48 protein-coding genes, 1 tRNA gene and 1 pseudogene (2 of these 50 cut by a window edge) are annotated in these 56,834 nt (G+C 73.1%); 22 read left to right on the top strand and 28 right to left on the bottom strand.

Annotated elements, in window-relative coordinates:
• The 3 genes from ACGFNI_RS22575 to ACGFNI_RS22565 all read right to left on the bottom strand — a co-directional run.
• On the bottom strand, nt 1–1,900 hold the 5' portion of the coding sequence (locus ACGFNI_RS22575) for an N-acetylmuramoyl-L-alanine amidase (protein ID WP_393686334.1). It extends 26 nt beyond the left edge of the window; only the first 1,900 of its 1,926 coding nucleotides appear in the window; its start codon is at nt 1,898–1,900; its stop codon lies off the left edge, out of view.
• Between the two features lie 394 nt (nt 1,901–2,294).
• Entirely contained in the window at nt 2,295–2,792 is a 498-nt protein-coding gene (locus ACGFNI_RS22570) for a peptidylprolyl isomerase (protein WP_393686332.1), read from the bottom strand.
• Between the two features lie 92 nt (nt 2,793–2,884).
• Nucleotides 2,885–3,997: a DUF5925 domain-containing protein gene (locus ACGFNI_RS22565; RefSeq protein WP_393686330.1), complete on the bottom strand. Its 1,113-nt coding sequence runs from the start codon at nt 3,995–3,997 to the stop codon at nt 2,885–2,887.
• A 237-nt stretch (nt 3,998–4,234) separates the two neighbouring features.
• Here ACGFNI_RS22565 and ACGFNI_RS22560 point away from each other — a divergent pair, with 237 nt between their 5' ends.
• The 3 genes from ACGFNI_RS22560 to ACGFNI_RS22550 all read left to right on the top strand — a co-directional run bounded on the left by ACGFNI_RS22560 (nt 4,235) and on the right by ACGFNI_RS22550 (nt 6,560).
• A complete protein-coding gene (locus tag ACGFNI_RS22560) occupies nt 4,235–5,041 on the top strand; it encodes an SGNH/GDSL hydrolase family protein (RefSeq protein ID WP_393686328.1) in 807 nt (268 codons plus the stop codon).
• Between the two features lie 244 nt (nt 5,042–5,285).
• Nucleotides 5,286–5,549, top strand: coding sequence for a hypothetical protein (locus tag ACGFNI_RS22555; RefSeq protein WP_227048504.1), 264 nt, complete (start codon nt 5,286–5,288; stop codon nt 5,547–5,549).
• 264 nt (nt 5,550–5,813) lie between these two features.
• The gene (locus ACGFNI_RS22550; protein ID WP_393686326.1) at nt 5,814–6,560 is read left to right on the top strand and encodes a TetR/AcrR family transcriptional regulator; all 747 of its coding nucleotides are present in this window, start codon (nt 5,814–5,816) and stop codon (nt 6,558–6,560) included.
• 19 nt (nt 6,561–6,579) lie between these two features.
• Here the strand turns inward: ACGFNI_RS22550 and ACGFNI_RS22545 are convergent, their stop codons facing one another.
• Complete coding sequence (locus ACGFNI_RS22545) at nt 6,580–7,830, bottom strand: type ISP restriction/modification enzyme (RefSeq protein WP_393686324.1); 1,251 nt, start codon at nt 7,828–7,830, stop codon at nt 6,580–6,582.
• Between the two features lie 213 nt (nt 7,831–8,043).
• Between ACGFNI_RS22545 and ACGFNI_RS22540 the strand changes: the two genes are divergently transcribed.
• Entirely contained in the window at nt 8,044–9,405 is a 1,362-nt protein-coding gene (locus ACGFNI_RS22540) for an MFS transporter (RefSeq protein ID WP_393686322.1), read from the top strand.
• A 34-nt stretch (nt 9,406–9,439) separates the two neighbouring features.
• Here ACGFNI_RS22540 and ACGFNI_RS22535 read toward each other — a convergent pair whose 3' ends face one another.
• Nucleotides 9,440–10,189 carry a GntR family transcriptional regulator gene (locus ACGFNI_RS22535; RefSeq protein WP_393686320.1) on the bottom strand — a complete coding sequence of 250 codons (750 nt, stop codon included), beginning with the start codon at nt 10,187–10,189 and terminating at the stop codon, nt 9,440–9,442.
• A gap of 35 nt (nt 10,190–10,224) precedes the next feature.
• Nucleotides 10,225–11,568 carry a homogentisate 1,2-dioxygenase gene (gene hmgA / locus ACGFNI_RS22530; RefSeq protein WP_393686318.1) on the bottom strand — a complete coding sequence of 448 codons (1,344 nt, stop codon included), beginning with the start codon at nt 11,566–11,568 and terminating at the stop codon, nt 10,225–10,227.
• 232 nt (nt 11,569–11,800) lie between these two features.
• Between hmgA and ACGFNI_RS22525 the strand changes: the two genes are divergently transcribed.
• From ACGFNI_RS22525 to ACGFNI_RS22510, 4 genes are all read left to right on the top strand, one after another.
• The gene (locus ACGFNI_RS22525) at nt 11,801–12,487 is read left to right on the top strand and encodes a TetR/AcrR family transcriptional regulator (protein WP_393686316.1); all 687 of its coding nucleotides are present in this window, start codon (nt 11,801–11,803) and stop codon (nt 12,485–12,487) included.
• A 119-nt stretch (nt 12,488–12,606) separates the two neighbouring features.
• The gene (locus ACGFNI_RS22520; protein WP_393686314.1) at nt 12,607–13,998 is read left to right on the top strand and encodes a CitMHS family transporter; all 1,392 of its coding nucleotides are present in this window, start codon (nt 12,607–12,609) and stop codon (nt 13,996–13,998) included.
• Between the two features lie 119 nt (nt 13,999–14,117).
• Nucleotides 14,118–15,512 carry an aldehyde dehydrogenase family protein gene (locus ACGFNI_RS22515; RefSeq protein ID WP_393686312.1) on the top strand — a complete coding sequence of 465 codons (1,395 nt, stop codon included), beginning with the start codon at nt 14,118–14,120 and terminating at the stop codon, nt 15,510–15,512.
• 62 nt (nt 15,513–15,574) lie between these two features.
• On the top strand, nt 15,575–16,657 hold the full coding sequence (locus ACGFNI_RS22510; RefSeq protein ID WP_393686311.1) for a Zn-dependent alcohol dehydrogenase: 1,083 nt from the start codon (nt 15,575–15,577) through the stop codon (nt 16,655–16,657).
• Nucleotides 16,658–16,712: 55 nt separating this feature from the next.
• Here ACGFNI_RS22510 and ACGFNI_RS22505 read toward each other — a convergent pair whose 3' ends face one another.
• Nucleotides 16,713–17,702: an urea transporter gene (locus tag ACGFNI_RS22505; protein ID WP_393686309.1), complete on the bottom strand. Its 990-nt coding sequence runs from the start codon at nt 17,700–17,702 to the stop codon at nt 16,713–16,715.
• 239 nt (nt 17,703–17,941) lie between these two features.
• Nucleotides 17,942–18,544 carry a TetR/AcrR family transcriptional regulator gene (locus tag ACGFNI_RS22500; RefSeq protein WP_393686491.1) on the bottom strand — a complete coding sequence of 201 codons (603 nt, stop codon included), beginning with the start codon at nt 18,542–18,544 and terminating at the stop codon, nt 17,942–17,944.
• On the opposite strand from ACGFNI_RS22500, the pseudogene ACGFNI_RS22495 reads away from it, so the two are divergent.
• Both ACGFNI_RS22495 and ACGFNI_RS22490 read left to right on the top strand, forming a co-directional pair.
• A pseudogene (locus tag ACGFNI_RS22495) lies at nt 18,437–18,775 on the top strand (acyl-CoA dehydrogenase family protein); the annotation flags it as partial. The gene ACGFNI_RS22500 and the pseudogene ACGFNI_RS22495 sit on opposite strands and share 108 nt — an antisense overlap.
• A 111-nt stretch (nt 18,776–18,886) precedes the next feature.
• Nucleotides 18,887–19,516 carry a TetR/AcrR family transcriptional regulator gene (locus tag ACGFNI_RS22490; RefSeq protein WP_393686490.1) on the top strand — a complete coding sequence of 210 codons (630 nt, stop codon included), beginning with the start codon at nt 18,887–18,889 and terminating at the stop codon, nt 19,514–19,516.
• An 89-nt stretch (nt 19,517–19,605) separates the two neighbouring features.
• Here the strand turns inward: ACGFNI_RS22490 and ACGFNI_RS22485 are convergent, their stop codons facing one another.
• Nucleotides 19,606–20,067, bottom strand: coding sequence for a MaoC family dehydratase (locus ACGFNI_RS22485; RefSeq protein WP_393686307.1), 462 nt, complete (start codon nt 20,065–20,067; stop codon nt 19,606–19,608).
• Nucleotides 20,068–20,233: 166 nt separating this feature from the next.
• Here ACGFNI_RS22485 and soxR point away from each other — a divergent pair, with 166 nt between their 5' ends.
• Nucleotides 20,234–20,839, top strand: coding sequence for a redox-sensitive transcriptional activator SoxR (gene soxR / locus ACGFNI_RS22480; RefSeq protein WP_393686305.1), 606 nt, complete (start codon nt 20,234–20,236; stop codon nt 20,837–20,839).
• Between the two features lie 49 nt (nt 20,840–20,888).
• On the opposite strand, the gene ACGFNI_RS22475 is transcribed toward soxR, so the two are convergent.
• The 3 genes from ACGFNI_RS22475 to ACGFNI_RS22465 all read right to left on the bottom strand — a co-directional run bounded on the left by ACGFNI_RS22475 (nt 20,889) and on the right by ACGFNI_RS22465 (nt 24,064).
• A complete protein-coding gene (locus ACGFNI_RS22475; protein ID WP_393686304.1) occupies nt 20,889–22,331 on the bottom strand; it encodes an amidase in 1,443 nt (480 codons plus the stop codon).
• A 233-nt stretch (nt 22,332–22,564) separates the two neighbouring features.
• Nucleotides 22,565–23,302: a 3-keto-5-aminohexanoate cleavage protein gene (locus ACGFNI_RS22470; RefSeq protein WP_393686303.1), complete on the bottom strand. Its 738-nt coding sequence runs from the start codon at nt 23,300–23,302 to the stop codon at nt 22,565–22,567.
• A 129-nt stretch (nt 23,303–23,431) separates the two neighbouring features.
• A complete protein-coding gene (locus ACGFNI_RS22465; protein ID WP_393686301.1) occupies nt 23,432–24,064 on the bottom strand; it encodes a hypothetical protein in 633 nt (210 codons plus the stop codon).
• A 246-nt stretch (nt 24,065–24,310) separates the two neighbouring features.
• Here ACGFNI_RS22465 and ACGFNI_RS22460 point away from each other — a divergent pair, with 246 nt between their 5' ends.
• Nucleotides 24,311–27,130 carry a penicillin acylase family protein gene (locus ACGFNI_RS22460; RefSeq protein ID WP_393686300.1) on the top strand — a complete coding sequence of 940 codons (2,820 nt, stop codon included), beginning with the start codon at nt 24,311–24,313 and terminating at the stop codon, nt 27,128–27,130.
• Between the two features lie 64 nt (nt 27,131–27,194).
• Here the strand turns inward: ACGFNI_RS22460 and ACGFNI_RS22455 are convergent, their stop codons facing one another.
• The 6 genes from ACGFNI_RS22455 to ACGFNI_RS22430 all read right to left on the bottom strand — a co-directional run bounded on the left by ACGFNI_RS22455 (nt 27,195) and on the right by ACGFNI_RS22430 (nt 37,168).
• Complete coding sequence (locus ACGFNI_RS22455) at nt 27,195–28,541, bottom strand: MFS transporter (RefSeq protein WP_393686298.1); 1,347 nt, start codon at nt 28,539–28,541, stop codon at nt 27,195–27,197.
• Nucleotides 28,542–28,620: 79 nt separating this feature from the next.
• The gene (locus ACGFNI_RS22450) at nt 28,621–32,124 is read right to left on the bottom strand and encodes an SAV_2336 N-terminal domain-related protein (RefSeq protein WP_393686297.1); all 3,504 of its coding nucleotides are present in this window, start codon (nt 32,122–32,124) and stop codon (nt 28,621–28,623) included.
• 5 nt (nt 32,125–32,129) lie between these two features.
• Entirely contained in the window at nt 32,130–33,014 is an 885-nt protein-coding gene (locus tag ACGFNI_RS22445) for an AAA family ATPase (RefSeq protein ID WP_393686489.1), read from the bottom strand.
• Nucleotides 33,015–33,097: 83 nt separating this feature from the next.
• A complete protein-coding gene (locus tag ACGFNI_RS22440) occupies nt 33,098–35,335 on the bottom strand; it encodes a trypsin-like peptidase domain-containing protein (protein ID WP_393686295.1) in 2,238 nt (745 codons plus the stop codon).
• A gap of 2 nt (nt 35,336–35,337) precedes the next feature.
• On the bottom strand, nt 35,338–35,802 hold the full coding sequence (locus ACGFNI_RS22435) for a CU044_2847 family protein (protein WP_393686294.1): 465 nt from the start codon (nt 35,800–35,802) through the stop codon (nt 35,338–35,340).
• Between the two features lie 91 nt (nt 35,803–35,893).
• Nucleotides 35,894–37,168, bottom strand: a complete 1,275-nt coding sequence (locus ACGFNI_RS22430; protein WP_393686292.1) for an exo-beta-N-acetylmuramidase NamZ domain-containing protein — start codon at nt 37,166–37,168, stop codon at nt 35,894–35,896.
• A 164-nt stretch (nt 37,169–37,332) separates the two neighbouring features.
• Between ACGFNI_RS22430 and ACGFNI_RS22425 the strand changes: the two genes are divergently transcribed.
• The 3 genes from ACGFNI_RS22425 (at nt 37,333) to ACGFNI_RS22415 (ending at nt 40,546) form a co-directional block, all read left to right on the top strand.
• Entirely contained in the window at nt 37,333–38,109 is a 777-nt protein-coding gene (locus tag ACGFNI_RS22425; RefSeq protein ID WP_393686291.1) for an SDR family oxidoreductase, read from the top strand.
• A 106-nt stretch (nt 38,110–38,215) separates the two neighbouring features.
• Nucleotides 38,216–39,877 (top strand): AMP-binding protein, encoded by a 1,662-nt coding sequence (locus ACGFNI_RS22420; RefSeq protein ID WP_393686289.1) that lies wholly within the window; start codon nt 38,216–38,218, stop codon nt 39,875–39,877.
• A gap of 63 nt (nt 39,878–39,940) precedes the next feature.
• Nucleotides 39,941–40,546: a TetR/AcrR family transcriptional regulator gene (locus ACGFNI_RS22415; RefSeq protein ID WP_393686287.1), complete on the top strand. Its 606-nt coding sequence runs from the start codon at nt 39,941–39,943 to the stop codon at nt 40,544–40,546.
• A 120-nt stretch (nt 40,547–40,666) separates the two neighbouring features.
• Here the strand turns inward: ACGFNI_RS22415 and ACGFNI_RS22410 are convergent, their stop codons facing one another.
• The 7 genes from ACGFNI_RS22410 to ACGFNI_RS22380 form a co-directional block, all read right to left on the bottom strand.
• Nucleotides 40,667–41,881, bottom strand: coding sequence for an acyl-CoA dehydrogenase family protein (locus ACGFNI_RS22410; protein WP_393686285.1), 1,215 nt, complete (start codon nt 41,879–41,881; stop codon nt 40,667–40,669).
• A gap of 7 nt (nt 41,882–41,888) precedes the next feature.
• Nucleotides 41,889–42,941: a phosphotransferase family protein gene (locus tag ACGFNI_RS22405; protein WP_393686284.1), complete on the bottom strand. Its 1,053-nt coding sequence runs from the start codon at nt 42,939–42,941 to the stop codon at nt 41,889–41,891.
• 180 nt (nt 42,942–43,121) lie between these two features.
• Nucleotides 43,122–44,042 (bottom strand): MBL fold metallo-hydrolase, encoded by a 921-nt coding sequence (locus tag ACGFNI_RS22400; protein WP_393686282.1) that lies wholly within the window; start codon nt 44,040–44,042, stop codon nt 43,122–43,124.
• Between the two features lie 201 nt (nt 44,043–44,243).
• Nucleotides 44,244–44,600, bottom strand: coding sequence for a DUF202 domain-containing protein (locus ACGFNI_RS22395; RefSeq protein WP_393686281.1), 357 nt, complete (start codon nt 44,598–44,600; stop codon nt 44,244–44,246).
• A 3-nt stretch (nt 44,601–44,603) separates the two neighbouring features.
• Entirely contained in the window at nt 44,604–45,008 is a 405-nt protein-coding gene (locus ACGFNI_RS22390; protein WP_393686279.1) for a YidH family protein, read from the bottom strand.
• Nucleotides 45,009–45,057: 49 nt separating this feature from the next.
• Nucleotides 45,058–45,591: an NUDIX hydrolase gene (locus ACGFNI_RS22385; RefSeq protein ID WP_393686277.1), complete on the bottom strand. Its 534-nt coding sequence runs from the start codon at nt 45,589–45,591 to the stop codon at nt 45,058–45,060.
• 81 nt (nt 45,592–45,672) lie between these two features.
• A complete protein-coding gene (locus tag ACGFNI_RS22380; RefSeq protein ID WP_393686276.1) occupies nt 45,673–46,560 on the bottom strand; it encodes a DMT family transporter in 888 nt (295 codons plus the stop codon).
• 208 nt (nt 46,561–46,768) lie between these two features.
• Between ACGFNI_RS22380 and ACGFNI_RS22375 the strand changes: the two genes are divergently transcribed.
• The 5 genes from ACGFNI_RS22375 (at nt 46,769) to ACGFNI_RS22355 (ending at nt 53,423) form a co-directional block, all read left to right on the top strand.
• On the top strand, nt 46,769–48,424 hold the full coding sequence (locus ACGFNI_RS22375; protein WP_393686274.1) for an FAD-binding dehydrogenase: 1,656 nt from the start codon (nt 46,769–46,771) through the stop codon (nt 48,422–48,424).
• Between the two features lie 351 nt (nt 48,425–48,775).
• Nucleotides 48,776–49,726: a hypothetical protein gene (locus tag ACGFNI_RS22370; protein ID WP_393686272.1), complete on the top strand. Its 951-nt coding sequence runs from the start codon at nt 48,776–48,778 to the stop codon at nt 49,724–49,726.
• 43 nt (nt 49,727–49,769) lie between these two features.
• Nucleotides 49,770–51,404 (top strand): APC family permease, encoded by a 1,635-nt coding sequence (locus tag ACGFNI_RS22365; RefSeq protein ID WP_393686270.1) that lies wholly within the window; start codon nt 49,770–49,772, stop codon nt 51,402–51,404.
• Between the two features lie 73 nt (nt 51,405–51,477).
• Nucleotides 51,478–52,122, top strand: coding sequence for a helix-turn-helix domain-containing protein (locus tag ACGFNI_RS22360; RefSeq protein ID WP_393686269.1), 645 nt, complete (start codon nt 51,478–51,480; stop codon nt 52,120–52,122).
• Nucleotides 52,119–53,423 carry an MFS transporter gene (locus ACGFNI_RS22355; RefSeq protein WP_393686267.1) on the top strand — a complete coding sequence of 435 codons (1,305 nt, stop codon included), beginning with the start codon at nt 52,119–52,121 and terminating at the stop codon, nt 53,421–53,423. Before ACGFNI_RS22360 ends, ACGFNI_RS22355 begins: the two co-directional genes overlap by 4 nt.
• Before the next feature lie 30 nt (nt 53,424–53,453).
• Here the strand turns inward: ACGFNI_RS22355 and ACGFNI_RS22350 are convergent, their stop codons facing one another.
• The gene (locus ACGFNI_RS22350) at nt 53,454–53,855 is read right to left on the bottom strand and encodes a (2Fe-2S) ferredoxin domain-containing protein (RefSeq protein ID WP_393686266.1); all 402 of its coding nucleotides are present in this window, start codon (nt 53,853–53,855) and stop codon (nt 53,454–53,456) included.
• 144 nt (nt 53,856–53,999) lie between these two features.
• On the opposite strand from ACGFNI_RS22350, the gene ACGFNI_RS22345 reads away from it, so the two are divergent.
• Entirely contained in the window at nt 54,000–55,385 is a 1,386-nt protein-coding gene (locus ACGFNI_RS22345; protein ID WP_393686264.1) for a cytochrome P450, read from the top strand.
• Nucleotides 55,386–55,431: 46 nt separating this feature from the next.
• Here ACGFNI_RS22345 and ACGFNI_RS22340 read toward each other — a convergent pair whose 3' ends face one another.
• The gene (locus tag ACGFNI_RS22340) at nt 55,432–56,106 is read right to left on the bottom strand and encodes an HAD family hydrolase (protein WP_393686262.1); all 675 of its coding nucleotides are present in this window, start codon (nt 56,104–56,106) and stop codon (nt 55,432–55,434) included.
• A gap of 127 nt (nt 56,107–56,233) precedes the next feature.
• Nucleotides 56,234–56,321 (bottom strand) — tRNA-Leu (locus ACGFNI_RS22335).
• Between the two features lie 309 nt (nt 56,322–56,630).
• On the opposite strand from ACGFNI_RS22335, the gene ACGFNI_RS22330 reads away from it, so the two are divergent.
• Nucleotides 56,631–56,834 carry the 5' portion of a M20/M25/M40 family metallo-hydrolase gene (locus ACGFNI_RS22330; protein WP_393686260.1) on the top strand. The gene runs 1,122 nt beyond the window's last position, so only the first 204 of its 1,326 coding nucleotides appear in the window; its start codon is at nt 56,631–56,633; its stop codon lies off the right edge, out of view.

Genomic DNA, 56,834 nt, shown 5'->3' with positions numbered 1-56,834 from the left:
TCACGTCAGCGGCGTTCACCAGGACGTACCGGTGGTTGAACTGGACGGTGTAGTAGCGCTTGGCGCCCTTGACGACCGTGCCGTCGGAAGGCGAGAAGTCCTCGCTCTCGACCGGCGGTTGCTCGGCGACGTAGCTCTGGCCCGCCGGGATCGCGTAGTTCTTCCCCGTCAGCGGGGTCTGCTTCGAGGGGGACATGCCCTTGGGGTACTCGGCGGGGTCCGGGTACGCGGTGCCGTACACGGGTGCGGCGGTGGCGCCGCCCGCCTTGATGAGGTGGGCTCCCGGGGCGGGTGTCGTGTTCTTCCCGCCGGGGTTGTGGATCCAGCCCTTCTGGCCGTCGAACCAGATGGCCGTCCAGTCGCCCTGCCGGTCGGCGACGACGAACTTCTGGCCGGCCTGGACGGTGGTGCTCCAGTCGGAGACCCGGTCGGTGCCGCTGGTCTCGTCCTCGCCGCCGTGCACGACCGGGTCGAGGAGGAGCGGCGCGTCGTCCCGGGGGGCGCTGCGCACGAACAGGGCGCTCGACGGTGCCGTCACCGGGCCGCAGCTCTTGACGGCGCCGGACGGGTCGTCGTCGGGGCAGACGGTGTGGGTCTGCTGGTTCTCCTCGAAGCCCGGGGTGATGGTCACCGCGGTCCCGATCGGGCCGACGCCGCGGGCGCCGTCGTCGATCGGGGCGCCGAGCACCTGCATGAAACGGGTCCAGTCCCAGCCGTTGCCCGGATCCCAGTGCATGCCGGAGACGGTGTCGGTCGAAGGACCGGCCACGTTGTCGTGGCCGAGGATGTGCTGGCGGTCCAGCGGCACGTTGTACCGGGCCGCCAGGTACTTCACGAGCGTGGCCGTCTGCTCGTACACGGCCGGTGTGTACCAGTCGGCGCCGTGGGCGGAGAAGCCCTCGTGCTCGATCTGGATCGAGTGGAGGTTGCTGTCGTAGTTGCCGTCACCGAACGCGACGTCCTTGTTGGGCACCATCTGGGTGACCGAACCGTCCGACGACTTCATCACGTACTGCGACGAGGCGCCTCCCGCGGTCTGGAAGGTCTTGATCGCGTTCTCGTACGAGCCCTCGGTGGTGTGCAGGACGATCTGCGTGATCTTGATGCCGTTGGCCGGGCGGTCGGAGACCTGGCCGTTGGACGCCGCCGCCGGGATGAACCGGCAGGTCATCTCCGGGGGGCACTCGGCCTGGGGCGACGGGGTGTCCTTCAGCTTGAGCTTGCCGAGCTGACCGGCCACCGGCTTCGCGGCGGGCTCGGCCTGCATCTTGACCGAGGGGCTGTGCGCGGACTTCTGCCGCGCACCGGAGGTGATGGTGGCGTAGACCTTGTCGACGTACGACGTGGCGGCCTTCTTGTCCGTCAGGCGGCTGTACTTGGCGACGGCGGCGGTCCACTGCGAGGGATCGTCGGAGGTGCCGCCGGTGAGCTGCTTCTGGTACGCGGCGAGCAGGGCGGCGCCGCCGCGGATGTTGTCCTTGCGGTCCTTCCTGAGCCGGTCGGCCGGGACGCCGGTCAGCTTGGCCGCGGTGCGCAGGGTGTGCATTTCGGGGTGGTCGGTGAACGAGCCGATGTCGGAGCGCCCGGCCGCGCCCGCGGAGCCGCCGGCCACCATCTTCGGCGTCACGTCGGTGAGGTTCATCAGGCCCCAGCCGCCGGTGTTGCTGTATCCGCTGTGCTGCTGCCAGCCGGATTCCTCGTGGGCGACGCCCAGAAGAACGGCGAGCGGAACCTTGAACTCCGCTGCGGCGGCGGCGAAATCGGCCTGCGTGCTCGACGCCTTGGCGTCGTCCTCGTTCTGTGCCTGAGCGAAGGAGGGCAGGAAAGCGAAAGCGCCTGCGGCTAGGGTGCCGCCGAGTACTGCCGCCGGCAGCCAGCGCTTTACTTTTCGCTTGTGCAAAGATCTTCCCTTCGGTGCAACGGTGCCAAGGCGTCTTCGACAGAGGGGGCGTCATGGAGCGCCCTGCGCACCGGGATAGGGGGGATGGCGCCCAGAACCGGCGCAGGCACGCCGAAGTGCGCGGTGACCACCTCGACGGAGAGGTTCTCGGCGCCGGTGACATCAGATCAGAAAAACGTTCGAGGGCCCAGCGCGAGGTGCCGTGGAGGCCCATCTGCCGTTCCGCCGGGGGGCCTTCGGCGCGTGACGGGTCCGTTCTGCGGGCTTATGGGGCGGGAACTCCCGTGCCCGGGTGCGGGGTTCGCCGCAAAACGACCGAGCGCGCCTCCCTGCCGGTGGCCGGGAAGCGCGCTCGTGGTGGCCGAGGCCCGTGGCCTCAGCGGGGTGCGGAGGTTCAGGCGGTGACGGTGCCCGACTCGGCGATGGTGATCTTGGCCTTGGTGGCGCCGCTCTGCGAGCCCAGCGACTCGATCCGGGTCACCAGGTCCTGGCCCTCGACGACCTCGCCGAACACGACGTGCTTGCCGTCGAGCCACGAGGTGACGATCGTGGTGATGAAGAACTGCGAGCCGTTGGTGTTCTTGCCGGCGTTGGCCATCGACAGCTGGAACGGCTTGGTGTGCTTCAGCTGGAAGTTCTCGTCGGCGAACTTCTCGCCGTAGATGCTCTTGCCGCCGGTGCCGTCGCCGCGGGTGAAGTCGCCGCCCTGGAGCATGAACTCCGGGATGACGCGGTGGAAGCTGGAGCCGGCGTAGCCGAAGCCGTGCTCGCCGGTGGCCAGCTCGCGGAAGTTCCTGGCGGTCTTGGGGACGATGTCGTCGTACAGCTTGAAGACGATGCGTCCGGCGGGCTGGTCGTCAATGGTGATGTCGAAGAAGACGTTGTTGCTCATGGGAGCATTGTGGCACTCCGGCCTGCCGGTACCCGCGGGCGGTCGGCCCGACCCGCGGGAGGGGCGCCGTGCGGCGCGGCGGGGGGCGGGGCCTACAGATACAGCCCGGCGTCCCGGCCCGCGTCCTGGGGCGGGACGGAGGCCGGGCGGCTGCCGCGGCGCAGGGCGTACAGCTCGGCGAGGGAGGCGCCCTCGCGGCCGATCCCCTCTTCGGTGCCGAGCCAGCCGACCGCTTCGGCGTGGGTCAGCGGGCCCACCTCGATGCGGGCCAGGCAGCGGCCGGGGCGGACCACGGCGGGGTGCATGCGTTCGAGGTCTTCGTTGGTGGTGACGCCCACGAGGACGTTGCGGCCCTGGCCCAGCAGCCCGTCGGTGAGGTTGAGCAGCCGGGAGAGCGCCTGGCCCGCGGTGTGCTTGGCCTCGCCGCGGATCAGTTCGTCGCAGTCCTCCAGCAGGAGCAGCCGCCAGCGGCCCTTGCCCGTGCTGTCGTCCTCTCCGATGGCGATGTCCATGAGATAGCCGACGTCGTTGAACAGCCGCTCCGGGTCGAGTACGCAGTCCACCTGGCACCAGTCGCGCCAGGAGCGGGCCAGGGTGCGCAGCGCCGAGGTCTTGCCGGTGCCGGGCGGGCCGTGCAGCAACAGCAGCCGGCCGGCGATCTCCTCGGGGACCACCTTCATCAGCGTGTCCAGCGCGCCGGCCACCGGGGCGGTGTAGTTGCCGCGGATCTCCTCCCAGGTGCCCGCCGAGATCTGCCGGCTCGTGCGGTGCGGACCGCGGCGGGGTGAGAAGTACCAGAAGCCCATCGGGACGTTCTCCGGCTGCGGCTCCGGCTCGTCCTCGGCGCCGTCGGCGGCCTGGCCGAGCACCTTTTCGGCGAGGTGGTCGCTGACGGCGGTGACCGTCACGTCCGCGCCGCGGTTCCAGCGTGAGACCAGCACCGTGAACCCCTCGCCCTCCGCGAGGGTGGCGCTGCGGTCGTCGTCGCGCGCGGAGCGGAGCACCGTGCTGCCCGGCGGCAGCAGGGTGTGTCCTGACTTCACCCTGTCCACCGACCTGCTGCGGGCGTACGGCTGGTCGCCGTTGGCGAACCGCCCCAGGAACAGGGCGTCGACGACATCGGAAGGCGAGTCGCTGTCGTCCATGGTCAGACGGAGCGGCACGGACTTCTCGGCGGCGCTCGGCGGGACGGGGTCGGCACTCATGCCGCCATGATCCGCCAGACCGGCCGCCGCGTACACGGAATATCGCGACGGCGGGGCGGCGCCGGGTGCGGATGGGGCGCGCGGGAGTGGTGGGGGCGCCGCCGGCGGCGGGTGAACACCCCCACGGATCGGCAGATTTGCCGTGAACACTCCACGACTTTTGACATGAACCTTTCCGGTTACTCGTGAGTCCTGCTACCACAGAGTTGGCAGAGATCCTGCCTCTGGGGAGGTTCCATGAGACTGTCCCGTATTGCGGCGATGGCATCCGCCTTCTTCGTCACCACGGCGCTCGCGCTGACCGGCGCGAGCGCCGCCGTATCCGCCGAACGCCCCCTGGCCACCGGCTATGTGGCACTCGGCGATTCCTACGCGGCCGGCGTCGGCTCCGGCAGCTACGACAGCGGCAGCGGCAGCTGCAAACGCAGCACCAAGGCGTACCCCGCCCTGTGGGCCGCCGCCCATTCCCCCTCGTCCTTCGACTTCGTGGCGTGCTCGGGCGCCCGCACGGGCGATGTGACCGGCGGTCAGCTCGGACCGCTCGGCGCATCGACCGGGTTGGTGAGCATCAGCATCGGCGGCAACGACGCCGGGTTCGCCGACACCATGACGACCTGTGCACTCCAGGGCGAGAGCGCCTGCCTCGACCGGGTGGCGAAGGCCGTCGACTACATCAACAGCACACTGCCGGGGCAGCTCGACGGGGTGTATGACGCGATCACGCAGAAAGCCCCGGCCGCGCACGTGGTGGTCCTCGGCTATCCGCACTTCTACAAGATCGGCGGAAGCTGCTCCGCCGGTCTCTCCGAGAAATCCCGCAGCGCCATAAACGGTGCGGCGGACACCATCAACGGCGTCACCGCCAAGCGCGCCGCCGACCACGGCTTCAGCTTCGCCGACGTCAACAGCACCTTCACCGGCCACGAACTCTGCTCGGGCGACCCGTGGCTGCACAGCGTCACGGTCCCGGTCGACGAGTCGTACCACCCCACCGCCACCGGGCAGTCGGACGGCTACCTTCCGGTGTTCGGATCCGCGGTGTAGTCCACCGCTCACCGCCGCGGGGGAGGGCCTGCCGTCCGGGCCCTCCCTTGCGCGTCAACCACCAGGAACCGGGTCATGGCGGGCCAACTCGCCCTGGTGGCGCCCTTGTACAGGGGTTCCGTAGGGTGTCCGTCAACGTCACGCCGGGGCAGGTGAATCCGATGGTCGGTCTGCACGTGTGTCCTCCGGGAGAGATAGGGTTACCCTGCCCGGGGCCGGGTGCCCTCGTAGGGTGGGGAGAGTCATGGAACAGATAACAGTGCGCAGCAGGGCGCGAGTCCCTGCCATCACATGCAAAAGCGGTGCGTCCAGTGCGCGCCTCGACCGTCATCTCGCGGTGCTGGGCGGCCCTGCCATCCCGCAGCGCGAGGCGCAGGGCGCGACGTCGCTGATGCAGGAGCTGACGGCTCGTGACCACTCGCGCACGAGGCGGAGCCGTGGCGCACGGGTGTCGCTGTTCGCGCCGCTGCGCAGGCTGCGGCGTTCGCTGTTCGGCGGCCACAGCTGACCTGCGGCTGAAGCGGACACCCCGGCGACCACGCCGTCCCGGCGTGGCGCGGCGATCCAATCGCTCGCCAGGCCCGGGGCGGCTCCCCGCCCTCACCACCCGTACTCGGCGACGGGTGGTTTTCTTGCGTGTGCCCGCGGCCCCGGACCCCGCCCCGGCGCCGCGGGTCGCGCCCGTTGTGTCCGTATTCGTGGAAGGCGTACCGGTACCACATCTCACGACGTACAGCGTACGTAACTAGGATGGTGGTGAGGTGATCGATCCATGGCAGCAAACGGCCGCGCGGCCGGACCCGAGGTGATCTGGGCGCGCCCCGAGCGTGCCGGTCGCGGACCCCGTCCCGCCTTCACCCGCGAGGAGATCGCCGCCGCCGCGGTGCGCATCGCCGACGCGGACGGCCTCGCGGCGGTCTCGATGCGCCGGGTGGCGACGGCGGTGGGCTGCGCGACGATGTCGCTGTACAACTACGTGCCGAGCAAGGGTGATCTGGTCGACCTGATGGTCGACCTGGTCGGCGGCGAGTACGAACTGCCCGCCGAACCTTCCGGCGACTGGCGCGCCGACCTGCGGCAACTCGCCTACCAGGAACGGGCCATGATGCGCCGTCACCCCTGGATGGCCGGTTCTGTCCTGTCGCACAACTTCCTCGGCCCCAACGCCCTGCGCTACCTGGAGTTCGCCCTCGCGGCGCTGGCGGACAGCGGGCTCGACGACGGGCTCAAGCTGGAGCTGATCTCGATGGTCAACGGCACCGTGATCTCCATGGCCTCGTCCGAACTCGCCGCCGCCGAGCGGGCCAAGGAGTCGGGGCGCACCGTCGAACAGCACCGCGCCGCACAGGCCGGGTACCTCGCCCGGGTCGTCGCCGATGGACAGCATCCGAGGATCGCGCGGGCGTTCGCGCACAGCAGCGTGCCCGCGGTGGACGCGGATGAGGTCTTCGACCGGGTGATCGGGCGGGTGCTCGACGGGTACGCGGCGCCTGCCGGGACGGAGCCGAAGGGGCGGTGAGCGGCCGGGCGCGGCCCGCTCACAGCAGCGCGAACTGGCCCTCCGGGCCCTCCTCCTGGTGGTCCAGGACCGATGCCGGGCGGCGGGCGGCGTCCGGGGGCGGCAGAATTCCGGCGGCCCGCAGCGTATCGGCGCCGATCCGCGGCCCGTCCGCCGTGCGCTGCCGCAACTCCGCGCACCGCGGCTCCAGTTCGGCCAGCAGCGCCAGCACGGTGATCAGCTCCAGCAGCTCCGACGTCCACTCCTGCGGCCAGGCCGCCGGCCGCAGCGCCGCGAGGCCCGGCGCCTCGTCCGCTTCCGTGCCCTGCGGTGCGGCGGCCGACCGCGCGGCGAACCACGCCTCCAGGACACGCACCCCGCCGACGTGGAAGTCCCAGGCCCCGGCGGGCACCGGCGCGATGCGGCCGGTCCCGAGCAGCAGCGCCTCCTCGTCCGGGTCGTAGGCGAGGGTCTGCGGAAGGCCGCGGGCGGGCAGCGCGGCGCGTACGTAGGGGCGGCAGCCACCGGGCATCCGGGGCCGCTCGCCCGCCGGGCCGCCGCGGTCGTGCGCGCCGCGGGTCTGGAGCCACAACAGCCGCTCGCCCAGGGCGACTCCGTGCTCCCAGAGGTCCCCGTCCGCGGTCAGCGGCACCACGCAGCCTTCGGGGGAGTAGTGGCAGCACGCGGTGATCCAGGCGAGCAGGTCGGCCGGGTCGGCGCGGCGGCCCAGCCGGTCGGCGAGCAGCGAGGACAGGCCGGGCGCGAGGTTCGGCTCCCGGCCGCCCGGCCTGCGGTACAGCGGGCGGATCCGGCCGGGGCGGCCGGCCGGCGAGCGACCGTCGGGCAGCACCGCGGAGCACACCACGGCGGGGCCCGGCACCTGTGGCACCTGTGCCCACTCCACGGCGAAGCGCTGGTAGGCGTCGGCGACCCGCCACAACTCCGGCCGCGCGGCGTCGAGCAGCCGGTGGTCGGGGAGCAACCACTGCCGGTCGAAGGGCCCGTGGGCGATCGGTACCGGCTCGGGGCAGGCGCCTTCCGCCCGCGCGAGGCGCCCGGTGGCGGTGGTCTGGCCGGGGAGCTGGCCGACGGCGGAGTGCAGCGTGCGGGCCCTGGACGGCTGGAAGAGCCGGGCGCGTTCGGCCGGGTCCGCGGCGCCGACCAGCGCCTTCCAGCGGCTGCGCAGCACCGCGGGGTCGGGCGCCATGACCCAGGAGCGTCCTGGCCGCAGCGGCGCCACGGACCAGGGCAGCAGTTCGGACAGCCGTGGCGCGTCCTGCTTCGCCGTCACGCGGAGCCCCTCCCGGACCGTTCGGTTGACCCCGGCATCGTAACCAGGGCCGGCCGGTCCGGTGCCCGGCTCCCGCCGGGCGCCGGGCACCGGACCGGTACGGGCTTCCGCCAACTGATCTTGAGAGGTACGGTCCTCGCCGTACGCCGGAGAGCACGGTGCGGGCGGTGCCATCCGCCGTGTGCGCCGGGATCTGCACAGGGGAGGACCGCCTTGACGGACACCACCGTTGCCGGCACCAGGGCCGCCGCGCGGCTCGACAGGCTGCCGGCCTCGCGCTGGCACCGCCGCCTCACGTTCATCGTCGGCACCGGCGCCTTCTTCGACCTCTACGAGATCTTCCTCGGCGGGGTGCTGGCCGCGGTACTCGCCGAACAGTGGCACCTCGGGCACGCCGCGAAGTCCTGGGTGATCGCCGCCGGGTTCCTCGGCATGTTCGTCGGCGCGAACGTCCTGTCGGTGCTCGCCGACCGGCTCGGCAGGCGCCGGATGTTCCTGGTCAACCTCGGTGCCTACTCCCTCTTCTCGCTGCTGTCCGCGTTCGCCCCCGACCTCCCGTCCCTGCTGGTCCTGCGCTTCCTCGCGGGCCTGGGACTCGGCGCCGAACTGGTGCTGGTGGACACCTACCTCGCGGAGTTCCTGCCGCGTGCGGTGCGTGGCCGCTACCTCGCCCACGCCTACACGTTCGGCTTCATCGGCGTCCCGGTCGCCGCCCTGCTCGGCGCCCGGCTGGTGGCCGCGCACCAGGTGCTGGGCATGGCCGGCTGGCGCTGGCTGCTGATCGCCGGCGCGCTGGGGGCCGTCTTCATCCAGCTGATGCGCAGCCGGCTCCCCGAATCGCCGCGCTGGCTCACCGTCCAGGGGCGCGACGCGGAGGCGGAGCGGATCGTGGGGGACATCGAGGAGCAGGTGGCGCGGGAGACCGGCGGGACGCTGCCGTCCGTTCCGGAGGCGGACGCGGTGCCCGAACGGCGGGTGCCGCTGCGCGAGATGTTCCGCGGTGACCTGCGGCGGCGCACGCTGATGTGGTGGGTGTTCCAGGTGCTCCAGACCGTCGGCTACTACGGCTTCGGCTCGCTGGCCCCGGTCGTGCTCACCGCCAAGGGGTACACGGTCACCGATTCGCTGCTCTACGCGGCGCTCAGCTTCAGCGGCTACCCGATCGGCGCGGCGCTCTCCATCCCGCTGATCGACCGTATCGAGCGCCGGACGCTGATCATCGCGTCGGCGCTCGGCATCGCCGCCTGCGGCCTGGCCTTCGGCTTCGCCGCCGCCCCCTGGGCCATCGTCACCTTCGGTTTCCTGCTGACGGTGTGCAGCAACGTCTTCTCCAACGCCTTCCACGTCTACCAGACCGAGATCTTCCCGACCGGGCTGCGCAGCAGTGCCATCGGCATCGCCTACTCGCTGTCCCGGCTCACCTCGGTCGTGCTGCCGTTCATCGCGCTGAGCGTGCTCACCGACCTCGGCGCGGCCGGCGTCTTCACCGGCTCCGCCGTGCTGATGGTGCTGCTCTGCCTCGACGTGGCGCTGTTCGGGCCGCGCTCGACCGGACGCAGCCTGGAGCGGATCTGAGGCGGCGCGGCACGGCTTCCCGGGCCGCGCCGCCTCAGTGGGCGTCCATCGTGACCGTGAACGAGAAGCGGTCGCCCCGGTAGTGGATCCGGGCGACGTCGACCGTCCGGCCCGCTTCGTCGTACGTGATGCCGGTGTAGTGCAGGATCGGGCTGAGCAGCGGTACGTGGAGCAGCCTGGCGGTCTCCGGGTCGGCGAGCCGCGCCTCGACGGTGTCGGTGATCCGGCTGATGCGGATGCCCACCGCGTCCCGCAGTACCTTCGTCATCGGCCAGCGCGCCAGGTCGTCGAGGTCGATACGGGCCGCGACGTCGGGCCGCACGTAGTTGCGCGCGTGGTTGGTCGGCTCGCCGGTCTCCTCGTCGCTGCGCAGCCTGCGGTAGCCGGCCACCTCCGTCATGTCGGGGAAGTACTCGGCAAGTTCGGACGGCACGGGGGTGGCGCCGTGCTCCAGCAGTTCGCTGCGCATCCCGGACTGCTGGGCCACGATGGCGTCCACCGACCCCAGCAGCCGCACCGGGGCGCCGCGCAGGGCGCTCGGTTCGATGAACGTGCCGCGCCGCCGGTGGCGGCTGATCAGGCCCTCCGTCTCCAGCTCCTTGAGCGCCTGGCGCATGGTCAGCACGCTCACGCCGTAGTGCACGGCCAGCGCGTCCTCGGTCGGCAGGCGCAACGGCGCGTCGGGGGAGCGGCCCAGTATGGAGGCGCGCAGCGACTGCGAGACCTGGTACCACAGCGGCAGCTTGCGGTTCAGGGCGAGCGAGTCGGGGGCGAAGGTGGTCACAGAGCGTTCCCCGGTGTGCAGAGTGTGGCCCGGTGTCACGGGCGGAAGTGGCGCTGGAGACCCTGCCACACGTTGTCGTAGCCGCGCTGGAGATGTCCGGCGTCGCGGGCCTGTTCGGTCAGGGTCAGCGGCCAGCGGGTCTCGAACATGAACGCCAGGCCGTCGTCGATCTTCTGCGGTTTCAGTTCGGCCGTGCTCGCCCGGTCGTAGGTCTCCCGGTCGGGCCCGTGCGCCGACATCATGTTGTGCAGCGACCCGCCGCCGGGCACGAAACCCCCTGGGCCGGCAGTCTTGGCGTCGTAGGCGCCCTCGATCAGCCCCATGTACTCGGTCATCACGTTGCGGTGGAAGTAGGGCGGCCTGAAGGTGTCCTCGCCGACCAGCCAGCGCGGCGCGAAGACGACGAAGTCCACGCCGGCCAGGCCGGGGGTGTCCGACGGCGAGGTGAGGACCGTGAAGACCGACGGGTCCGGGTGGTCGTAGCTGATCGAGCCGATGACGTTGAAACGGTGCAGGTCGTAGACGTACGGGACGTGGTTGCCGTGCCAGGCGACGACGTCGAGTGGGGAGTGGTCGTAGGTCGCGGACCAGAGGTTGCCGCAGAACTTGTTGACGACCTCGACGGGCCGCTCCACGTCCTCGTACGCGGCCACCGGGGCGCGGAAGTCCCTGGCGTTGGCCAGGCCGTTGGCGCCGATCGGGCCGAGGTCGGGCAGCTGGAAGGGCCGGCCGTAGTTCTCGCAGACGTAGCCGCGCGCGCTCCCGTCCGGCAGTTCGACGCGGAAGCGTACGCCGCGCGGGATCAGCGCGATCTCACCGGGCGCGGCGCGCAGCAGGCCGAATTCGGTGCGCAGCAGCAGCGCGCCGCGCTCCGGCACGATCAGCAGCTCGCCGTCCGCGTCGCTGAACACCCGGTCGGTCATCGGGGAGTTGGCGTGAAACAGATGCACCGCCATGCCGGTGCGCTGGGTCGCGTCGCCGTTGCCGCCGAGCGTCCACAGCCCGTCCAGGAAGTCGACAGGTCCTGACGGCTCGGGGAGCGGGTTCCAGCGCAGCCGGTTGGGGTCGGCGGCGCAGTCGGTGAACGGTGCCGAGCGGACCGCGTGCTGCGCGGCGCGGACGAACGGCGGGTGCGCGGCCGACGGGCGGATGCGGTAGAGCCAGGACCGGCGGTTGTGGCTGCGCGGTTCGGTGAAGGCCGAGCCGCTGAGCTGCTCGGCGTACAGGCCCAGGGGGGCGCGCTGCGGGGAGTTGCGGCCTTCGGGCAGTGCGCCGGGGACGGCTTGCGAGCTGTGTTCGTTGCCGAATCCGGTGGAGTACGACAGGTCCTCCGGCGCTCCGGTGGTCTTCCCTGCCCGCTGTGTGCCTGTGCCTGTCATCGCGCGCTCCCGCCGCTCAAGGAATCCTATGCAAGACATTAGGATTGAGTCCGGAGGCCGTCAACGGAGACTCCCGGCCCGTGTGGCCGGATATCGGCGTCCCGCTCCCGGCCGATGCCCCACAGTGCGCCGCCCCGGCCCCCGTACCGCAGCCCCCGGCCGCGAACCGCCGTGCGGCACCGGCATCCGGGCGACCGTGTCAACCCGCCCGCCCGGCGGGCAGGATGGGACCGTGCAGCAGCCCAGTCCGCTCCGCCGCGTCCCCGTCCAGCGCCGCAGCGCCCAGCGCCTCGCCCGCATCCTCGACGCCTGCGCCGAGGTGCTGGAGGAGACCGGGTACGAGGGCCTCAGCACCCGCGCCGTGGCCGGCCGCGCCGAGGTCCCGATCGGCTCCGTCTACCGCTTCTTCCCCAACAAGCGGGCGATGGCCGAGGCGCTGGCAGGCCGCAACCTCGACAGCTACGCGGACCGCATCACCCGGGAGCTGGCCGACCCGGACGGGCCGGTCGCCTGGCGCCGCGCGATGGACGTGGTGGTCGACGAATACCTCGCCATGAAGCGGACCGTGCCCGGCTTCGCCCTGGTGGAGTTCACCGTCCCCGCGCCGCGCGAGTCCCGGCAGGCCAACTACGCGGTCGCCGACCGGCTGCTGGGACTGCTCGCCGGACGGCTCGGCGTGGACGTGGCCGACGAGCGGCTGCGCACCGCCTTCCTCGTCGGGGTGGAGGCGGCGGACGCCCTGCTCCAGCTCGCCTTCCGGGTGGATCCCGACGGCGACCCGGCGATCGTCACCCAGACGAAGGAGTTGCTGCGCTCCTATCTGGGGCGCTACCTGGGCGGCGAGGAGGCGCCGCGGGGGACGGGTGCCAGGACGCCGGAGGGGCCGCCGCCAGGCGCGGAACCACACCTTCCTGCGTGACCTGGTGTTTTGCTCGTATTGCTCGCACGTCAAGACCTTGTTAACGCAAGTTTCAGCCACCTAACGTCACCTCGACCGCCATCCCTGGCGGGTGTTCAAGGGCGAACGTGAGGTACCCCATGCTGACAATCCTCGGATTTGTCATGATCGCCACCTTCCTGGTGCTGATCATGATGAAGAAGATGTCGCCGATGGCAGCGCTCGTGCTCATCCCGGCGCTGTTCTGCGTCCTGGTCGGGCAGGGCGCGCACCTCGGCGACTACGTCGTCAAGGGCATCGGCGACCTGGCCCCCACGGCCGCGATGCTGATGTTCGCCATCATCTATTTCGGCGTGATGATCGACGTCGGCCTGTTCGACCCGATCGTCCGGGGCATCCTGCGGTTCTGCAAGGCGGACCCGATGCGGATCGTGGTCGGCACCGCGGTGCTCGCCGCGGTCGTCTCGCTGGACGGCGACGGCTCCACCACCTTCATGATCACCGTCTCGGCGATGTACCCGCTCTACCGCCGGCTGAAAATGAGCCTGGTGGTCATGACCGGCGTCGCCGCCACCGCCAACGGCGTGATGAACACCCTCCCTTGGGGCGGCCCGACCGCCCGCGTCGCCACCGCGCTCAAGCTCGACGCGGGCGAGGTCTTCGTCCCGATGATCCCGGCGCTCGCCTGCGGCATGGCCGCGGTCCTCGCCCTCGCCTACGTACTCGGCCGCCGCGAGCGCAAGCGGCTCGGCGTGCTGACGCTCGGCACCGCCGACGCCGATGAGCCCGCGCAGGTCCTGGTCACCGCGGGCGGCGGCGCGCCGGGCGCCGGCACCGCGGCCACGACGGCAGGTGGCGCGGGCGACGCCCCGGGCGCCCCGGACGAGGGCTTCCAGGGCCTTGACCCGCGACGCGCCACCCTGCGCCCCCGGCTCTACTGGTTCAACGCCGCGCTCACCCTCGCGCTGCTCACCCTGCTGATCCTCCAGACCCTGCCGATCCCGGTGCTCTTCCTGCTCGGCGCCGCCCTCGCGCTGACCGTCAACTTCCCGCGGATGACGGACCAGAAGGCCCGCATCGCCGCGCACGCCGAGAACGTCCTGAACGTCTCCGGCATGGTCTTCGCCGCCGCCGTCTTCACCGGCGTACTCACCGGCACCGGCATGGTCGACCACATGGCGCACTGGCTGGTCGGCAACATCCCCGACGCGCTCGGCCCGCACATGGGCCTGGTCACCGGCATCCTGAGCGTCCCGCTGACCTACCTGATGTCCAACGACGGCTTCTACTTCGGCATCGTGCCGATCCTCGCCGAGGCCGGCGCCGCCCACGGCATCGCCCCCGTCGAGATCGCCCGCGCCTCCCTCGTCGGCCAGCCCCTGCACATGTCCAGCCCGCTGGTCCCCGCGGTCTTCGTGCTCATCGGCATGGCCAAGGTCGAATTCGGCGACCACACCAAATTCACCATCAAATGGGCCGCGTTGACCTCCCTGGTCATCCTGTGTGCCGGCCTGCTGTTCGGCATCGTCTAGGACAGAGACGGCCACGTACGGGCCGTCCGCGGCAGCCCGTGCCCGGATGCCCTGGCGCCGAAAAACTACCGGCGCTAGTTTGGGGTGACGCCCACCAGCAGGCCCGGGAGGACCACGACGTGAAGCAGCACGACGGGATGTACATCGACGGAAGCTGGCGGCCCGCGGAGGGCAGCGGCACGATCGAGGTCGTCGGCCCGGCCGACGGGAAGGTCATCGCCACCGTCCCCGCCGGATCGGCCCGGGACATCGACGCCGCCGTCCTGGCCGCCCGCGCCGCCCTGCCCGGCTGGGCCGCCACCACGCCCGCCGACCGCGCCGCCGTGCTGTCCGCGCTGCACGGCCAACTCGCGGCCCGCGCCGAAGAGATCGCCGGGACGGTCACGGCGGAGCTGGGCTCACCGCTCGCCTTCAGCCGGGCGGTGCACGCCGGAGCGCCCGTCGCGGTCTGCGCCTCGTACGCAGAACTGGCCGCCTCGTACGCCTTCGAAGAGCGCATCGGCAACTCGACGGTGCTGCTCGAACCGGTCGGCGTGGTCGGGGCGATCACCCCCTGGAACTACCCGCTGCACCAGATCGTCGCCAAGGTCGCCCCGGCGCTCGCGGCGGGCTGCACGGTCGTGCTCAAACCCGCCGAGGACACCCCGCTGGTCGCCCAGCTGTTCGCCGAGTGCGCCGACGCCGCGGGGGTGCCCGCCGGTGTCTTCAACCTCGTCACGGGGCTCGGCCCGGACGCCGGGGCCGCGCTCGCCGGGCACGAGGGGGTGGACCTGGTGTCCTTCACCGGCTCCACCGCCGTCGGCAGGAAGATCGGCGCGCTGGCCGGCGCCGCCGTCAAACGGGTCGCGCTGGAGCTGGGCGGCAAGTCGGCCAACGTGATCCTGCCGAGCGCCGACCTCGGCAGGGCGGTCGCCGTCGGCGTCGCCAACGTGATGTCCAACTCCGGCCAGACGTGCAGCGCCTGGACCCGGATGCTGGTCCACACGGACCGCTACGACGAGGCCGTGGAACTGGCCGCGGCGGCGGCAGCGAAGTACGTACCGGGCGAGCGGATCGGGCCCGTGGTCAACGCCGCGCAGCAGAGCCGGGTGCGCGGCTACATCGAGCAGGGCATCGCCGAGGGCGCCCGGCTCGTCGCGGGCGGCCCCGAAGCGCCCCGCCCGGAGGGCTGTTACATCTCCCCGACCGTCTTCGCCGACGTCACCCCCGGCATGACCATCGCGCAGGAGGAGATCTTCGGACCCGTGCTGTCGATCCTGCGCTACGAGGACGAGGACGACGCCGTCCGCATCGCCAACGGCACGGTCTACGGACTGGCGGGCGCGGTCTGGGCGGGCGACGAAGCGGAGGCCGTCGCCTTCGCCCGCCGCCTGGAAACCGGGCAGGTCGACATCAACGGCGGCCGGTTCAACCCGCTCGCCCCGTTCGGCGGTTACAAGCAGTCCGGCATCGGCAGGGAGCTGGGCCCGCACGGCCTGGCCGAGTACCTCCAGACGAAGTCGCTGCAGTTCTGAGCGGGCACCGCGCCCGTCCCGTCCGCCGCCCTTCCCGCCCGTCCGTGCACCGAGGAGAACCCGTGGTCCGCGCCGCCGTACTGACCGCCGTCAACGCGCCGTTGCAGCTCACCGACATCGACCTGCCGGAACCCGGCCCCGGACAGGTGCGGATCCGGCTCGCCGCGGCCGGTGTCTGCCACTCCGACCTCTCGCTCTCCAACGGCACACTGCGCCAGCCCGCGCCCGCGGTCCTGGGGCACGAGGGCGCGGGCACGGTCACCGCCGTCGGCGAGGGGGTGACGCGGGTGGCGACCGGCGACCAGGTGATCCTCAACTGGGCGCCGTCCTGCGGCGAGTGCCACTTCTGCGGGATCGCCGAGCCCTGGCTCTGCGCCCGTGCGGGCGCCGCGGCCGAGGTCCCGTACGCCACGCTCGCCGCCGACGGCAGCGCGCTCTACCCGGGCCTTGGCACCGCGGCCTTCGCGGAGGAGACGGTGGTGCCCGCGCGGGCCGCGCTGCCGCTGCCGGACGGCGTGCCGCCGGTCGACGCCGCGCTGCTCGGCTGCGCCGTGCTGACCGGCTGGGGCGCGGTCCACCACAGCGCCCGGGTGCGGGCCGGTGAGTCGGTCGCGGTGTTCGGCGCCGGCGGGGTCGGCCTGGCCACGCTCCAGGCGGCCCGGATCGCGGGCGCGGGCCCGATCGTGGCGGTGGACGTCTCGGCGGAGAAGGAGGAGCTGGCCCGCTCGGCGGGCGCCACCGAGTTCGTGGTGGCCGGCGACGACACCGCCAAGCGCATCCGCAAGCTGACCGGCGGGCAGGGCGCCGACGTCGCCGTGGAGTGCGTCGGCCGCGCGCAGACCATCCGTACCGCCTGGTCGTCCACCCGGCGCGGCGGGCGGACCACCGTCGTCGGCATCGGCGGCCAGGACCAGCAGGTGACCTTCTCGGCGCTGGAACTCTTCTACTTCGGCCGCACGCTGTCCGGCTGCGTCTACGGCAACAGCGACCCCGCCCAGGACCTGCCGGTCATCGCGGAGCACGTCCGCAGCGGCGCGCTCGACCTCTCCGCGCTGGTCACCGAACGGATCGGCCTGGACGGCATCCCGGACGCCTTCGACGCGATGCTCGCGGGCCGCGGCGGCCGGGCCCTGATCGTGTACTGAGTCGTGACCGTGTACGGAGTCGGGTTCGGACGGGTGGCCGCGCGGGGCGGTGGGCTCAGGCGGCGTCCGCCGGCGCGGCTGTCGTTCTGCGCAGCCGCGGGAAGGCCGGAGCCGCCACCAGGAAGACCATCGTGACCAGGACGAACGGCCAGGTGAAGGTGTGGCCGCCGGACGGTGCGAAGAGCGCGGCCATCGCCGAACTCAGTCCGGTGGCCGCGACCGCGCCTGCCACCGCGTAGCCCAGGCTCCAGGTGTCGGCGACGAGGAAGACCCCGCACAGGCCCATTGCGACCAGCACCGCGTTGTAGCCCATGGTGCCCTCGGCCACCTCCGCTGCGGGCGCGCCCAGCACCCAGGAGGTGAGGATGCCCACCGCGCTGCCCACGCAGGCCATCACGCCGGCGAGGCGGCTGGCCGCGAAGATGCCGATCAGGAAGATCAGCCCGACGTACCACTGGGGCATGAAGAAGATCTGGGCGAAGTTGGCGAAGAAGGCGTGCCACAGATCGGTCGGGCTGAGCGCGGTCGGGCCGCCCGCGGGGTGGGTCAGGGTGGCCAGGCCCGTGCCGTGGTGCCAGACCCGCTCGAAGCCGGGCGCCCCGATCGTCATGGCGCTCGCCATCAGGCAGTACGGGAGGGTGAAGGTCGGCAGGTCCCAGGTGGCCAGTACCCGTGCGACGGCGCCGGTGACGACGGTGGTCACCGCGCTGCCGGCGAGCGCGAGCAGCACGGTCGAGAAGTGGCCGGCGCCGAGGAAGACCGCGAAACCGACCGATACCAGGCAGGAGTTGAACCCTTCGAGACCGGCGGTGACCCGGCTCTCGGTGACCCCCAGCAGCCGGGCGGTGGCCGTGCCGACCGCCGTACCGACGAGCCCGTAGACGCCGTACTCCCAGCCGGCGGCGAACAGCGCGACGGAGAAGATGGCGCCGGCGAGCGCGCTCGGCAGGAAGTCCACCTGTGCCTGGCCGCGCAGCACTTCGGCGGCGAAGGGCTGCCAACGCCCCGTGGTGTCACGGCTCGTGGCCGCTGTCAGCTGGCGCATGGCGCCTCCGCTCCCTGACGCTGCCCCTGCCCGTCAGGGACTGGTGCACTCTACATCTATGACCTAGGGGTGTTACGGGTGGGGTGCAGAGATACGTGTGGGGCCATGGAGGTTCGACGGGTACAGGAGGTCTGTCGGTAATGCGACAGCAAAGGGCGGGTAAGGGCGGGGTGTTGTGGCCGGTGGCCTCGCCGCGCGGCCCGGCTCCGGTTCCGGCGTCACCGGGTATGGCCGTGGCGCTACCGGCCCGGCGGGGCGAGGTCGGGGTGGCGCAGTGCGAGCCCGTCGACCAGCGCGAGCAGCCCGGCATCGAACGCCCCCTCGTCGACCTGGCGTTGGTGATCGGGCAGGAGGTGGGCCTGGCCGAGATGGGGGTAGTCCGCGGGGTCGTAGGCGCCCGGGTCGTCGACGAAGCCGCGGGCGAACGAGCCGAGGGCGGAGCCGGCCACGAAGTAGCGGACCATCGCGCAGATCCGGGTCGCCGCACCCGGCGGCCAGCCCGCGTCGACCATGCCGCCGAAGGCCGCGTCGGCCATCTTCAGCCCGGCGGGGCGGCGGCCGGGGCCCTGTGCGAGGAACGGCACGACGTGTGGGTGGGCGGCGAGCGCCGCACGGTAGGAGCGGGCCCAGCCGAGCAGCCCGGCCCGCCAGTCGCCGGTGGCGAACGCCGAGACGTCGACCTGCGCGATGACCGTGTCGGCGACCGCGTCGAGGATCTCGTCCTTGGTCGTGAAGTGGTTGTAGAGCGAGGGCCCGCTCACTCCGAGTTCCGCGGCCAGCCGCCGGGTGGAGAGCGCCGGGAGCCCTTCCGCGTCGATGAGGGCCAGCGCGGTGGTGACGATGCGCTCGCGGCTCAGCAGGGGCTTGCGGGGTCGGGCCATGCCGCACATGGTAAAGGCCGCCCACGGAAAACTAGCAGCGCTAATCAAGGCCGGGCCCGCCGGGCTGCCCTGGGCACCGCCGTCGGATACGCGGGCGAGCGCGAGCGGTTCGGCACGCCCGTCGCCGGCCGCCGGTCGGTGCGGGAGCTGATCGGCGGCATCTCCGTCGACGTGAGCGCGGCGCGGCTGCCGGTCTGGCGCACCGGGCGCACCGAGCGCTTCCTAAGCGTGCGCTCAGTGGCGCGGTATCGTGTGCGATCCGTCGGCGGAAGGCCCGCGGCGGGTCGAGAAACGGGGTGTGCGATGGACGCGGAGGCGCAGGAGGCGGCACAGACCGGCGAGGAGTGGGCCGATGTGACTCCGGATGCCGCGCGGCGGCTGGTCGGCGCCGCCGTCGAGGCGTTCGCCGAGCGCGGCTATCACGCCACCACCACCCGCGACATCGCAGGACGGGCCGGGATGAGCCCCGCCGCGCTCTACATCCACTACAAGACGAAGGAAGAACTGCTCTACCGCATCAGCGGCATCGGCCACGAGAAGGCGCTGCGCATCATGGACGCGGCGGCCGGTGCGGGCGGCAGCGCCACCGAGCGGCTGACCGGCGCGGTGCGGACCTTCGCCCGCTGGCACGCCGAACACCACACCACCGCCCGGGTCATCCAGTACGAACTCCAGGCGCTGAGCCCCGAGCACTACGCCGAGATCACCGGCCTGCGGCGCAGGACCGACCGGCTGCTGCGCCAGATCATCCAGGACGGCGCGGACAGCGGGGAGTTCAAGGCCGACGACGTGCCGGGCACCACGCTCGCCGTGCTGTCGCTGTGCGTGGACGTCGCCCGGTGGTTCGCCGCCGACGGGCCGCGCACCCCCGACGAGGTCGGCACGCTCTACGCGGACCTGGTGCTGCGGATGGTGGGCGCCGACGCGGCGTGAGCGCGGCCGTGGGGGCGCGGCCACCGGAGGCGCACGCACGACCGTGCGGCACGCCCGTCCGACGTGCCGCACGGTGCGGCTCAGAGATATCAGAGGTAGAAGCGGCTGACCGCCTCGGCGACGCAGACCGGCTTGTCGCCGCCCTCGCGCTCGATCGTCACCGTCGTCGTGAGCTGCACGCCCCCGGCCACCTCGGTGACCTCGGCGATCCTGGCGGTGGCGCGCAGCCGGGAGCCGACCGGGACGGTGGCGGGGAAACGCACCTTGTTCGTGCCGTAGTTGATCCCCATCTTCACGTTGTCGACGCGCATCAGCTGCGGGACGAGCGCGGGCAGCAGTGACAGCGTCAGGTAGCCGTGCGCGATGGTGGTGCCGAACGGTCCGGCCGCGGCCTTCTCCTCGTCCACGTGGATCCACTGGTGATCGCCGGTGGCCTCCGCGAACAGATCGATCCGCTTCTGGTCGATCTCCAGCCAGTCGCTGGTGCCCAGGTCCTCGCCGACCGCGGCCCGCAGTTCGTCGAGCGATCCAAACACTCGGGGCTCTGCCATCTCCGTCTGCCTCCTGAAGGATCCGTGCGCCGGACACCCGCTCCGCCGCGTCCGTACGCTTACTAAGCGCTTGCTCAGCATGCTGAGTGCGGGCGCCCGCTGTCAACGGATGCGGGGTATCCGGGCGGACGGCGGGGTTTCGACGGCACGGCCTAGGGTTGGGGCCGTGCCCCAGCTTCCGTTCAAGGTTCATGAACTCACCGTCGGCCAGCTCTCCGCACGCAGCGGGGCCGCGGTGTCCGCGCTGCATTTCTACGAGTCCAAGGGGCTGATCAGCAGTACCCGCACCTCGGGCAACCAGCGCCGCTTCACCCGTGACGCGCTGCGCAGGGTCGCCTTCGTGCGGGCCGCGCAGCGGGTCGGGATCCCGCTCGCGGTGATCAGGGACGCGCTCGCCGAGCTGCCCGACGAGCGCACGCCCAACCACGAGGACTGGGCCAGGCTCTCCGAGGTGTGGCGCTCCGAACTCGACGAGCGGATCAGCCAACTCGTCGAACTGCGGGACCGGTTGACCGACTGCATCGGCTGCGGCTGCCTCTCACTGGAGCGCTGCGCGCTGTCCAACCCCTACGACAACCTCGGCGTACAGGGGCCTGGCGCGCAGCGGCTGCGCGTCGACCGGACCGCCACGGACCCCGTGACCGCGGGCAAGGGGGCACGGGACGGACGGCGGGCCGCGGGTGGCGACGGCCCGGCGGACGGCTCCGCGGGACCGCCGACCGCTGGACCGTGCGCCGCGCCCCGGGACGCGGCGCAGCCGTGCGAGCCCTGAGGGGCGGTGGTCAGGACCGCCGCCCTTGGGCGGCAGGGCCGCGGGCCGGTCACCACAGTGCCGGCTTGCGCGCCGCCCAGGGCCTGGCCCGCTCCAGCTGTGCCGCCAGGGCGATCAGTCCGGCCTCGTCGCCGTACCGGCCCCCGAACATCACGCCGATCGGCAGGCCGCTGTCGGTCCAGTGCAGCGGCACGCTGATCGCGGGCTGACCGGTGGCGTTGTAGAGCGCCGCGAACGGGGTGAACGCGCCGATGGCGGCGAACTCGGCCCGGGGGTCGGCGTCGTTGCGCAGCGCGCCGATCTTCGGGGCCGGCGCGGCGACCGTCGGCGAGAGGATCATGTCGTATCCGCCGCCGGGCGGCATCAGGCCGTCGGCGACGGTCTGGGCGAGCATCCGGAATGCGTGCAGCGCGCCCGCGAGGTCGGTCCCCTGTACCGTGCCGCCGCGCTCGCGCAGATGGCGGGTGAGCGGCAGCAGCAGCTCCTCGTGCTCCGGCGGCACCGGGCGCAGCGCCGCCATCACCGACCAGACACGGGTGAAGGAGTGCAGCAGGCCGTCGTCGGCGGGCAGCGACAGCTCCTCGACCTGATGGCCGAGGTCCGAGAGCAGCGCGGCGGTCCCGGCGACGGCGGCCCGGCAGTCGTCGTGCACCTCGACGCCGGGGACGGGGGCGTCCGCGAGCACCGCGATGCGCAGCCGCCCGGGGTCGCGTCCGGCCTGCGCGGCGAAGGTCTCGCCGGGCGGCAGCGCGGGCGCGGTGTACGGGTCGCCCGGCATCGGGCCGGACAGGACGTCGAGCAGCGCCGCGGTGTCCGCGACCGTGCGGCCCAGGGGCCCCGACGTGCTCAGGCCGGTGATGTCGTGCAGCACCGGACCCGAACTGACCCGGCCGCGGCTGGGTTTGATGCCGAACAGGCCGCAGGCCGCGGCCGGGATGCGGATCGAACCGCCGCCGTCGGACGCGTGCGCGAGCGGCGCCAGGCCACCGGCGACGGCGGCTGCCGCGCCACCGCTCGAACCGCCCGCCGACCGCTCCAGGTCCCAGGGGGTGCGGGCGGGCGGCGCCAGGGCGTTCTCGGTGTAGCAAGGGAGGCCGAATTCGGGGGTGTTGGTCTTGCCGAGCAGGATGGTGCCGGCCGCGCGGAGCTTGCCGACGACGTGGTCGTCCACCGGGGCGATGTGGTCGGCGAACGCGCGCGAGCCCATCGTGCAGCGCACGTCGGCGACCTGGGACAGGTCCTTCACCGGCACCGGAACGCCGTGCAGCGGCGGCAGCGCGCGGCCCTCCCTGCGGGCGGCGGTGGCCTCGCTCTCGGCCTCGGCCGCCTGCTTGCGGGCGATCTCCGGGGTGCGGGTGAGGAAGGCCCCGAGGGTGTCGTCGAGCCGCTCGATCCGCGCGAGGTAGTGCTCGGTCAGTTCGACGGGAGAGAGCGCCCCCGATCTGATGTTCCCGGCCTGTTCCAGAGCGGTCAGATCGTGCAGTTCGGCCATGGACTCCACCCTCTCGCGTGTGCCCGTGCGGCCCTGCTGCCGCACCGGCGGTCGGGCCGCCGCCGGTGCGGGACGGCCCGTGAACAGTTGTTTCAGCTCCCGGCGGGTTCGTAAAGCCCGCGCCGGGGCGTGGGGGACCGGCCGCCGGGACCGTGCGCGCCGGACGCCGGGGCGGTGCCCTACGGCACGCCGGGGCGTGGGCGCGGCACGGTCCGGGGGCGGTCTCGCCGGCCTCATCCGCCGCCCTCCTCGCCGCCCGCGTCCGTCAACGACAGGGCGGCGGCCACCAGTTGAGCGTTGTCGGCCGTGGGGGAGCCGTCGGGCAGCAGCAGGGTGTCCTCGATGCCGATGCGGGTGGCCAGGCCGATGCGGGCGGCCAGCCGCACCACCGGCCAGGCGCCGCCGTCCCAGCCGTGCAGCAGCACCGGGCGGCCGTGCGGTATCTCCGCCAGCACCGCCAGCAGATCCCGCGCGGACCGGGGCGCCGACGCGGGATCCCGGTCGGTCACTTCGGCTAGCACCCGCAGGACCCGCGGCGCCAGCGGGGAGCGGGCGAAGCACTCCGCTCCCGCCGTGCCGGACCACACACCGGCCTCGACGCCGACGCCGCGCGCCAGCAGCGCGGCGGCCACCTCGTCGGCGCCGGGCTCGTGCCAGTTCACCGAGGCGTGGTCGGGCAGCGCCGTCCACGCCCGTATGCGCGCCACCCGGCGGGCGGGATCCGGCTCGGCCCACGCCCCCGTCGTCACCCCCACCGGTACGTCGACCGCCGCGCGTATCGCCTCCAGCACCGGAGCGAGGACGCGCGGCGAGAGGGAATCCGTGCCGCAGGGGGTCTTGGGGTGGACGTGGACGTCATCGGCGCCGGCCGCGACGGCGCGCCGCGCGGCCTCGGCGAGCGCGGCGGGCGACAGGGGCACCGCTCCGGAATCGGCCGCGGTCCGGGGCCCGTTGAGACAGACTTGCACCATGCCTCGATAGTGCCGCACGGGTCTGACAACGGCGCCCGGCCGCCCGGCGAACCGGTCACCGCCGCGCGCCGCGCCGCCCGCGCCGGGCACCTCGGCGTGCCCCGCCGACCGCCCCCGCCGCGCCGCCCCTCAGGCCGCCGCGTACGCCGGGAGCCGTCCGGCCCCGGCCCCTTCGCCGCCGGGCCCGGCGGCGGTCAGCGCCTCGCGGGTGAGGACGGTGGCCGGGACCACCACCCCGCAGTCGCCGCACACGGGGCCGGCCGCCGCGCAACCGCCGGTGCCGGTCAGCCGGTTGAAGCGGTCGCCGCCGCACACCGGGCAGTCCCGCCGCGGCCTGCCGGACTCCATCGCCGTGATCATGCTGCGCAGGACGACGGCGAGCCGGGCGGCCGGGTGCAGGTGCGGCGCGGCGCAGGGCACGATGTCGCAGCCGCCCCAGGTGCGCCGGTGCCAGTCGTCGATCGCGCTGGGCTGCCGGATGCCGTCGTGCTTCTCCCGCCTGCGCCGGGCGGCGAACTCCGCCTCGTACGCCAGCCAGAGGGCGCGTGCCTCCTCCAGCTCGGCGAGCGCGGCCAGCAGCCGTTCCGGGTCGGGGTCACGGTCCTGGGTGGCGATCCCGGACCGTGTGCACAGGTGGTGCCACGTCGCGCGGTGCCCGTAAGGAGCGAAGCGCTCCAGGCACTTGCGCAGGGCGGTGCGCCGCTGGGCCGCGACGAGTCGCGGATTGCGGACCTGTTCCGCGAGAGCTCTGAAACCGGCCAATTTCATCCCACCTCCGTGGGGAGGACCCGACTGGACAGGGAATGGACGTAGCGGACCGCCCACCGGATCCATCGAATTTTCTTGCGGTTTCGGGAGGGCGGGAGCGGGGCAGTGGGTGCGCCCCTGTGGGGAATTGGAAAAGGTGACTGTTGTTCATCTTCCGGTGGCGAGTAACCGGCGGTAACGTCCGGCGCACCCTCCCCCGGACTCCCGAAGAGCGGGGGGAATCCCGTTCGAGGAGCAGGAATGCGACGACGTACCGGAAGGCTCAGGACCGCCGCCGCGGCTGCCCTGTTCGCCTTGGGTGCCACGTTCTTGGCACCGCCGCCCACCGCTGCCGCGGCCGACGGGCCGACCGGCACCACCGATTACTGCCAGGGCCAGTGCGCCGACATCCTGCCGCCGGGCGCCAACGGCAACGCGACCCTGGCCGAGATACTCGCCAGCAAGGTCTTCGGCACCCACCCCGGGCACTCCACCGACCAACTCGCCCCGTACGGCGCCCTGGCGAGCGGCTACCAGTCGCTCACCGACGACACCCTCACCGACTTCTTCAACGACGCCTCCTTCGGCGTCCCGAAGGACCAGGTGGCCAAGGTCACCGCGCCGCGCGACGACGTCACGATCACCCGGGACAAGAAGACCGGCGTCCCGCACATCAAGGGCACCACCCGCTACGGCACCGAGTACGGCGCGGGCTACGCCGCCGGCCAGGACCGGCTCTGGCTGATGGACCTCTTCCGTCACATCGGCCGCGGCGAACTCACCTCCTTCGCCGGCGGCGCCCTCGCCAACCAGGGCCTGGAGCAGCAGTTCTGGCCGCAGGCCCCGTACACCGAGGCCGACCTCCAGGCCCAGGTGGACCAGATACGCGACACCAACGGGGCGCGCGGCAAGCAGGCCATGGAGGACGCCCAGGCGTACGTCGACGGCATCAACGCCTACCGGGAACAGTCCAAGAACGGCCGCTACTTCCCCGGTGAGTACGTCCTGACCGGACACGTCGACGCGATCACCAACGCCGGTGAGATCGCGCCGTTCAAGCTCACCGACCTGATCGCGCTGGCCTCCGTCGTCGGCGGGCTGTTCGGCAACGGCGGCGGCGGTGAGGTCCCGTCCGCCCTCGCGCTGCTCTCCGCCCAGCAGAAGTACGGCGTCACGAAGGGCACCGAGGTCTGGGAGTCCTTCCGGGAGCGCAACGACCCCGAGGCCGCCAAGACCCTTCACGACGGCCAGAGTTTCCCGTACGCGGTCAAGCCGGCCAAGGCCAAGGGCACCGCGCTGCCCGACGCGGGCTCGGTCACCTCCGAGCCGCTGGTCTTCGACCGCACCGGAGCGGCCGGCGACAAGAAGCCCGCACAGGACCCGGTCAAGGCGCCGGAGAAGTACCGCAAGCTGGAAGGGATGTTCAAGGACGGGGTACTGCCCAAGGGCAGCTTCGACCCGACCCAGCACCGCGGCATGTCCAACGCACTCCTGGTGTCGGGCAAGCGCTCCGCGAGCGGCCACCCGGTCGCCGTCTTCGGCCCGCAGACCGGCTACTTCGCGCCGCAGCTGCTGATGCTCCAGGAGATCCAGGGCCCCGGCATCAGCGCCCGGGGCGCCTCCTTCGCGGGGGTCGGCATGTACGTCCAGCTCGGTCGCGGCCAGGACTACGCCTGGAGCGCCACGTCGGCCGGCCAGGACATCACCGACACCTACGCCGTCGACCTGTGCAACAAGGACGGCTCACCGGCCACCAAGGATTCCACCTCCTACCGCTACCACGGCGCGTGCGTCCCGATGGAGAAGCTGGAGCGCACCAACTCCTGGAAGCCGACCATCGCCGACCCGACCGCGGCGGGCTCGTACCGGATGCAGGTCTTCCGCACCAAGTACGGCACCGTCACGCACCGCGCCACCATAGGCGGCAAGCCTGTCGCCTACACGGCGCTGCGCAGCACCTACCGCCACGAGGCCGACTCCATCATCGGCTTCCAGATGTTCAACGACCCCTCGTACGTCCGTGACGCGGCGACCTTCCAGAAGGCGGCCCAGCACATCGGCTACGCCTTCAACTGGTTCTACGCCGACTCCCGCGACATCGCCTACTACAACAGCGGCCTCAACCCGGTCCGCAACCCGGACGTCGACCCGGCGCTGCCCATCAAGGCGGACCCGAAGTACGAGTGGCGGGGCTACGACCCCAAGGCCAACACCACCGACTACACACCGCCCGCCCAGCACCCGCAGTCGGTCAACCAGGACTACTACATCTCCTGGAACAACAAGCAGGCCAAGGACTACGACTCGGCGGGCTTCGGCAACGGCTCGGTGCACCGCGCCGACCTGCTCGACGACCGGGTCGCAGCCCTCACCAAGGAAGGCGGCGTCACCCGCGCCGCGCTGACCCGGGCGATGTCCGAGGCTGCCGTCACCGACCTGCGCGGCGAGGACGTACTGCCCCAGCTCCTGCGGGTGCTCAACAGCAAGCCGGTCACCGACCCGAAGCTCAGGACGGCGGTGCAGCAGCTGGATTCCTGGCGCAAGGACGGCGCCCAGCGCCGCGAGACGAGCGCCGGCTCGCACACCTACACGCACCCCGACGCCGTACGCCTGATGGACGCCTGGTGGCCGCTGATGATCGAGAGTGCCTTCAAACCGGGCCTGGGCGGTGACCTCTACGACGCGCTGGGCGCCAACCTCGCCATCGACGAGTCGCCTTCGGCGGGCCACGGACCGACCGGCGCGCACGCCGGATCGGCGTTCCAGTACGGCTGGTGGAGCTACGCGGACAAGGACCTGCGCGCGGTGCTCGGCGACCAGGTCCAGGGCCCGCTCGCCGTGCCGTACTGCGGCAACGGCGACCTCGCCGCCTGCCGCGACACCCTGCTGGACACGCTCAGGCAGGCGAGCGGCAAGACCGCCGAGCAGGTCTACCCGGGCGACGACAGCTGCAAGGCGGGCGACCAGTGGTGCGCGGACTCCATCGTGCAGCGCGCGGTGGGTGGTCTGACCCACGACGCCATCAGCTGGCAGAACCGGCCGACCTACCAGCAGGTCGTGGAATTCCCCTCGCACCGGTAGGCCCTTTCGGCCCGGGAACAGGGCGGCTCCCCGTACGGCACGTCCGTACGGGGAGCCTTGCGGTTCAGGCCAGTTCGCGTTCCCTGGTCTCGGGCAGGGCCAGCACGCACAGCAGCGAGACCACGGCCATCGCGCTGACGTACCAGCCCACCGACGCGGAGCCGAACGCCGACTGGAGCCGGGTGGCGAACAGCGGGGCGACCGCGCCGCCCAGCACGCCGCCCAGGTTGTAGGCGAGCGAGGCGCCCGAGTACCGCACGGTCGGGCCGAACAGCTCCGGCAGGTAGGCGCCCATCGGCCCGTACACGACGCCCATGCAGAACAGCGCGCCGCCGATGCCGAGCGCGATCAGCACCGGCTGCCCGGTGTCGAGCAGCGGGAAGAGGACAAGACCCCACACCACGGCCAGGCCGGTGCCCGCGAGGATCAGCTTGCGGCGCCCCGCGGCGTCCGAGCGGGTCGCGGCGAGCCAGGTGCCGGCCGCCAGGAAGAGGCAGGCGACCAGGGAGAGGCCGAGCATGGTGTTGCGGGAGACGCCGAGGGAGCCGGTGGCGTAGGAGAGGCAGTAGGTGGTCGCGGTGTAGAAGAGGCCGTACGCGATGATCATGCCGCCGGTGCCCAGGAGGAGTTCGCGCGGATGCCGCCGGAAGACATCGAGGGCGGGCGCCCGGCTCGCCTCCTGCGCGTCCAGCACCTTCGTGAAGACCGGCGTCTCGCTGATCTTCAGCCGGACGAACAGGCCGACGCCGACCAGCAGGAACGACAGCAGGAACGGCACCCGCCAGCCCCACGAGCGGAACGCCGCGTCGTCGAGCCCGGCGGACAGCGCCCAGAACACCCCGGTCGCCGCGAAGAACCCGACGGACGGGCCGAGTTGCGGGAAGGCGGCATACAGTCCGCGGCGTGCGCGCGGCGCGTGCTCGACCGCCAGCAGCGCCGCGCCGCCCCACTCGCCGCCGAGCCCGATGCCCTGCACGAAGCGCAGCAGGATCAGCAGCAGCGGAGCCCAGATGCCCAGCGTGCCGTAGCCGGGGAGCAGGCCGACGAACGCGGTGGAGAGCCCCATCATCAGCAGCGAGACGACCAGCACCGACTTGCGGCCGATCCGGTCGCCGAAGTGCCCGAAGACCAGCGAGCCGAGCGGCCGGGCGGCGAACGCCACCGCGTAGGTGGAGAACGACGCGAGGGTGGCGTTCACCGGGTCGAGGGTGGGGAAGAACGCCTGGTTCAGCACCAGTGCGGCGGCGGTGCCGTAGATGTAGAAGTCGTAGAACTCGATGGCCGTCCCGATGAAGGAGGCCACCGCCACCCGGCGCAGGCTCTCGCCGCCGCCGGACTCCGCGCCGTCCGCCGTACCCGCCGCTCCCGGCGCCTTCTTCGCTGGTGTCGCATCAGTTCGCACGAGCGGCATGCTCACGTCCTGTGGACGGGGCAGTCAATAGGTGGAATGTTTCGTCCTGGTATGTGAGACGAAGACAGGCCGTGTGCGCTCAGTGCCCGGCGTCATCCAAGAGATGGGCCGCCAGCTCCAGGAACGCCTCCGCGGTACGCGACTTGAGGCGCGGGAGCGACACCTCCCGCAGCCCGGCGAGGTGGGTGTCGAACGGGACGAAGACCAGCGGCAGCGGAGGGAGGGCCGCCCTGACCGTGTCGTCCGGAAGCGGGTCGGGGACGCCGACCTGGGACACGACGACCACGGCGTGCTCGGCGAGACGGCGCCCGGCCGCGTCGCCGCGCCAGCTCTTCAGGAGGGCCGCCGCGGTCTCCAGCGAAGCCCTGGCCGGTGAGACGCACAGCACCAGACGGTCCGTCAGGCCGAGTACCGGGCCGATGGCGGGGCCGGTGGCGGGCGCCGCCCAGTCGGTGAGCACCAGCGGATAGTGGTGCGCGCTGAGCGCCAGCAGCCTGCCGTACTCGTCGGCGTGCTGGCTGCGCCCGGCGGCGGCACGCGCGGTGAAGGGGAGCACCTCCAGGCCGCAGGCGGTGGACGTGACGAAGGGCAGCAGACGGTCGTAGGGCGCGTCGGCGGGCAGCTCGCTCACCTGGCGCAGCGTGGTGGGCGCGGGCCGCGGGAAGCGGTCGCGCAGATCGCCGTGGCCAGGAGCGCCGTCCAGAGCGAGCACCGGCTCGCCGCGCACGGCGGCGTACACGGAGCCGAGCGCCACGGTGGTGGTCAGCCGGCCCGACCCCGGGGCGGTGCCGATCAGCGTGATGCGGTGGCTGTGCGTCAGCGGCCTGCGGGCCGCCGTCATCCGCCTCTCGTGCGCCGCCCGGCGCCCGCCGAGCCCGGTGCGCGGCCACCACCGGCCGATCCGGGTGACCGGTTCCGGTGCCTTCGCGGCGCGCGGCGTGAGCGCGGGCCGGGCGGCGGTGGACGCGTCCGGAGCCGCAACGTCCGGTGCCGCGGCGCCGGTTGCTCCGCTGCCGGACCGCGGGCCTGCCGCGCCCGCCCGCGGCGCCTCGGTGCCCTGCATGGCCTGGGCGAGTGCGACGTACCGTGCGAGGGTCTCCGCCGCCTCCGCCGCGGTGGGCCGTTCCGTCTCATCCGTCGCGGTGCAGCGGGCGACCAGCTCGCGCAGCGGCAGCCAGATGTCGCCCTGCCACAGGTGCATGCCCTCGGCCACCCAGGTCTGCACACCGGGCGGCTTGCTGGCCGTGGCGCGCAGCACCTCGCCCAGCGCGCTGATGTTGCCCGCCTCGGTCGGCGCGGGGCCAGGACCCGACCACGCGCCGTCCACCGCGCAGTCCGACAGACCGGCCAGCAGCACCGTGCGGTCGAGCACCATCACGTCGGCGGGTGTGAGATCGGCGAGCACCAGGCCGTTCAGATGGCAGAGCCGGACCGCGTCGGCGAGCTGCCAGGCGATGGTGAGGCTGCTGAGGATGTCCAGGACCCCCAGCTCACCGGGGAGCACGATCTCCAGCAACTCGTCCAGCCGCGCCGGCGCGTCGCCCTTGCCGCGGCCACCGGGCCTGCCGTGCGTCCGGCCGGCCCGGCGCACCTGCTGCATGGCGAGCCACGCGGGGCGGTCGTTCAGCCCGGTGGTCACCAGACGGGGCGCGTACCGGCCGTTCATCCGGCGCAGCGCCTCCGCCTCGGTGGTCAGCAGCCGCTCCGTGGCGGCCGGCAGCCCCGGGCGCACCGCCCGCAGGGCCGCTTCCCTGCCGCCCGAGTCCCGGCCGTGGTAGACGACGGTGCGGGCGCCCAGGCGCCTGCCCAGCAGGGTGAAGTCACCGAGCCGGCGCGGATCCTGGCCGGTGAGCGGACGCCACGAAGCGGGCGCTTCGGCGCCGGGCGCCGCTTCGGGGGCCAGGGGGGTACGGGAGCGCAGCGACTCCATGCTCTCCACGCTGACCCCGAACCGCTTCAGCAGCCGGCGTTCGACGGCGGTGAACGGGCGGAAGGCCTCCGGCAGCGCGTCATCGCCGTCCGGGTGGGCGAGCCAGGCGGGGAAGTCCGGTGCGCGGCCCGCCAGTTGTTCCAGGTGACGGCCGATCCGGCGGCTGGTGCGGATCAGTTCGGCGCTGGGCACGGCGTCGAGCAGCGCGCTCTTGGCGTCCTCGGTGAAGTCGAAGATCCGGTGCTTGACGGGCACCGGCTCCGGCACCGGTGCCGGCGCGGGGCCGACCAGGCCGCCGAGGAACACCTCCGCAAGCTGCGCGGTGCGCGCCTGCCACGGCACCGCTGCCTGCACCAGCCGCATCACCGGCACCGACACCGGCGACACCGCCGCCAGATGCGCCGCGAGCCGGTACGCCTCAGGTGACGCGGCGTCCCGGAAATGCTGGACGGTGCCGACCTCACGGGCGGAGGTGACCGCCGCGTGGTGCCGGGGCTCGGTCAGCAGCGGCAGTTCCGCGGTGGTGCCGGGCGAGGCGACCAGCCGCGCCCACTGGTGCAGCGCCACGGCCGACGGCTCCAGCAGCGGGACGGGCACGCCGTGGAACGCGGCGAGTTCCGCGGGGAGCACCGGGTCGGCGACGTCCCAGGCGGTGTGCGGGCCGCCGGGCCGGTGGGTGGTGACCTGCCAGCGGTCGGCCTGGAGCCCCGAGCCGCGCCACAGTGACGGCGGCAGGGTGTGCAGCACGGCGGTGGGTCCGGCCGCGGCCCAGCGTTGCAGCACCTCGTGCATCCGGCCGGTGCGCCAGGCGGCCCCCATCCCGTCGCTGATCACCAGGACCAGGGTCTGCCCCGACGGGTCGGCGACCGACGACGGCGCCAGCGTGGCCTCACCGGGGTCGAACGGGCGCCCGCGCAGGGCGACTTCACCCGAGGTGCGGGTGTCCAGGCCGTGCACCTGGATCGAGCGGAAGGCGCCGAGCCGCTGGAGGGTGGTGCGCAGCTCCACCGCGAGCTGATGCCACAGCAGCATCGACAGACCGTCGTCCACCACCAGCACCAGGCGCAGCCAGCGCTCCCTGGCCGGACGCGTCACCACGTCCGGCAGCCGGGTCTCGGCGAACGCCGCCGCGGTCGCCGACTCGTCCAGCTCCTGCCGCCACCGGCTGGGCCGCTGCTGCTTCAGCGGCCGAAGGGCCCGCCCGACCAGCAGCTCCTGGGCGAGCGCCTTGACCTCGGGCACCCGCACCGGCAGCGCGGGCTGCGGCTCGTCGGGGTCCTGGGGCGCGACCGCGGGCGGTTCGGACGGGCGGGACCGCGGGGCGGCGTGCAGCTCGGGTACCGGAAGGTCGGGCAGCGGGTCGGTGCCGGGCTGCTCCGCCTGCGGCTCCGCGTCGTCCGTACCGGGTTCCGCCGGCACGTCGTCCGCCGCGTCCGGCACCGGGTCCTGGACGTCCTGCCGGGCGAGCGCCAGCGGCAGCCGCGCGCCCCGGCCGTCGTCCGGCAGCCGCCCGGCCAGCCAGAGCACGTCCAGGGCCTCCTGCGCGTCGAGGTCACAACCGGCAGCGCGCAGCACCCGCAGCGCGGCGCCGAGACGCTCCTCGCGCGCCGCGCCCTGTGCCCCGTCCACCGCGGCGTCCCCCGGATGTGTCATGGCGCTCAGACGTTTCCGGTCAGCTGGTGCAGGACGGCGTCGAGCAGGCCCTTGCCGTCCAGGTCCACGCCGCCTGCCCGCAGGAACACCGCGTTCAGCAGCTGGTCGGTGGCCAGTTCGCCGGGCGCGCGGCGGCTCAGGAACTTCTGGAGCACCCCGTCGGCCTCCTGGAGCGCGTCCGGGCCCAGATGCGCCGTGACGATCTCCCGCAGCCGTTCCTCGCCAGGCACCGGCAGGTCGAGGCGTACGCAGCGGCGCAGGAAGGCCGGCGGGAAGTCACGTTCGCCGTTGCTGGTGATGATGACGACCGGAAACTCGGTGCACTGCACCCGGCCCCTGCGGACGGTGACGGTCTCCTGGTGGTCGGCGGTGTGCACCTCGATCTCGGCCGACTCCTCGGGCAGCCGCACCAGTTCGGGGATCTCGAAGACGCCGTCCTCGAAGACGGTCAGCAGGTCGTTGGGCAGATCCACATCGCCCTTGTCCATCTCGTCGACCAGCAGCACCCGCGGCGCCGCACGCGGCACCAGCGCCGTGCCCAGCGGCCCGAGCCGGATGAAACTGCCGATGGACGGCTCCGCCTCGCCGCGGTCCCGGCTGAGCGTCGTCTCACGCAGCCGGCCGATGGCGTCGTAGCCGTAGAGCGCGTCCTGCACGCTGGAGCGGCTGTTGACCGGCCAGCGCAGCAGTTCGCCGAGGCCGAGTTCATGGGTGACGGCGCGGGCCAGCGAGGACTTGCCGGTGCCCGCCGGTCCTGTCACCAGCAGCGGGCGGCGCAGTTGCAGCGCCGCGCTCACCACGTCCGCGTGCTCACGGGAGATCAGGTACGGCAGCGGGGCGACGGAGCGGTCGTCCGGTGAGAAGCGGCGCCAGGGCGGCGCGGGCGGCATGGTCACCCGGCGCGGCACCCCGTCGCCACGGAAGAGCCGCCAGTCGTCGTCCGAAGGCGGCGGTGCGGGTTGCGGTACGTCGTTCACGGGCCCTCCTGAGGCTCCGACAGATGCAGTTGCGGCACCGTACGGTCGGCGTCCGCCCAGGCCAGCACCGGACGCCCGGTGAACTCCTGCGGCCGGTGGACGGACTTGGCACGGTAGGTCCTGACCTCTTCGGGCAGTTTTCTGGTGGTCACCGCCGTCATCTCGCGCACGGCGTGCGAGCCGCCGTCGTCCGCCTGCCGGTCCCACACCACCACCGGCACCCCCACGGACAGACAGGTCTGCACGATCGCTTCCCGCAGCGCCTGCGGGACGTCCACCGCCACCCGCACGGTGTCCGTACGGTCCAGCAGCATCGCGTACACCTCACGCACGCCCACCGCCGCGTCGTCCAGCCGCAGCGTGTGGCCGGTGTCCAGCTTCCGCCAGCGGTCCCGCCAGTCGTGCAGGAAGCGCTCCTTGCGGCGCAGATCGGGGCAGTTGACGACGAGCGGGTACCCCACGCCGAGCACTTCGGGCACCACGTCGTCGGGCCCCACGCTCTCCCATTCGTCGATGGGCAGATTCAGCGCGCCCCGGTCCACCAGCGCCTCCACCACCGGCCTGCTCTCCACCGGCGCGGTCCGGTACAGGGACTCCACCGCCCGCAGCAGCACCCGGGCGGCCTCGGTGGCGCTGTAGGTGACGTCGCCCTCGGTCGACACCTGCCGGAGTCCTGACCCCTCGTCGCACCACACCCGCAGCCGGTAGCGGTCCCCGGCCTCCAGGCCGATCTGGGCCAGCACCCGGGGGACGGTGCCCTGGGCCCGCGCCCGGTCCTGCGTCTGGTGCCAGCCGGCGGCCACCGAACGGCGTTCGGTCATCGCCTGGCGGGGGACGGCGAGCCGCTCGGCGACCCCGTCGGACCACAGGCGCAGATGAGCCCGCTGGGCGGGCGGGCAGAGCGCGGAGAAGTACTCGACGGCCGTCAGGAGGGCGGGCACGCGGGGGCCGCCCCGCTCGCTGCGGCTGTCGCCCGGCAGGTACTCCAGGTGGTCGAGGAGCGCGTCGAGTGCCTGGGCCGTGCCGGTTCCCGACACATCGGACGTGTCCCGCCCGAGATGCCCGGCCACTTCCTCCACCGGGAAGGAGGCGGTGCGGGGCAGCGCGGCCCGCACCGCCTCCGGCAGCCGGGCCAGGGCCGCGGCGGGCACCGTCGCCAGCACGTCGTGCAGCCTGCGGTACTCGCGCGGGGCCAGCAGCCGCGGCACCCGGGAGAGCCAGCCGACCGCGAGCAACTGCTCGGCGGCGTGCGGTTCGTTGCGCCGCAGCACCTCCGACAGCGCCGCCAGCGCCCGGGGTTCGGTGACCAGGAACGCGGCGAACTCCTCAGGGGAGGGCGAGGACGCGCCCTCGGGGTAGCCGTAGCCGCAGCGGCCGGCGACGGCCCGCGCGTAATCGGCGCGCCTGACCCCCGACGGCAGCAGGCTCTTCAGCAGGCTGCACAGCAGCCCCGCCGCCGGATCGTCCGCGTCCGCCTCGGGCGGGTCGAAGAGGTGCCCGGCGCCCGCAGCCCGGAGTTCTTCGGTGATCCGCTGCCAGGGGATGCCCCAGCTGCGCCGGGCGATGTGCTGCGGGGTGTAAGGCAGCGGCCGGCCGGCGGCGTCGGTGGGCGGCCCGACGTGCGCGCAGACGAGGCCGACCACGGCGTTGTGCATCGTGGACCACAGCGGGCCGCCGCTGTAGGCGGGCCCGATGGCCATGCCGGTGGGCCAGCCGTCCATGTAGCCGATCTCCCCGTCACAGGGCCCGACCCGGACGTCGGCGTAGGTGCTGCTGCGCGCCGAGCCGTGCCAGGCGCGCAGCATCTGTCCCTCGGCCATCGGCGCCCACTGGGGCACGTGCACCTCGCCGTCCGCCGCCTCGATCTCCAGCACCGCCAGGTCGCCCAGCCACTCGGCGTCCTGGAGTGGCCGTACCGGCAGCCGGCTCGCCGCACCGGGCCCGCCTGGCACCCGGCGCCTCGGCGGCAGCCAGTGGGTGACCGCCGCCCAGGTCCTGGTGACCTCGTGGGGCCGGTGGAGCGTCACCTTGACGCGTTCCCCGGACGGTTCCCGGTCGTCGAACATCGGGCGTTGCAAGGCGTCGTTGACGACATGGGCGCAGGTCAGCAGGGTGGTCGGGGCGAGCAGGACACCGGCGCCCGCGCTCTTGCCGTCCTTGCCCCGCAGCACCGAGACCACGGAGTACAGCGGCTGCGCCGACGGCGATCTGATCGAGGAGTGGAACCAGCCCACGCTCAGCCCCCGCTGCTGCCGGGCCGCCAGGACGCCGCGATCGTCAGATGGGCCTGGCCGGTGCCGCCCACGACGCCCAGTTTCAGATCCTGGCCGATCTGGACGCCGAAGGTCACCGTGACCTCCTCCGGCGGCTGCGGCGCCGACAGCACCGCGTCGTGCACCTCCTGGAGCAGTGAGCCGACGGGTGCGAGCGCCGCCCGTACCGTGCGCACCGCCATCCGGGACACCCGGCTGTCCCCGTCGCCCCGGGCGACCGGCACGCTGGGGCCCATGCCGTCGGGCAGCTCGGCCATCGCGTCCTCGTCCGGCGCGCCGGGGCACTCCGGGTGCCGGGACTCCCCGGCGTCATCGGGGAGTTGGCCGGCCCCGGGGGCGCCGTCCGGCCAGGGTGTGCCGTCGCCCGCCGTCACGTCGAACCGGATGGCGGTTCCGTCGGCGAGCTGGAGTTCGTTGAAATTTCCCACCCCTGCATTGTGCCGATCATCGCCGTCCGGGGCACGGTTGTTCCCAAACCGGTGCGGACATCCGGAGGTTGGCGCGGTCGCGGCGGTGGTGTCAGCGGTAGCGCAGGTGGCGGGCCCGTTCGGTACGGAAGCGGGCCAGGTCCTGCTGCCAGGCCGCGACCACGTCGTCGGTGCCGGCGCCCGCGTCGATCATCGTGCGGACCTGCGCCGAGCCGGTCAGCCGGTCGATGCCGTGGTCGGGGCGCCAGGCGAAGCCGCTCCACACCCGCTTCGCGGTGACCAGCAGCGCGATGCCGGTGCGGACCGGGTCGAACAACTCCCGGTCGTGGACGTGCAGTTGGACCCCGCCGATCGTCTTGCCGGCGAACTTCGAGAACGTCGGCGCGAAGTACGCCTCCCGGAAGCGGACCCCGGGCAGCCCGAGCGCGTTCACCGCCGCCGCCCACCGGCGGTCGATGCCGTCCGCGCCCAGGAGTTCGAACGGCCGGGTGGTGCCGCGCCCTTCGGAGAGGTTGGTGCCCTCGAAGAGGCAGGTGCCCGCGTAGACCAGCGCGGTGTCGGCGGTGGGCATGTTGGGGCTCGGCGGCACCCACGGCAGCCCCGTCGCGTCGAAGAAGTCGCCGCGCCGCCAGCCGCCCATCGGGACGGTTTCCAGCCGCACCGGGCGCCCGGCGGCCTTCGGCACGAACAGGTCGTTGAAGAGCAGGGCCAGCTCCAACGCCGTCATCCCGTGCGCCTGCGCGATCGGCTCGCGGCCGACGAACGAGGCGTAGGCCGGGTCGAGCACCGGTCCTGTGGCCGCGCGTCCGGTGACCGGATTGGGCCGGTCGAGCACCACGAACCGCTTGCCCGCCAGGGCGGCGGCCACCATGCAGTCGTACAGCGTCCAGATGTAGGTGTAGAAGCGCGCACCGACGTCCTGGATGTCGAACACCACGGTGTCCACGCCGGATTCGGTGAAGATCGCGGCGAGTTCCCTGCCGCTCCTGTCGTACGTGTCGTACACCGGGAGGCCGGTCGCCGGGTCGTCGTGGCGGCCCTCCGAGCCGCCCGCCTGCGCCGTGCCGCGGAAGCCGTGCTCCGGGCCGAAGACGGCGGTCAGCCGTACCCGGTCGTCGGCGTGCATGACGTCCACGATGTGCCGCAGGTCCCGGGTGACCCCCGTGGGGTTGGTGACGATGCCGGTCCGGTGCCCGTCCAGGAGCCGGTAGCCGTCGGCGGCCAGCCGGTCGAAGCCGGTGTGCACCGTTGTGCCGCCGTGGGCAGGACGCGCGGCGTGGGCCGGGCCCGCGGCGGCGCCGACCGTGGCCGCTGCGGCTCCGGTCGCCGCCAGGCGTCCGAGCAGAACGCGTCTCGACAGGGCCATGTGCGCACCTCCGTGAGCGGTGGGAACGACGTGCCCCGCGCACGCTAACGCTCCGTGGCCCGCCAGGGAACGATCCAGGCCGCCTGGGCACCTGGCCCTTCCGCTGGGACATACCGACTGGTTAGTCTGCGAGGCGAGCCGAGAACGACCGAGGGAGAGCCAGCGTGGAAGCCGTACGGGACCAGGCCGTCGTCGTGACCGGAGCGGGCGGGGGGATCGGCGCCGCGCTGGCCCGCAGGTTCGCCGCCGAAGGCGCCCGGGTGGTGGTCAACGACCTCGACGCGGCCAAGGCGGCCAGGACCGCACAGGAGATCGGCGCGGTCGCGGTACCCGGCGACGCGTCCGCCATCGTGCCCGCCGCGCGCGAGGCGCTCGGCGGCGCCGTCGACATCTTCTGCGCCAACGCCGGCGTCGGCACCGGCGGCGGCCCCGAAGCGCCCGACGAGGACTGGGCGCTGGCCTGGGACGTCAACGTCATGGCGCACGTACGGGCGGCGCGCGAGCTGCTGCCCGGCTGGCTGGCGCGGGGCAGCGGCAGGTTCGTCTCCACGGTGTCCGCCGCCGGCCTGCTCACCATGGTCGACGCGGCGCCGTACAGCGTCACCAAGCACGGCGCGTACGCCTTCGCCGAGTGGCTGTCGCTGACCTACCGGCACCGCGGCATCGACGTGCACGCGATCTGCCCGCAGGGCGTACGCACCGACATGCTGGCCGCCACCGGCGCCGCCGGGGACCTCGTACTGACCCCCACCGCCGTCGAGCCGTCCCAGGTCGCCGACGCGCTCTTCGACGCGATGCACGAGGACCGCTTCCTGGTCCTGCCGCACCCGGAGGTCGCCGGCTACTACACCGCACGCGCCACCGAACCGGACCGCTGGCTCGGCGGCATGAACCACCTCCAGCGCAAGCTGGAGCAGGCCGAGGGCCGCGACGTGCGGTAGCCGGGGCGGGCAGGGCCGGCCGGACGCCGGCCGGGCCACCCCGCGCACCACCTCGGATGTGCCTTCAGGGACGATCAGGCGATCAGGAAGAAAGGGCCGCACCCCGATGACCACGTACCAGGACAAGCCGTGGCTGACGCAGCTCAACGACGCGCAGCGGGCCCCCGTCCGGCCGCCCGCCTCGACGCTGCACGCCTTCCGTGACGCCGTCGGCCGGGCGCCCGACCGCACCGCGCTCGCCTACTTCGACGGCCGGCTCTCCTACGCGGAGACCGACGCGCTCTCCGACGGGATCGCCGCGCACCTCGCCGGGCGCGGTTTCCGGCGCGGCGACCGGGCGGCGGTCATGCTCCAGAACACCCCGCACTTCGTGCTCGCCGTCCTCGGCGTGTGGAAGGCCGGCGGCGTGGTCGTCCCCGTCAACCCCATGTACAAATCAGGCGAGATGACGCACATCCTGCACGACGCCGAGGTCACCGCCGTCGTCTGCGCCGACCGCACCTGGGACGCCTTCCTCCGCGCCACCGCAGCCGAAGCCCCCTCCGTACGGATCGCCCTGACCGCCTGTGAGGCGGGACTCCAGACCCGCGACGACACCCGGGTGCTGCGCGGCGAACGGCTCGGGCCGCGGGAGGGCGCCGACGACCTGCTGACCGTGGCGCGGGCGGCGGGCGCCCCGTACCCGGTGCCCGAAGACGCCGGGCTCACCGCCGACGACGTGGCGCTGATCAGCTACACGTCGGGCACCAGCGGCACCCCCAAGGGCGCCACCAACACCCACGGCAACATCACCTACAACGCCGAACGCCAGCGCACCGGCCTCGGCGTGCCCGAGGGCGCCACCTACTTCGCGCTCGCCCCGCTCTTCCACATCACCGGCATGGTCTGCGAACTGGTCGCCTCCTTCGCCAACACCGGCACCCTCGCGCTGGCCTACCGCTTCGACGCCGGCGTGGTGCTCGACGCCTTCCTGGAGCACCGCCCCGCCTTCACCGTCGGCCCGTCCACCGCCTACATGGCCCTGATGGCGCACCCCGGGGTCACCCGCGACCACTTCGCGTCGTTCGCGACCCTGTCATCGGGCGGCGCGCCGCTGCCGCCCGCCCTGGTGGAGTCCTTCCGCACCGGCTTCGGCCCCTACCTGCACAACGGCTACGGGCTGACCGAGTGCACCGCCCCGTGCGCCAGCGTCCCGCCCGGCAAGCGGGCACCGGTCGACAAGGTCTCCGGCACCCTCGCGGTCGGCGTGCCGGGCCCCGACACCGTCGTACGGATCATGGACGAGGAGGGCCGGGACGTGCCGTTCGGCGAGCAGGGCGAGATAGCGGTGCGCGGCCCCCAGGTCGTGCCCGGCTACTGGCGGCGCCCCGACGCCACCGCCGAGGCGCTGCCGGACGGTGAACTCCGCACCGGCGACATCGGGTTCATGGACCGCGACGGCTGGCTCTACGTCGTCGACCGCAAGAAGGACATGATCAACGCCTCCGGCTTCAAGGTCTGGCCCCGGGAGGTAGAGGACGTCCTCTACACCCACCCGGCGGTGCGCGAGGCGGCGGTCGTCGGCGTGCCCGACGCCTACCGCGGGGAGTCGGTGAAGGCGTACGTCAGCCTGCGGCCCGGCAGCGAAGCGGACCCCGCCGGGCTGTCCGGCTACTGCAAGGAACGGCTGGCGGCGTACAAATACCCCCGGGAGGTCGAGATCCTGCCCGAGCTGCCGAAGACCACGAGTGGCAAGATCCTCCGACGGGAGCTGCGCGACCGTGCCTGACGTGGGTGCGCCCCGCGCCCGGCTCCCGAAGGATCCGCGTACGACGAAGGACAGGTGAGGGCGATGGCCGGCACGAAGGACGGCGCCACCGGCGGCGCCACGAAGCCGGTGGCCCAGCGGCTGCTCGCCACCGCCACCAGGCTCTTCGCCGAGCAGGGCTACGACCGCACGTCCGTCCAGGAGATCGTCGACGCGGCGGGTGTCACCAAGGGCGCGCTCTACCACTACTTCGGCTCCAAGGACGACCTGCTGCACGAGGTCTACGGCCGGGTGCTGCGCCTCCAGCAGGAGCGCCTCGACCACTTCGCCGGCGCCGACGCCCCGGTCGAGCAGCGGCTGCGGGACGCCGCCGCCGACGTCGTGGTCACCACCATCGAGAACCTCGACGACACCAAGATCTTCTTCCGCTCGATGCACCACCTGGGACCGGAGAAGGACAAGCAGGTGCGGGCCGAACGGCGGCGCTACCACGAGCGGTTCCGGGCGCTGGTCGAGGAGGGGCAGCGCGCCGGCGTGTTCGCCGCCGACATCCCCGCCGACCTCGTCGTGGACTACCACTTCGGTTCGGTCCACCACCTCGGCACCTGGTACCGCGAGTGCGGCCCGCTCACCCCGCAGCAGGTCGCCGACCACCTCGCCGACCTGCTGCTGCGGGCACTGCGCCCGTAGCGGGGAACGCTGCGCCCGTAGCCGGGAACACCACCCCGCCCCCCGGCGTTGTGGCCCCGCAGGGGGCGCGCCCGACCCCTACGGGAGGCGTTCGACCGCGCCCTACGGATCCCCGTACGTCTACCGGTACCGCTTCAGCTCACGCCGGGCCAGCGAGCGCTGGTGCACCTCGTCGGGGCCGTCCGCGAGTTGCAGCGTCCGGGCGCCCGCCCACAGTTCGGCCAGCGGGAAGTCCTGGCTGACGCCGCCCGCGCCGTGCAGCTGCACCGCCTTGTCGAGGATGTCCACGACGGTGCGCGGGGTGGCGATCTTGATGGCCTGGATCTCGGTGTGCGCGCCCTTGTTGCCGACGGTGTCCATCAGCCAGGCGGTCTTCAGCACCAGCAGTCGCAGCTGCTCCACCGCGACCCGGGCGTCCGCGATCCACTCCTGCACCACGCCCTGCTGGGCCAGCGGCTTGCCGAACGCGGTACGCGCCACCGCCCGCTTGCACATCAGCTCGATGGCGCGCTCGGCCATGCCGATCAGCCGCATGCAGTGGTGGATCCGCCCCGGGCCCAACCGCGCCTGGGCGATGGCGAAGCCGCCGCCCTCCTCGCCGACGAGGTTGCCGGCCGGCACCCGCACGTCGTCGAAGATCACCTCGGCGTGCCCGCCGTGGTAGTGGTCCTCGTAGCCGTAGACCTGCATGGCGCGCTTGACGGTCAGGCCGGGGGTGTCGCGCGGCACCAGCACCATCGACTGCTGGCGGCGGATGTCCTCGCCGTCCGGGTCGGTCTTGCCCATCACGATGAAGATCTGGCACAGCGGGTTCATCGCGCCGGAGATGTACCACTTGCGGCCGTTGATGACGTAGTCGTCGCCGTCCCGGGTGATGTGCGTCTCGATATTCGTCGCGTCCGACGACGCCACATCGGGCTCGGTCATCGCGAACGCCGACCGGATCTCACCGGCCAGCAGCGGATCGAGCCACTGCTTCTGCTGCGCGGCGTTGCCGAACTGCGCCAGCACCTCCATGTTGCCGGTGTCGGGCGCCGCGCAGTTCAGCGCGGTCGGCGCCAGCTGCGGGCTGCGGCCGGTGATCTCGGCGAGCGGCGCGTACTGGAGGTTGGTCAGCCCGGCGCCGTGCTGTGCGTCGGGCAGGAAGAGGTTCCACAGTCCCCGGCGCCGCGCCTCGGCCTTCAGGTCCTCGACGATCGCTGGGGTGTCCCAGGGTGAGGCGAGCTGCGCCCGCTGCTCGTGGACGGTCTCCTCGGCGGGCAGGACGTGCTCGTCCATGAACGCCAGCAGCTGCTCGCGGAGTTCTTCCGTCCTGGCGTCGAATGCGAAGTCCATGGGTGGCTCAGCCTTCCTTGAGGGTGGTCAGTCCGCGGTCGATGAACACGGGCACCAGCTCGCCGATCCGGTCGAAACCGGCGCCGACGGTCTGGCCGAGCGTGAAGCGGTAGTGGATGCCTTCGAGGATCACGGCGAGCTTGAACCAGGCGAAGGCCGTGTACCAGGCGATGGCCGAGGTGTCCCGGCCGGAGCGGGCGGCGTAGCGCTCGATCAGCTCGGCGGGGGAGGGGTGGCCGGGCGCGCCGCTCGTGGTGCTGACGGGCGAGGCGGGCAGGCCCAGGTCCGCGCTGTACATCGCCAGCAGCCCGAGGTCGGTCAGCGGATCGCCGAGGGTGGACATCTCCCAGTCCAGGACCGCCTTGAGGGTGTCGTCGGCGCCGACGAGGACGTTGTCGAGACGGTAGTCGCCGTGCACGACGGCCGCCGCGGACGAGGCGGGCAGCGTCCGGCCCAGCGTCTCGTGCAGCTCGTCGATGCCCGGCAGGTCACGGTTCTTCGACGCCGCCAACTGCTTTCCCCAGCGCCGCAGTTGACGCTCCAGGAAGCCGTCGGGGCGCCCGAAGTCGCCGAGGCCCACCGCGTCGGGGTCGACCGCGTGCAGGTCGACGAGGGTGTCGACGAGTGAGAGCACCACCGCGCGGGTGCGCTCGGCGCCCAGCGGCGCCAGCTGCTCGGCCGTGCGGTACGGCGTGCCTTCGACCAGCTCCATCACGTAGAAGGGCGCGCCGATCACCGACTCGTCCTCGCACAGCAGCAGCGCTTCGGGCACCGGCACGGGGGTGCCGTGCAGCGCGCTGATCACCCGGTGCTCGCGCCGCATGTCGTGCGCGGTGGCGAGGACATGGCCCAGCGGCGGGCGGCGCACGACCCAGGAGGAGGTGCCGTCGGCGACGCGGTAGGTGAGGTTGGACCGCCCGCCTTCGATCAGCTGCGCGCACAGCGGCCCTGCGGTGAGACCCGGCCGCGCGCGCTCCAGATGGCCGCGCAGACGTTCCAGGTCGAGACCGGGTGGAGTCTCCCGGTCCGCGCCCGGTGGGGGAGGGGTGCCCTTGCTCATCGTGCTCCTCCGTACGGAGTGGACGGCCGGACTCCGGACGGTGCCGGCCGCTGGGTCACTGAGTCGCCGGGCACGATCATGCCGACTAGTCGGTATGGAGTCCAGAGGTGGAACATGGGGCGTCGGTCACGCACGGGTGCGCGGACCCGCGACCGGGGCCCGCGCGCCCGCCGCCGACCCTCAGGCGTGGCAGCAGATCGGCACCCCGCCGTTGAGCGCCGTCATGTCCCCGAACCCCATCAGCGCGTCCAGCGGCGCGCCCGGCTCGCCGCCCGCCAGCTCCGCGTACGCGCGGTGCAGGTTGGCCACCAGCCGCTCGCTCTCGGCCAGTTCGGCGAAAGGACCGAGGTCGGCGCCCTTGGCCACCTCCAGCGGCGTCCGCCCGTCCGCCCTGCCCTGCCGCGCCAGCTCGTCGACGAACCGCAGATAGCGCTCGATGCCGTCGTACACCTCGGGCCCGGTCACCGGACCGTGCCCCGGGACGACGGTCACCGCGTCCAGCGAGCGCAGCAGCTCCAGTGCGCGCAGCGACCCGGCGAGCGAGCCCATGAAGACGAACGGGGTGCCGCCGTTGAAGACCAGGTCACCGGTGAAGACGATGCGCTGCTGCGGCAGCCAGACGATCGTGTCGCCCGGGGTGTGGGCCACGCCCGGGTGGATCAGCTGCACCTCGATGTCCCCGACGTGCACGGTGAGGGTGTCGGTGAAGGTCACCGACGGCGGCGTCAGCGGCGTCTCGCCGTAGTCCACATCCGGCCACACCGCGTGCAGTTGGAGCCCGGCGGCGAGCAGCTCGCTGCGGCAGGCGGCGTGCCCGATGACCGTCGCATCGGGCGTGAACACCGCGTTGCCGTAGGTGTGGTCGCCGTGGTGGTGGGTGTTGACGACGGTGCGCGGGGCCGGGGCGCCGCTCTCCGCGATCAGGCGGGCCAGCAGCCGCGCCCGGCGCTCGGTGGCCGCGGTGTCCACCACCAGGGTCGTGCCGCCGTCGGTCACCACACCGGCGTTGTTCAGGCACCAGCCGCCGTCCGGCTGGACGAACGCGCTGACCCCGGGGGCCAGTTCGGTGAGGTAGGGCTCGGCGAGCTGAGGCTCGGTCATGCGGGAGTTCCTCCAAGGCGATGGGTACACACCCGCCGCCCCGGGGAGGGCCGTCACGGCTCCCCGGCCGCGGCGGCGGGTCGCGTCACCGTACCGCCGGAGCCACCCGGGCCCGTCGGCCGGGACACCGCTGTGACCTGCGGCCCGTCGTCGACCTGCGGCCCGTCGCCCGGCGCCGCGGGCGCCCCGGCACAGGACCGCTCACAGTCCGGGCAGCAGCAGGGCCGCGCCCAGGACCGCGAAGGCGACCGTGCAGCCGGCCAGCAGCAGGGCGCTGCGCGGCGCCAGGCGGGGCGGTCGGCCCGCGGCCATCGCTCGCATCCGGCGGTGCGCCACCAGCCCGAACACCAGCCACGCCACCCCCACCAGCGCCACCGCCGCCACCTGGCCTGCCCCCGGCCCCCGGCTCTGCGCCAGCTGCCGGGCGGCCAGCACCGTGACCGCCGTGCAGGACAGGGTGGTACGCCGCCACGCCAGCCGGGTGCGTTCGGGCTGCAGCCCGGGATCCCGGTCGTCCCGTGCCGGCGGCCCGGCGCCCCGGTGCTCTCCCGTGGCCATCGGTCAGCGGGTCCAGCCGAGCGCGACCAGGATCACCATCGCCACCGCCAGCGCCCCGACCCCCAGGGCCAGCAGCGAGGGGAAGCGGGAGACCGGCAGATCCGTGCCACGCCGCATGGCCCGCTCGCAGCGCACCCAGTGGTTCACCGCGCGCACCGCGCACAGCGCCCCGCACACCAGCAGGAAGACGGTGAACGTCACTCGCAGCCCGGGGTGCAGCCCCGGCAGGAACTGGTCCACCGCGAAGCCGCCGCCGACCAGCGCGAGGCCGGTCCGCAACCAGGCGAGCAGGGTACGTTCGTTGGCCAGCGAGAAGCGGTAGTCGGGGGTGGTGCCCTCCTCGCGGACCCGCGCGGGCGAGAACCACAGCCGTACCGCCGCGCCGAGCGACCGCAGTCCGTCGATCATGACCGAAACCCTACCGGCCGGTCCGCGCCGCCCTCGGGCGCGGTGGACATCAGCCCTTCCCGGAGGCGCGCCACTCCAGCATCCGCCGGTACGCCGCCAGCCCGTCCGGCACCCACGGCCACGCGTCGAGGCGCTGCGTCAGCTCGTCATCCGTCAGGAACGTGTGCCAGGCGACCTCCGACTCCTGCGGAGCGACCGGCAGCGTGCAGCGCACTTCGTAGACCGCCGACCACCAGGAGTGCTCGTCCTCCTCGTAGAGGAAGGTGAAGCACGGCTCCGGCTGCCCGAGCCCCTCGACCCCCAGCTCCTCCTCGGCCTCGCGCAGGGCCGCCTCGTCGTAGCTCTCGCCGGCTCCCACGACCCCGCCGACGAACATGTCGTAATGCGAGGGGAAGACCAGCTTCCGGTCGGTCCTGCGGTGCACGAAGATCCGGTCATCGGCGTCCCTGACCAGGACGAAAGCGCACCGGTGCCGCAGGTTGCGGGCGTATGCCTCACCGCGCGGCGCCTGCCCCACCACCCGGTCGCACTCGTCGACGATGTCGAGGATCTCGTCCGCGTTGAGCGGTTGCTGATCAGTCATGGGCCCATGCAATCACCCGCGCGGGGCGGGCCGGGCGGCCGGGAGGGCCCGCACGCCGCGGCCGGGCGCCGGGCCGCCGCTTCAGTGCGGCTGCAACGCGCGCAGCGGGTGGTGCCTGCCCGAGCCCGGCGGCATCGCCGGGTGCCTGCCGATCAGGACGATGCCCACGACGATCGCCACGATCCCGGCCGCCTCCCAGGCCAGCGCCCCGGGGGTCAGCCGGAGCCGGTCGCCGAGGAACCCCACCCCGCAGGCGATCCCGGCCAGCGGCTGCGCCGCCGTCAGCGCGGGCAGCGACAGCCGCAGCGGCGCCGACTCGAAGGCGCTCTGCACCAGGAGCAGCGCCGTCACCCCGAGCACGAGAACCGTGTACGGCTGCCAGCTGGTGGCGATCGCCGGCCAGCCGCCCCGCGTGAACAGATCGCCGCTCATCCGGGTCAGCGCGTCCTGGAGCCCGTAGAGCAGTCCGGCGGCGACACCGAGCAGCGCCGCCTCCAGGGCCAGCCACACGCGCTTGGCGCAGGCCGTCAGCAGCAGGGCGGTGCCCAGGACGATGCCCATGATCAGCCACTGGACCAGCGGATCGGCCGCGCTGCGCCCGCCGTGCGGCCGGCCCGCCACGATGAAGGCCGTGACACCCCCGGCCAGCAGCCACAGGCCGGCCCACCCGCTGCGGCCGAGCCGCTGCCGGGTCAGCCACCGCGACAGCGCCATCGCGAACAGCAGGTTCGTCGCCAGCAGCGGCTCGACCAGCGTGATGTCGCCCATCCCCAGCGCGAAGGCGCCGAGCGCCATGCCGCACACCATCAGCCCGATGCCGGCCAGCCAGCGCGGCATCCGCATCAGATCGAGCAGCAGCCGCGGGGAGAGGAAGTCCTTCATGGGGGCGTGCTGCGCCGCCGCCTGCTGGAAGACGAAGCCCAGCCCCAGACAACAGGCCGCGCCCAGGGCCAGCAGGATCACCGTCACGTCGCACACCTCGTATCGCGCGGGGTGGAGGTGTGCCTGAGGATAGCCACCCGACGGCCCGGGTGCGGTGGCCGTCGTCACCCCGGCCTGCCGCGGCGGCCGTGCTGACCGGTCGGTAGCACGTGGTTGACGGCGGTGGCCGGGGCGCTGAGGATCGGATCACCACGGCGGCCGGGGCGTCCGGCGCGCCCCGGTGAGGAGAGCTGAGATGGCGTACGACGCTGATGTGATCGTGATAGGCGCGGGTCTGGCGGGCCTGGCGGCCACCGCGGAGCTCGTGGACGCGGGCCGCAAGGTGATCCTCATCGACCAGGAGCCCGAGCAGTCCATCGGCGGGCAGGCCCACTGGTCCTTCGGCGGCCTCTTCCTCGTCGACTCTCCCGAACAGCGCCGGCTGCGGATCCGCGACAGTCACGCCCTCGCCTGGCAGGACTGGCTCGGCACCGCCGGATTCGACCGCCCCGAGGACCACTGGCCCCGCAAATGGGCCGAGGCGTACGTCGACTTCGCCGCGGGCGAGAAGCGCTCCTGGCTGCACCGGCAGGGCCTGCGGCTGTTCCCCGTCGTCGGCTGGGCCGAGCGGGGCGGCTACGACGCGACGGGGCACGGCAACTCCGTACCGCGCTTCCACATCACCTGGGGGACGGGGCCCGGCATCGTCGCGCCGTTCGAGCGGCGGGTGCGCGCCGGTGTCGCCCGCGGCCTGGTGGAGCTGCGCTTCCGGCACCGGGTGACGGGGCTCGCGCGCAGCGCGGGCAGCGTGGACACGGTCAGTGGCGAGGTCCTGGTGCCGTCGGCCGCCGAGCGCGGCACGCCCAGCAGCCGCGAGGTGGCCGGCGCCTTCGAGCTGCGCGCGCAGGCCGTGATCGTGACGTCGGGCGGCATCGGCGGCAACCACGACCTGGTGCGGGCCAACTGGCCCGAGCGTCTCGGCACCCCGCCACGGCGGATGCTGTCCGGGGTGCCCGCGCACGTCGACGGCAAGATGCTGGGCATCGCCGAGGCGGCCGGCGGCCGGATCATCAACCGCGACCGCATGTGGCACTACACCGAGGGCATCGACAACTGGAACCCGATCTGGCCGATGCACGGCATCCGGATCCTGTCGGGCCCTTCCCCGCTGTGGCTGGACGCCACCGGCAAGCGGCTGCCGGTACCGCTCTTCCCCGGCTTCGACACCCTCGGCACCCTCGAACACATCATGCGGACCGGCCATGACCACACCTGGTTCGTGCTCACCCGGAAGATCATCGAGAAGGAGTTCACGCTCTCCGGATCGGAGCAGAATCCGGATCTGACCGGAAAGAGCATCCGCGACGTGCTCGGCAGGGCCCGCGGCGGCGCGCCGGGCCCGGTGCAGGCGTTCATGGACCACGGCGTGGACTTCCTCGTCGAGCGGTCGCTCGGCACGCTGGTCCGCCGGATGAACGAGCTGACCGGCGAGCCGCTGATCGACGAGGCGGCGCTGCGCGGCGAGATCGTCGCACGCGACCGCGAGATCGCCCACCCCTTCACCAAGGACCTCCAGGTCACCGCGATGCGCGGGGCCCGCAAGTACCTAGGCGACCGGCTGATCCGCACCGCGGCCCCGCACCGGCTGCTCGACCCCAAGGCGGGCCCGCTGATCGCCGTACGCCTCAGCATCCTCACCCGCAAGACGCTCGGCGGGCTGGAGACGGACCTCTCCTCGCGGGTGCTGGGCGAGGACGGCGCCCCTCTGCCGGGTGTCTACGCGGCGGGTGAGGCGGCCGGGTTCGGCGGCGGCGGCGTGCACGGCTACCGCTCCCTGGAGGGCACCTTCCTCGGCGGCTGCCTGTTCTCCGGGCGCACCGCGGGCCGGGCGGCGGCGAAGGCGGTGGCCTGACGGGGTGTCAACCGGCGCCCCCGGCGCGCCCGCGCCCGTCCTGAGTGAGTGGTCAACACCCTGGAAGGCAAGCGGAGTTGACGGATTCGGTCATTCGCCGCACAGCCTTGACGCCGGGCAGTGCCGCCCGCTTTGCTGTGCGTGACCAACCGGTGGCGGACAGGGCACGGATCCTGCACATGCGGGCCGCGCGACGGAGCCGGACACCGTGCCCCGAGGGCGCCCCGCACGGGTGACGCCGCCGCGCCGGGAGGCCGGGGCAGGTGCGGGCGGACCGGCCCGCCCGGCCGCCAGGGACGACACACGGTGAGGTGAACGCGCGGTGCAGCACGTCATGGAGGCACCCCTTCCATGACCCCTCCGCCGCCACCCCTGGGCCGCCCCCGCCGCAAGGACGCGCCGGTCCTCACCCCGGACCTGGGCGACACCCAACTCGTCGCGGCAGCCGACGCGTTGGCCCACGGCAGATGGATGCGGGTGCGCACCCTGCTCGCCGGGACCGGCGAGGACTGGGACCGCAGGGGGCACCGTCTGGTCGTGCTCGGCGCGACACCGGGCGCCGCCGCCTGGGCCCGCGAGTGGCTGCTCGCCGAACCCGAGAGCGGCGACGCCGTGACCCTCGCCGCCCTCGCCGCCGTGCACCTCGCCCTGCACGGCAAGGAGGACACCGAAACGGCCGAAACCGCCTGCCGGACCGCGGCCCGCATGTTGCCCGCCGACCCCACCCCCTGGCTCGGCTCCCTCCTGCTGGCCCGCCACGGCGGCACCCCCGACAGCCGCGAGCAGGCGTTCGACCGGATCAGGGCCCGCCACCCCGATCACCACCACGCCCACCACCTCATGGCGGCCTGCCTCGCCGAACACCAACAGGGCACCGCCGACGACCCGTTGCACCAGGTCTACGACTTCGCCGCCTGGGCCGCCGAACAGGCACCCGCCGACTCCCCGCTCGCCGTGCTGCCCGTCGTCGCCCACGCCGAGCGCTACCGCGTACTGGCCGCGGCCGGCGCCGCACCCCGCGACCCGCGGGACTCCGCGCACTGGACCACCCGCCGCGCCCGCCAGGCCATGAAGACCGCCTTCGACTGGTGGCTGGAGTGGGAGGGCGAGGACCACCCGCGCGGCAAGGTCGACCTCAACTTCCTCGCCCACGCCAAGTTCCACGAAGGCCGGATGGCCGAGGCGGCGGCCCTCTTCCACCGCATCGGCCCCTACGTCACCCCGGCGCCCTGGTCGTACCCGGACCGCGACGCCCGCAAGGCGTTCAAGGCCGCCCGCGACACCGCGTTCCGCTCCACCTGACCCGGCGCCGCTCGTCCCGCCCCACGGAAAGGACAACCCCGCCATGCCGACGGGCAGTTCGGGAAGTACGCGCAGCGCCGCCACCGCGCACGGCACCGGGCGGCCGGACCGCCCCGGGCGCGCGATCAGCACCTTCAAAGGGCAGGAACGCGCGCTGCGGGCCGGCCGGATCGGCACCCCGGGACTGCTGCTGTCCGTCCTCGCCGCCAGCGCCCCGCTGATGGTCGTCGCCGGGGTCATGGTGACCACCTATCAGGTCATGGGGATCGTCGGGCAGCCGCTGCTGTTCGTCATCCTCGGCGTGGTCATGACCCTGTTCGGCGTCGGCTACGCCGAGATGAGCCGGCACGTCCACAACGCCGGAGCCTTCTACGCCTGCATCGCCCGCGGCCTCGGCGGCACCGTCGGATCCGGCGCCTCCTTCGTCGCCCTCGCCGCCTACAGCGCCCTCCAGGTCGGCATCTACGGCATCTTCGGCTTCGAGGTCGCCGGACTCCTCGGCCGCTACCTGTCGGTGACCGTCGCCTGGTGGATCCCCGCGCTGGCCGGGGTGGCCGTCATCGGAGCGCTCGGCGCCCTGAAGACCGACCTCAACGCCAAGGTGCTCGGCGTCCTGCTCGTCATCGAGGTCGCCCTGATCGCCGTCTCCGACGTCGCGTTCGCCGCCGCACCGGGACCGCAGGGCCTGTCCCTGCACGCCTTCGACCCGTCCGCACTCGGCGGGGCGGGAATCGGCACCGCCCTGTGCTTCGCCGTCGCCGCGTTCGTCGGCTTCGAACAGGCCCCCGTCTACGCCGAGGAGACCAGCCGCCCGCAGACCGTCGTGGCCCGGGTGATGTTCCTCGCCGTCGGATTCGTCGCGGTGTTCTTCGCCGTCAGCTCCTGGCTCATCGGCGTCGCCACCGGCCCGGGGAACGTCGTCGCCGCGGCCGGCAAGGAGGGCCCGGAGCTGATCTTCTCGCTCACCGGGCCCCGGCTCGGCGCCGCCTTCACCGATGCCCTGCACCTGTTCTTCGTGACCGGGATCTTCGCCTCGATGCTCAGCTTCCACAACGTCGTGGCCCGCTACGCCTTCGCGATGGGCCGCGAGGGCCTGCTGCCCGCCGCCCTCGGCAGGACCGCGAAGTCCAACGGCGCCCCGGCCACCGGCTCCCTGCTCCAGACCGTCGTCTCCGCCGTCGTCGTCCTCGGCTTCACCCTCGGCGACCACTCCCCGGCAGGCGACCCCGCCACCCCCGTCCTCGCCCTCTTCACCTGGGGCGGCAACGTCGGCGCGCTCGGCGTGATCCTGCTGATGGCCACCGCGTCCGTCGCCGTCATCGCCTTCTTCGTCCGCCGCGGCGCGGGCCGCGCCCAGGCCGCCAGGCTGCTCGCCTCCGGCCTCGCCGCGCTGGCCCTGCTGGCCGTACTGGCCTACGCCGTCAAGGACTTCGACGTCCTGGTCGCCGCGGATCGGAGCTCCGCGCTGCGGTGGCTGCTGCCGTCGCTGATCGGCGTCGCGGCCCTCGTCGGCCTCGTCCACGGCCGGGTGCTGCGGGTGCGCAGGCCGGCCGTGCACGCCAGGATCGGCCTGGGCAACGAAGCCTTCCAACTGGAGAAAGCGGCCGGAGAGGGCCACGGAACACCGCCGCCCGCGCCGCACCGCGCCGCCCCGAAGAAGCGCCGACCAGGCCCGTGACGGCCACCTCTGCAACCCCCTCGGTTGCAGAGAAACCTCTGCAAAGGACCCTCTGCCTCCCTACCCTGGGCACATGACCGAGGCCCACGAGCAGCCCACGCCCCCGGGGCAGGAACCGGCACCCTCCGGCGCCCGGCCCACCCGCCACCTGGACGCCCGCAGCCTGCGCGGCATCGCCCACCCGCTGCGGATGCGGATCCTGGAACTGCTGACCCTCGACGGCCCCGACACCGCCACCGGACTCGGCCGCCGCCTCGACGAGAACACCGGCACGGTCAGCTGGCACCTGCGGCACCTCGCCGACCACGGCTTCATCGAGGAGGAGACCGGCCGCGGCACCCGCCGCGAGCGCTGGTGGCGCGCGGTCGCGGCCACCCGCAACCTCGACACCAACCGCTTCCGCGACGACCCCGGCAGCCGGGCCGCACTCGGCATCTACGTCGACGAAATCGTCCGGCAGCAGTTCCGGCAGGTCGCCCGCTACGTCGCCGAGGACTGGGATCCGGCCTGGCGGGACGCCGGAACCCTCACCCAATGGCACGGCCTGCGCCTGACCAGTGACCAACTCGCCGCACTCAACGAGGAGTTGGCCGAGGTCGTGGACCGGCACCGGACGGCGGCACGGCAGCCGCCGGCCGAGACCGGAACCGCGCCGGAGTCCCGGCCCGTCCTCGTCCAGCTGCAGTCCTTCCCCCGCAAGGAACGGCACAGGACATGAGCGGACTGCTGCGCAGGCACCGGGACTTCCGGCTGCTGTGGTGCGGCGAGACCGCGGGAAAGTTCGGCGCCGCGGTCACCGGCGTCGCCCTGCCGCTGGTCGCGGTCGCCACCCTGCGGGCCGGCACCTTCGCCGTCGGCCTGCTCGCGGCGTGCAGCTGGCTCCCGTGGCTGCTGATCGGTCTCCCGGTCGGCGTCTGGGTGGACCGGGTGCGCCGACGGCCCCTGATGCTGGCCGCCGCCGCCCTCTCGCTGGCCCTGTTCACCGCCGTCCCCCTGATCGCCGCCGCAGGCGGGCTCACCATCGGCCTGCTGATCGCGCTCGCCCTGCTGGCGGGCGCCGCCGCGGTGGTCTTCCAGACCGCCTACAGCGCTTACCTCCCCGTCCTCCTCGCCCCCGCCGACCGCGCGGAGGGCAACGCCGCCCTGCACGGCAGCGCGTCGGCCGCACAGATCGCCGGACGGGGGGCGGCCGGCGCGCTCATCCCCTGGGCGGGCGCGGTCGGCGGGCTCTTCGCCCAGGCGGCGGCCTTCCTGGTGTCCGTCCTGTGCCTGCTGGGCATCCGCCACCGCGAGCCCCGTCCGGCCACCGCTCCCGGCGGCCCGCGCTCCGTGACGGCCGAGGTCGCCGCGGGGCTGCGACTGGTCGCCCGCGACCCGTGGTTCCGTACGCTGACGCTCTTCGGCGCCGCGTCCAACCTCGCCCTGATGGGGTACCAGTCGCTGCTCCCGGTCTTCCTGGTCCGCGAGGCCGGCCTGCCGCCCGCCGCCGTCGGCGGACTGCTGGCCGCGGCCGGCGCGGGCGGGCTGGCCGGCGCCTTCCTGGCCCGCCGGGCCGCCGACAGGTTCGGCACCGCCCGCGCCACCCTGCTGTGCGAACTGCTGCTGCCCTTGCCGGTGTTGCTGATCCCCCTGACGTCCGCGGGAGCCGGCGCCCTGCTGTACCTCGCGGGCGGAGGTGCCGTCTCGGCCGGTGTGGTGGCGGGGAACATCATCAAGGCGGGCTTCCAGCAACGCCGTTGCCCACCGCACCTGCTCGGCCGGCTCACCGCCTGCGCCGCCTTCCTCAACTACGGAACGCTGCCGCTGGGCGCCCTGCTCGGCGGCGCACTCGGCTCCCTGCTCGGCGTCCGCACCGCGATGTGGATCACGACGGCGGGTGTCCCGCTCGCCGGCCTGATCCTGCTCTGCTCCCCGGTCCGCCGGGTCCGCGAGCTGCCGGGGGCCGACCCCGGTCCCACCCGGGGGAGCGCAACCGCCCCGGCGGCCGACGGGATGCACCCCGCGCAGCCCACCGCATGAGCACCGGGCCCGGCCTTACGACCTGGGGAGTCAGCTCTCCAGCGCCTCCCGCACGCGCCGCGACACCGTGAACGCGTACAGATCGAGCACCCCGGGCGGCGGCGCGATGCCAGGACCGCCCGCGCGGATCCACGCCGCGATGTCCGCCAGCGCGTCGTCGTCGTTGACCAGACCCAGCCACACCGGCCGCCCGCCCGCCGCCCGGCCCGCGGCCGACGGCTGCACCACGACCACGTTGGCCTGATCGCAGACGTCCAGACACTCGGAGGCCCGTACCGGCGCGGCACCCGCGAGCGCGGCCCGCAGCCGGGGTATCTGCCCGGCGTGATCAACACCCGGGATCTTGGCGCCGTCGCCGCAGCAGCAGCCACGGCAGACGGTGACCCGGCAGGGTGTCTCGACGGCCGCCCGGCCGGAACGCTTGGAGCTCATTGCCCCCATGCTACGGGGGCGCCCCGCCCGGCCCCACGGGCCGTCGCCCCCGCCGCGACGTCCCCCGGCCGCCGCACGCCGCCGAACCCCGTCCACCGCGTCAACACCGCGGTACACGACGGCATTTCGGGATAGGAATGCGGCATGACATCCCTCACCGCCCCCACCGGCGCCGCCGTACCGGGCCCGGCCGGCCTCCCCGTCATCGGCTCGATGCTGGACCTGCGGCGGGACTCGCTCGCCGCCTTCCTGAACGCCCAGCGCGCACACGGCGACGTGGTACGGCTCCAGGCCGGCCCGCCCGGCCTGCGCAGCGTCTTCTACGCCGCCTTCGCACCCGAGGGCGTCCAGCAGATCCTGGGCTCCGAAGCCGCCAACTTCCGCAAGGACCACCCGCTGTACGAAGAGGTCAGGCAGGCACTCGGCAACGGCCTGCTCACCAGCCAGGACGAGGACTACCTCCGGCAGCGGCGACTCGTGCAGCCGCTCTTCACCCGGCGCCGGGTCGACAGTTACGCCGCGGCCGTCACGACCGAGGCGGCCACCGTCGCCGACCGCTGGCGCACCGCGCGGCACGCCACCGTCGACGTGATGAGCGAGATGAACCGGCTCGCGCTGCGCACCGTCTCCCGCATCCTCTTCGGCACGGACGTGGAAGCCGCCGTCGACGCCGTCGACCGCTGCCTGCCGGTCATCAACTCCTACGTCGTCCGGCGTGCCTACGCACCCCTGACCCTCCCCAGGGACTGGCCGACCCCCGGCAATCGCAAGGTCATGGCCGCCATCGGCGAACTGACCGCCGCCTGCGACCGGATCGTCGCCGAGCGGCGCGCGGCACCCGGCGGCGCCGGACAGGCCGCCGACGCCGACCTGCTGTCGCTGCTCGCGGCGGCCGGCAACGAAGCCGACGGCTCCCTCGACGCGACCGAGGTCCGCGAACAGGTGCTGATCTTCCTGCTGGCCGGCCACGAGACCACCGCGACCTCCATGGCCTTCACCCTGCACCTCCTCGCCCGCCACCCCGAGCAGCAGGAACGGGTCCGCGACGAGATCGACCGCGTCCTCGGCGACCGCACCGCCACCGCCGCCGACCTGGAACGCCTCCCGGAACTGACCATGGCACTCAAGGAGGCGATGCGGCTCTTCCCGCCTGCCCCGGTGATCAGCAGGCGCGCCGTCCGGGCCACCGAGATCGGCGGCCACCCCGTCCCCGCGGGCGCCGACGTGATCGTCTCGCCCTGGGTGACGCACCGCCACCCCGGCCTGTGGGACGACCCGGAACGCTTCGACCCGCAGCGCTTCACCCCCGAACAGGAGGCCGCCAGGCACCGCTACGCCTGGTTCCCGTTCGGCGGCGGCCCGCGGGCCTGCATCGGGCAGCACTTCTCGATGCTGGAGTCGGTACTGGCCCTCGCGACCCTGCTGCGCGCCTACGACCTGGAGGCCGTGGACCACGACGTGCCGGTCGGCGCGGGCATCACCCTCCAGCCGATGGGCACCGCCCGCGTCCGGCTGCGCCCGCACGGCTGACACCCACGGCCGCGGCCCGCCACCCGCGCGGCGGCGGGCCGCCACCTCAGAAGTGCTGCAACAGCTCGCCGAACGACGCCAGTTGCAGCACCTTCTCGTCGTCCGGGTCGATGTCGCCGTGCTCCAGCGACCAGGTCCTGTCGTGCGGGATGAACACCGCGTTCAGACCGGCCGACCGAGCGGGCAGAATGTCCGACTTCGGGGAGTTGCCGATCATCCAGGTCGTCTCCGGAACCAGCTGATACGCCCGCTTCAGCTCCTCGTACGTGGCCACGTCCTTCTCCGCGACGATGTGCACGTCCCGGAAGTGCCCGGTCAGCCCGGACGCCGCCACCTTGCGCCGCTGCTCGTCCGCCTCGCCCTTGGTCAGCATCAGCATCTCGTGCCGCCCGGACAGCTCGGCCAGCGTCTCCGGCACCCCGGTGATCAGCTCCACCCGGCTGTGGTCGAACGCGGCGGCCCACCCCGAGATCCGCGCGGATTCGGCTGCCGTCGCGGCCCGCCCGCGCAGCTCCACCAGGCACTCCCCGAGACTGCGCAGGAACACCTTGCCGCCGTAGCCGTGCGTCAGCGCGTTCGCCGCCTCGATCCCGTCGAGGACGGCCCGCGCCTGCGCCCTGTCGAGCCCGGGGCGCACCATCCACCCCAGGAATTCGTCGATGATCCGCTCGAAGATCACGTTGTTCTCCCACAACGTGTCGTCCGCATCGAAGATCAGCACCGGCCCGCCCTCTTTCCCGCACTCCACCGACCTGCGCACCCTACTGATCCGACCCCGGCGAGCGCACCGGAATAAAGCGCGAGCGCACCGGAAAAAGCAAAAGACCCCAGATCAACTGGGGTCTCGCTGGTGTCCGAGGGGGGACTTGAACCCCCACGCCCGATAAAGGGCACTAGCACCTCAAGCTAGCGCGTCTGCCATTCCGCCACCCGGACAAGGTGTCTGCCGTACCGGCTGGGCCGTTCCGACAGGGAAAACAATAGCAAACCTTTCGGGGTGGTCGATCACCCGCACGGGGAGCCGGGAGCGGGGCTGTGACCAGGGCATGTCGGGAGTATTTCGGCCTTGGGCGCAGCGGCGGGGAGAGGGAGGATGGCAGTGGACCCCGCCGCGGACCGCGCTCCCCCGAAGGGGCGTGACGCGGCCGTGAACCCCAGAGGAGGCAGTGTGAGCGAGCTCTGCGAGCGAACCATGGAGAGGTGCGAGCCCCGCGGAAACGCGGCCGAGCGAAGCGAGGTTCCGGCATGAGCGAGTCGCAGCCGGCCCGTACGGTCACCGGCGAGGACGAGGTCGTCGACCTCTGCCGGGATCTGATCAGGATGGACACCAGCAACTACGGCGACCATTCGGGCCCCGGTGAGCGCGTGGCGGCCGAGTACGTCGCGGAGAAGCTCGCCGAGGTCGGTCTCGAACCGCAGATCTTCGAGTCGCACAAGGGCCGGACATCG

Source organism: Streptomyces sp. NPDC048644 (genome assembly GCF_043199105.1).
Lineage (GTDB): Bacteria > Actinomycetota > Actinomycetes > Streptomycetales > Streptomycetaceae > Streptomyces.
This window is presented reverse-complemented; position numbering and strand designations above follow the sequence as displayed.

Excerpts from the sequence above, each read along its gene's own strand:
- ACGFNI_RS22520 (WP_393686314.1), top strand. The coding sequence starts at position 12,607 with ATGCTGACAATCCTCGGATTTGTCATGATCGCCACCTTCCTGGTGCTG.
- ACGFNI_RS22470 (WP_393686303.1), bottom strand. The coding sequence starts at position 23,302 with ATGGTGCAAGTCTGTCTCAACGGGCCCCGGACCGCGGCCGATTCCGGA.
- ACGFNI_RS22445 (WP_393686489.1), bottom strand. The coding sequence starts at position 33,014 with ATGCCGCCCGCGCCGCCCTGGCGCCGCTTCTCACCGGACGACCGCTCC.
- ACGFNI_RS22460 (WP_393686300.1), top strand. The coding sequence starts at position 24,311 with ATGCGACGACGTACCGGAAGGCTCAGGACCGCCGCCGCGGCTGCCCTG.
- ACGFNI_RS22455 (WP_393686298.1), bottom strand. The coding sequence starts at position 28,541 with ATGCCGCTCGTGCGAACTGATGCGACACCAGCGAAGAAGGCGCCGGGA.
- ACGFNI_RS22550 (WP_393686326.1), top strand. The coding sequence starts at position 5,814 with ATGGCAGCAAACGGCCGCGCGGCCGGACCCGAGGTGATCTGGGCGCGC.
- ACGFNI_RS22360 (WP_393686269.1), top strand. The coding sequence starts at position 51,478 with ATGACCGAGGCCCACGAGCAGCCCACGCCCCCGGGGCAGGAACCGGCA.
- ACGFNI_RS22370 (WP_393686272.1), top strand. The coding sequence starts at position 48,776 with ATGACCCCTCCGCCGCCACCCCTGGGCCGCCCCCGCCGCAAGGACGCG.
- ACGFNI_RS22430 (WP_393686292.1), bottom strand. The coding sequence starts at position 37,168 with ATGGCCCTGTCGAGACGCGTTCTGCTCGGACGCCTGGCGGCGACCGGA.
- ACGFNI_RS22415 (WP_393686287.1), top strand. The coding sequence starts at position 39,941 with ATGGCCGGCACGAAGGACGGCGCCACCGGCGGCGCCACGAAGCCGGTG.
- ACGFNI_RS22420 (WP_393686289.1), top strand. The coding sequence starts at position 38,216 with ATGACCACGTACCAGGACAAGCCGTGGCTGACGCAGCTCAACGACGCG.
- hmgA (WP_393686318.1), bottom strand. The coding sequence starts at position 11,568 with ATGACAGGCACAGGCACACAGCGGGCAGGGAAGACCACCGGAGCGCCG.
- ACGFNI_RS22385 (WP_393686277.1), bottom strand. The coding sequence starts at position 45,591 with ATGACTGATCAGCAACCGCTCAACGCGGACGAGATCCTCGACATCGTC.
- ACGFNI_RS22405 (WP_393686284.1), bottom strand. The coding sequence starts at position 42,941 with ATGAGCAAGGGCACCCCTCCCCCACCGGGCGCGGACCGGGAGACTCCA.
- ACGFNI_RS22570 (WP_393686332.1), bottom strand. The coding sequence starts at position 2,792 with ATGAGCAACAACGTCTTCTTCGACATCACCATTGACGACCAGCCCGCC.
- ACGFNI_RS22390 (WP_393686279.1), bottom strand. The coding sequence starts at position 45,008 with ATGATCGACGGACTGCGGTCGCTCGGCGCGGCGGTACGGCTGTGGTTC.
- ACGFNI_RS22555 (WP_227048504.1), top strand. The coding sequence starts at position 5,286 with ATGGAACAGATAACAGTGCGCAGCAGGGCGCGAGTCCCTGCCATCACA.
- ACGFNI_RS22490 (WP_393686490.1), top strand. The coding sequence starts at position 18,887 with ATGGACGCGGAGGCGCAGGAGGCGGCACAGACCGGCGAGGAGTGGGCC.
- ACGFNI_RS22485 (WP_393686307.1), bottom strand. The coding sequence starts at position 20,067 with ATGGCAGAGCCCCGAGTGTTTGGATCGCTCGACGAACTGCGGGCCGCG.
- ACGFNI_RS22560 (WP_393686328.1), top strand. The coding sequence starts at position 4,235 with ATGAGACTGTCCCGTATTGCGGCGATGGCATCCGCCTTCTTCGTCACC.
- ACGFNI_RS22505 (WP_393686309.1), bottom strand. The coding sequence starts at position 17,702 with ATGCGCCAGCTGACAGCGGCCACGAGCCGTGACACCACGGGGCGTTGG.
- ACGFNI_RS22565 (WP_393686330.1), bottom strand. The coding sequence starts at position 3,997 with ATGAGTGCCGACCCCGTCCCGCCGAGCGCCGCCGAGAAGTCCGTGCCG.
- ACGFNI_RS22400 (WP_393686282.1), bottom strand. The coding sequence starts at position 44,042 with ATGACCGAGCCTCAGCTCGCCGAGCCCTACCTCACCGAACTGGCCCCC.
- ACGFNI_RS22450 (WP_393686297.1), bottom strand. The coding sequence starts at position 32,124 with ATGACACATCCGGGGGACGCCGCGGTGGACGGGGCACAGGGCGCGGCG.
- ACGFNI_RS22355 (WP_393686267.1), top strand. The coding sequence starts at position 52,119 with ATGAGCGGACTGCTGCGCAGGCACCGGGACTTCCGGCTGCTGTGGTGC.
- ACGFNI_RS22475 (WP_393686304.1), bottom strand. The coding sequence starts at position 22,331 with ATGGCCGAACTGCACGATCTGACCGCTCTGGAACAGGCCGGGAACATC.
- ACGFNI_RS22345 (WP_393686264.1), top strand. The coding sequence starts at position 54,000 with ATGACATCCCTCACCGCCCCCACCGGCGCCGCCGTACCGGGCCCGGCC.
- ACGFNI_RS22350 (WP_393686266.1), bottom strand. The coding sequence starts at position 53,855 with ATGAGCTCCAAGCGTTCCGGCCGGGCGGCCGTCGAGACACCCTGCCGG.
- ACGFNI_RS22410 (WP_393686285.1), bottom strand. The coding sequence starts at position 41,881 with ATGGACTTCGCATTCGACGCCAGGACGGAAGAACTCCGCGAGCAGCTG.
- ACGFNI_RS22365 (WP_393686270.1), top strand. The coding sequence starts at position 49,770 with ATGCCGACGGGCAGTTCGGGAAGTACGCGCAGCGCCGCCACCGCGCAC.
- ACGFNI_RS22395 (WP_393686281.1), bottom strand. The coding sequence starts at position 44,600 with ATGGCCACGGGAGAGCACCGGGGCGCCGGGCCGCCGGCACGGGACGAC.
- ACGFNI_RS22375 (WP_393686274.1), top strand. The coding sequence starts at position 46,769 with ATGGCGTACGACGCTGATGTGATCGTGATAGGCGCGGGTCTGGCGGGC.